The organism is Kitasatospora sp. NPDC096147, from assembly GCF_044763225.1.
Lineage (GTDB): Bacteria > Actinomycetota > Actinomycetes > Streptomycetales > Streptomycetaceae > Kitasatospora.
The window spans coordinates 55,184-110,266 of sequence record NZ_JBIWFX010000014.1; the positions used below are offsets into that span (position 1 = coordinate 55,184).

The following is a 55,083-nucleotide window of genomic DNA, read 5'->3' on the forward strand; positions in this document are numbered from 1 at the left end:
GGTCACGACGAGCGCGAGCAGACCCTCAACCAGCTGCTGGTCGAGATGGACGGCTTCGACGTGAAGGGCGGCGTGATCCTGATCGCCGCCACCAACCGCCCGGACATCCTGGACCCGGCGCTGCTGCGCCCGGGCCGCTTCGACCGCCAGATCGCGGTGGACCGCCCGGACCTGATGGGCCGTCTGGAGATCCTGAAGGTCCACCAGAAGGGAAAGCCGGTCGCCCCGGACGTCGACCTCTCGGCCGTCGCCAAGCGCACCCCCGGCTTCACCGGTGCCGACCTGTCCAACGTGCTCAACGAGGCCGCCCTGCTGACGGCCCGTTCGGACAAGAAGCTGATCGACAACTCCATCCTGGACGAGGCGATCGACCGTGTGGTGGCGGGCCCGCAGAAGCGGACCCGGATCATGTCCGACAAGGAGAAGAAGATCACCGCGTACCACGAGGGCGGCCACGCCCTGGTCGCGGCGGCCTCTCCGAACGCGGACCCGGTCCACAAGATCACCATCCTGTCCCGCGGCCGTGCCCTGGGCTACACGATGGTGCTGCCGGACGAGGACAAGTACTCGACCACCCGGAACGAGATGCTCGACCAGCTGGCCTACATGCTGGGCGGGCGCGCGGCGGAGGAGCTGGTCTTCCACGACCCGACCACCGGCGCCTCGAACGACATCGAGAAGGCCACCGCCACCGCGCGGGCCATGGTCACCCAGTACGGCATGACCGAGCGCCTCGGCGCGATCAAGTTCGGCACCTCCGACTCCGAGCCGTTCCTCGGCCGCGAGATGGGCCACCAGCGCGACTACTCCGAGGAGGTCGCCGGGCTGGTGGACGAGGAGGTCAAGAAGCTGATCGAGACCGCGCACAACGAGGCGTGGGAGATCCTGGTCGAGAACCGCGACGTGCTCGACAACCTGGTGCTGGAGCTCCTGGAGAAGGAGACCCTGAACAAGGAGCAGATCGCCGAGATCTTCAGCACCATCGTGAAGCGCCCGGCCCGGCCGGCCTGGACGGGCTCGGCCCGCCGGACCCCGTCCACCCGGCCGCCGGTGCAGTCCCCGAAGGAGCTGGCGCTGAACAACGCCGCTCAGGCGGAGGCCGCCCCGCAGGTCGACATCGTCAAGCTGCCGGAGAGCTCTCCGGAGGCCTGACACCCGATCGGAATGGATGCCGCGTCACCCGGGTTTGTACCCTGGAGGCGCGGCATCCGTGCTGCTCGGACCCTTTTCCACTGACTCCACTGACCAGCTTGCGAGGCCCGCATGATCGACCCGGTGACTCTGGACCAGGACCCCGCGATCGGGGAGTTCGACCAGAAGCGCGCGGAGGCCGCCGTGCGCGAGCTGCTGCTGGCGGTCGGCGAGGACCCGGACCGCGAGGGCCTGCTGGAGACCCCGGCCCGGGTGGCCCGCGCCTACAAGGAGATATTCGCGGGCCTCTGGCAGACGCCCGAGGAGGTGCTGTCCACCACCTTCGACCTCGGCCATGACGAGATGGTGTTGGTCAAGGACATCGAGGTGTACTCCACCTGCGAGCACCACCTGGTGCCGTTCCGGGGCGTCGCCCACGTCGGGTACATCCCGTCCACCAGCGGCAAGATCACCGGCCTCTCCAAGCTGGCCCGGCTGGTGGACGTCTACGCCCGCCGCCCGCAGGTGCAGGAGCGACTGACCAGCCAGGTGGCCGACTCGCTGATGCGCATCCTGGAGCCGCGCGGCGCCATCGTGGTGATCGAGTGCGAGCACATGTGCATGTCGATGCGCGGCATCCGCAAGGCCGGCGCCAAGACCATCACCTCGGCCGTCCGGGGCCAGCTGCGCGACCCGGCCACCCGGGCCGAGGCGATGAGCCTCATCATCGGCCGCTGAGCCGACTGCTGAACCGACCGCCGAACCGGCCGCTGCCGACCGACCGCTGCCGACCGACCGCTGAACGCCCTGGGCCGACGACCCGTCAGCCCAGGGCGTTGCGCTTGGCCGGCATCCGCAGGCTGACCATCCGGCGCCAGCCCCACAGCCGGTCGTACAGGTAGAGCGCGTGCAGCCCGGCCGCCAGCAGCAGCCGCTGGTGCCGGGGCCAGCCCAGTACGCGGCCCAGCTCGGCCATCACCGCGAGGCCGACGTCCCGGTGGGTGCGGATCTCGCCCCGGGCGATCGACTCCAGCGCGTGCCGGACGTACGGGCCGTGGCCCTCGGCGGTCAGCCGGAGCAGCTCCTCGTGGCAGTAGGCGAGGTGGTTGTCCTCGTCGGCGGAGATCATCCGCATCGCCTTGTCCAGCTCCGGGTTGTCGGCGTACGCCTTCACCAGCTGGCGCATCTGCTCGGACGCGCGCTGCTCGGTGACCCGGCTGTGCGCCAGGTAGGTGATCACCTCCCGCTCGGTGAGCGGGGTGCCGGAGGTCAGCCGGTCGTGCGAGAGGCCGATGCCCTGGCGCTCCAGCAGCATGCAGTAGTCGGTGGCCGGCGGGATCGCCACCTTCTCCAGCCCGCGCTTGTGCAGCAGCTGGGTGAAGATCCGGCCGTGCTTGCGCTCGTCCGCGCCGTGCCGGGCCACCTTGGGGGCCAGCACCGGGTCGGTGGTGAGCTCGGTGATCCGCTCGTTCTCCCAGCCGCCCTGGTCCTCGCCGCCGGCCGCGACCGAGCAGAACAGCTGGTACGCCCGGTCGTCGGCGTAGATCTCCTGGAACAGCGAACGGGTGCTGAGCATGGCGGATCGTCTCCTGCTGTCGGGACGTCAATCCTGTGCCGGGGCCGGTCCGGTGGGCCACCGGTGCTGCGCCGGGCGGGTGGACGCCGGGGGCACCGAAGTCGGCGCGAAGGGGCACCGCGGACGACGCGGAGCGGCGCAACCGGGGGCCTAGAATGCTGCGTCCACCGTGTGCGGCCCACCTCCGGGTGCCGTGCCGCGCACGGTCCGAGCACCCGTCAGGTCGCACCGCCCACCCGTCCCCAGGGCACCACCGCCGGTCGCGCACCCGGAACGAGCCACTCCGGGCGCTCGTCCGACGGTCAGATTGCCAGAACAAGGATTTGTCATGAAGGTTCCGCACGACTCCTCCTCCGGAGGGGCAGAACTGCCCGCGGCAGCCCGTACGCTGACACCCCGTGAGTACGCCCGTGTCCGTTGAACCGACCCCGGAGCAGCCGCGTCGGCGGCTCCAGTCCCTGCGCACCCAGGCGGCGGCCGTGCCGCGGGCCTGGCTGCCCGGCGCCGTGGGGTACACCGCGCTGCTGATCGGCCTGGTGGACATCGCCTGCGCGGTGTTCCCCCGGCTGCGCGGCACCAAGATGCAGTGGCTGGCCGGCCAGCTGCCCGGCGGCACCACCACGCTGGCCGCCGCCGGCACCCTGATGGTCGGCCTGCTGCTGGTGATGCTGGCGCACGCGCTGCGCCGGCGGAAGCGCCGGGCCTGGCGGGCGGTCTGCGTGCTGCTGCCGATCGGCGCCGGCCTGCACCTGCTGCGCTGGCACCAGGTCGGCCCGGCGGTGATCTCGCTGGTGCTGTTCGTGGTGATGCTGGTGCACCACCGCGAGTTCTACGCCAAGGCCGACCCGCGCACCCGCTGGCGGGCCGGTGCCGCCTTCGTCCTGCTGGCCTCCGTCTCGATCGGCCTCGGTCTGCTGATCGTCGGCGTCCGCACCGGCGCCGAGGTGAACACCCCCGGCCTGGCCGAGCGGTTCCAGCACGTGGTCTACGGCCTGGTCGGCTTCGAGGGCCCGGTCGACTACCGCTCCGAGAAGGTCGCCTGGTACGTCGGCTACTCGCTCGGCGCGCTCGGCCTGATCACCGTCGGCACCACCGCCTACCTGGCGCTGCGGCCGGAGAAGCCCGAGCCGGAGCTGACCGCCGAGGACGAGGTGAAGGTCCGTGAGCTGCTGAAGCGGCACGGCGAGCGGGACTCGCTGGGCTACTTCGCGCTCCGCCGGGACAAGAGCGTGCTCTTCTCGCCCACCGGCAAGGCCGCCATCTCCTACCGGGTGGTCTCCGGCGTGATGCTCGCCTCCGGCGACCCGGTCGGCGACCCGGAGGCCTGGCCCGGGGCGATCAAGGTCTTCATGGCCGAGGCCCGGGCGCACGCCTGGGTGCCCGCCGTGATGGGCTGCTCCGAGCAGGGCGGCGAGATCTGGACCCGGGAGGCCGGGCTGGACGCGATCGAGCTCGGGGACGAGGCGATCGTGGACACCGCCGCCTTCTCGCTCTCCGGCCGGGCGATGCGCAACGTCCGCCAGATGGTGAAGCGGATCGAGCGCAACGGCTACTCCTGCCAGGTCCGCCGGGTCGGCGACCTGAGCCTGGAGGAGAAGCACCGGATCGCCGACGCCGCCGCCCGCTGGCGCGGCACCGACACCGAGCGCGGCTTCTCGATGGCACTCGGCCGCTTCGGCGACCAGGGGGACGACGACTGCGTGGTGGTCACCGCGCACAAGGCCCCCGAAGAGGGCGAGCCCGCCGACGCGGACGACCTCAAGGCGGTGCTGCACTTCGTGCCGTGGGGGCCGGACGGGATCTCGCTGGAGCTGATGCGGCGTGACCGGGCGGCCGACCCGGGGCTGAACGAGCTGCTGATCGTGGCGGCGCTGCAGGCCGTGCCGGCGCTCGGCGTGCGGCGGGTGTCGCTGAACTTCGCGATGTTCCGCTCGGCGCTGGCGCGCGGGGAGCGGATCGGGGCCGGGCCGGTGCTGCGGGTCTGGCGGGGGCTGCTGGTCTTCCTGTCGCGGTGGTTCCAGATCGAGTCGCTGTACAAGTTCAACGCGAAGTTCCAGCCCGAGTGGGAGCCGCGCTTCCTGGTCTACCCGCAGACCCGGGACCTGCCGAGGATCGGCTTCGCCGCGATGCAGGCGGAGGCGTTCATCACCCTGGGGCTGCCGATGCCGTGGCGCAAGAAGCAGCGGCAGGGCCTGATGCCGGAGGCTGCGCGGCTGACCAAGGCCGCCTGACGGCGGGGCTCGGGAGGGCAGCGACCCAGGGGCGCGGGGCTCCGCCGGGTGCGCACGAGGTGGGAAGGCAGCACCTGCGACCGGCTGACGGTGGGTCGGTGGCCGGTGGGCCGCCTGTCGTACGCGCGCCCCGCGGCGGAGCCGCACACCGGCGGAGCCCCGCGCCCCCGGAGGCACTGCCCCGGTCCGCCGATAATGGGGCCATGAACAAGCTGCCCGGCCTGCCCGACCTCGACCGCTGCGCCGTGATGGGAGTGGTCAACGTCACGCCGGACTCGTTCTCCGACGGGGGGCTGTGGCTGGACCCGGCGAAGGCCGTCGCGCACGGGCTGGCGCTGGCCGCGCGCGGGGCGGACCTGGTGGACGTCGGCGGGGAGTCGACCCGGCCGGGGGCGCAGCGGGTCACCGAGGCGGAGGAGCTGCGCCGGGTGATCCCGGTGGTCGAGGAGCTGGCGGCGGCCGGGGTGGCGGTGTCGGTGGACACCATGCGGGCGGCCGTCGCGGAGCGGGCGGTGGCGGCCGGGGCGCGGCTGGTGAACGACGTCTCGGGCGGCCTGGCCGACCCGGAGATGGCGGGGGTGGTGGCCGCGACCGGGGCGCCGTTCGTGGTGATGCACTGGCGCGGGCAGTCGGCCGACATGGACGCGCTGGCGGTCTACGACGACGTGGTGACGGACGTGGTGGCCGAGCTGACCGAGCGGGTGACCGCGCTGACCGCCGCCGGGGTCAAGGAGGAGCAGCTGGTGCTGGACCCGGGGCTGGGCTTCGCCAAGACCCCGGAGCACAACTGGGCGCTGCTCGGCCGGCTGGAGGCGCTCACCGGGCTGGGCCGCCCGGTGCTGGTGGCGGCTTCACGCAAGCGGTTCCTGGGTACGCTGCTCGCCAACCCGGAAACGGGCGAGCTGCGCCCGGCCAGGGAGCGGGACGACGCCACGGCGGCGGTCTCGGTGCTCTCGGCCCGGGCCGGGGCGTGGGCGGTCCGGGTGCACGACGTGGCCGGGACGGCCGACGCGGTGAGGGTGGTGGCGGCCTGGCAGCGGGCGGCCGCACGGGGACCTATCCGGGGGTAGCGGTTTGGCGAAGGGCGGGAGTGACCATGGCGGGTGACGGAAGGTCGGTCGGGGACCGGGCCGAGGCGGAGGCCGAGCTGGACCGGCTGGCGGTGCTGGCGGCCAACCAGGCGCTCTACGAGGCCCTGGAGAACGGCGACCTGGAGGCCGTGGAGAACGCCTGGCTCGGCCCCCAGGACGCGGACGACAAGCACGGGGCGGTCTGCGTGCACCCCGGGTGGCCGGTGCTGCGCGGCCGGGCCCAGGTGACCCGCTCCTACATGCTGATCATGGCGAACACGGAGTACATCCAGTTCTTCCTGACCGACGTGGAGTGCGAGGTGCAGGGCGACACCGCGCTGCTCACCTGCACCGAGAACATCCTCTCCGGCGGCGAGGCCGAGGAGGAGGGCGAGCTGGGTCCGCTGGTCGGTGGCAAGGTGGTGTCCACCAACCTGTTCCGCCGGACCCCGGACGGCTGGAAGCTCTGGTCGCACCACGGCTCGCCGGTGCTGACCAGCGGGGACGACGAGGACGAGGACTGAGGTCCGGACGCGGGGAGCGTCGGCCCGGCGGGAATCCGCCGGGCCGTGGCGTTGTTGCGGAACGTGCACCGACTGTTCACGTCAATGGCCGTTCCGGCGTGCGTGGCGCCGCGCGGTGCCGGGTAGGACGGTCGGGGTTCGCCGTCGTCCGCGGGTAGATTCGACAATCGCGGGCCGGGCGGCCCGGTGCCCCGCCGCGTGCGGGGCCTGTCCACATGGGAGAAGTGAGTTGCTGGACCGCGTCACTCTGCGGGGCCTGCGTGCCCGTGGCCACCACGGTGTCTTCGAGCGGGAGCGGATCGAGGGCCAGACCTTCGTGGTCGACCTGGTGATGTACCTGGACACCCGCCCCGCGGCCTCCGGCGACGACCTGACCCGCACCGCGCACTACGGCGTGGTGGCCGAGGAGGTCACCGCGATCATCGCCGGCGAGCCGGTCGACCTGATCGAGACGCTGGCCCAGCGGATCGCCGACCAGTGCCTGAAGCACGAGGCGGTGGAGGAGGTCGAGGTGACGGTGCACAAGCCCGACGCCCCGATCACGGTGCCGTTCGACGACGTCACGATCACCATCCACCGGCGCCGCGGATGACCTTCGCGGTGCGGCCCGCCGCCGTCCAGACCGAACCTGTAGAGGGATACCGATGAGCACCAGCGACCCGACCGCCTCGCCGACCACGTTCGACCTGGAGCAGAGGGTCGACACCGCCGAGTCCACCCTGCACGACCCGCGCCGCGCCGCGCTCGCCCTGGGCAGCAACCTCGGCAACCGGCTGGAGACCCTGCAGGGCGCGGTGGACGCGCTGGCCGACACCCCCGGGCTGAAGGTCTGCGCCGTCTCGGCGGTCTACGAGACCGCCGCGCTCGGCGGCCCGGAGGAGCAGCCCTCGTACTTCAACGCGGTGGTGCTGCTCAAGACCACGCTGCCGCCGAGCTCCCTGCTGGAGCGGGCCAACGCGGTCGAGGACGCCTTCGGCCGGGTCCGCGAGGTCCGCTGGGGCCCGCGCACCCTGGACGTGGACGTGCTCGCCTACGAGGGCGTCACCAGCGAGGACCCGGTGCTGCTGCTGCCGCACCCGAGGGCGCACGAGCGGGCCTTCGTGCTGGCTCCGTGGCAGGACGCCGACCCGGACGCCGAGCTGCCCGGCCACGGCCGGGTGGCCGACCTGCTGAAGACGGTCGCCGAGGAGCCCGGCCAGGAGGTCCAGCGGCGGGACGACATCCAGCTGCGCCTGCCCGAGTAGCGGGCACCGGGGCGCATTCGCCGCCGTCCGGCCCCCGCTCTCCGGCCGCCGTGGTGCCGGACCGGCCCGGGAGGCGGGCCGCCGGAACCGGGCGGGTGGGTGCGCACGTTGGCCTGCTGTCCGGTCGGTCTCTGCTTGACTGGGCGTCATCTCCCGCTGGAAGGACCCGTGTGAAGCCGCTCCGCCTCCGTCTGCTGCTGCTGATCGCCGCCGTGGCCACCGCGCTGGCCTGGGCGGGTGCCCGGCTGTGGGACTCGCTCGGGCACCTGCCCGGGGTGCCCGCCGCCGCGCCGATCGTGCTGGCGGCGGTCGCGGTGGTGCTGCTGGCCACCGCGCTCTCGCTGCGCTCGCGGCTGAAGGCGGCCCGTGAGCGGCAGGCCGGGGCGCGCGGCGTCGACCCGCTGGGCGCCGCCCGGGCGGTGGTGCTCGGCCAGGCCAGCGCGCTGGTCTCGGCGGTGGTGGCCGGCGTCTACGCGGGCACCGGGATCCACCTGCTCGGCCAGCTCGATGACCCGGCCCGGTCCTCCCAGGCGATCACCGCCGGGCTGGCCGTGCTGGCGGCGGCGGGGGTGGTGGCGGCGGCGCTCTGGCTCCAGCACGTCTGCAAGCTCCCCGAGGACCACGACGGCCCGGCCGGGCCGGCGCCCTCGGCGCGCTGAACGGTTCGTGCGGGTACGGAGCCGTTCCCACACTGACGGCCCGTCAGTGGCTCGTCACCGGTCGTGCCGGTGACGGCCTGTCAAGCGCGGAATGGGGGGCCAGGCTGACAGCGCCCTGATTCGCACGCTAGTTTCTTTGGCATGTCTCGCGGACGCCACCGTCACTCCTCGCTCCTCGGCCGCATCGGCCCGCCGGCCGCAGCCGGTGTACTCGTCCTGGCCGCACTGGCCTCCCTGGTGGCCAGTGGGGACACCCTGACGATCCGTTCGCTCGGTGTCGCCGCCGTGCTCGCCACCGTGGGGGTCACCCTGCTGCTGCGCCAGCGCGACCGCGCGGCCCGGCTGGCCGCCGAGCTGGCCGCCACCCGGCGGCTGCGGGCCGAGGAGCGCTTCGAGGAGCAGCTCGCCGAGGCCGAGTACGCCGCCGAGGTGGCCGAGGAGCGGGCCACCCGCTTCGGCCGCCGGCTGACCGCGGAGAAGTCCCGGCTGGCCAAGGCCGAGACCGAGATCGCCCGGCTGCTCCGTGAGCGTGCCGTGATGGTGGCCGAGCAGGCCCTCAAGGAGGCCGAGGCGCACCAGCGCGCGCTGGCCGCCGCCCGTCCCAAGTACCCCGCCTCGCCGGCCGCGTACGTCCGCGCCGCCTCGGTGCTGCGGCAGCTGGAGCGGGAGGCCGTCCGGGCCGAGGAGCGCCGGGCCGCCGCCGAGCGGGCCGCCGCCGCGAAGCGTCCGCCGGCCCTGCCCGCCGCCGACGCGCCGGCGCCGGCCGCGAAGCCGGTGCAGGCGACGGTCCGTCAGCTGGGCGCGGTGCCCGAGCGTCCGGTGCTGACCGCGCCGGGGGCGGCGTCCGAGGGTGCGGCCCCGGTGGTGCGGCAGCGCCCGCGTCCGGCGGCCCGGCAGAACTTCAGCTTCTTCGGCCGTCCCGGTGCGGCCGGTGCCGCCGTCCGGGCCGCCGCCCCGGCACCCTCGGTGGGCAGCGTGACCGAGCTGGCGGCCAAGGCCCCGGTCGCCCCTATCGCCCCGGCCGTTCCGGCGGCCGTCGCGGCGGCCGGGCCGGAGCTGGTGGACCTGGCGGACGTGGTGGGCGACGAGGCGGTGGCCGAGAGCGCCCGCTACGCGGCCCCGCAGCCGGTGGTGGAGGAGCCGCTGACGGCCGCCCCGGAGGAGCCGACGGATGCCCACCGGCGACCCGAGGTGGTCGACCTGACCCCGCACGACGACACCGAGGCGATCTCGGTGGCCGCGCTCCGGGCGGAGTTCAGCCAGGAGCGGTGACGCGGTCCGTACGACGAAGGGGCGCCCCCCCGGTGGGGGCGCCCCTTCGTCGTGGCTGCGGACGGTGCGTCAGATCTGGACGCCGAAGTCCTGGGCGATGCCGGCCAGGCCGGAGGCGTAGCCCTGGCCGATGGCGCGGAACTTCCACTCGGCGCCGTTGCGGTAGAGCTCGCCGAAGATCATGGCGGTCTCGGTGGCCGCGTCCTCGGAGAGGTCGTAGCGGGCGATCTCGGCGCCGCCGGCCGCGTTCAGCACCCGGATGTAGGCGTTCCGGACCTGGCCGAAGCTCTGCTTGCGGTTGTCGGCGTCGTAGATCGACACCGGGAAGGTGATCTTCGCGGCCTCGGCGGGCAGAGCCGCCAGGTTGACGTTGATCGCCTCGTCGTCGCCCGCGCCCTCGCCGCTGCGGTTGTCACCGGTGTGCTCGACGGTGCCGTCGGGCGACTTGGTGTTGTTGAAGAAGACGAAGTGCCCGTTGGAGAGCACCTTGCCGTCCGCGTTCAGCACGATGGCGCTGGCGTCCAGGTCGAACTCGGCACCCGTGGTGGTGCGCACGTCCCACCCGAGGCCCACGGTGACCGCGGTGAGGCCCGGGGCCTCCTTGGTCAGCGAGACGTTGCCGCCCTTGGAGAGGCTGACTGGCATGGTTACGGTGTCCCTTCGTCGCTTCTGTCCCTGAGAACGCGGGCGGCGGGGCTGGTGGTTCCGGCCGCGCGGCGAATATCTCACGGCGCGGCCCGACGAGGGGTCAGATCCTGGGGAAGCGGCCCTGGACGGTCCAGATGTTCGGGTTGTCGGCGAGCCCCTCGTGCAGGTCGAACAGGTCGGCCAGCACGTCCTGGAGGAAGTCCCGCGCCTCCCGTCGCAGGTCCTCGTGCCGCACCACCGCCGGCGGCTCGTCCGGCAGCCAGGTGGCGCTCACCTCGACCAGGCCGAAGCGGCGGGCGAAGCGGAGCAGCTCGGTGTTCTGGGTGAAGTCCAGGTCGTAGGTCTGGACGGTGGCGGCGCGGCTGCCGCGCGGGTCCCGGTCCAGCTCCTCGACGGTGTCGCAGAGCGCCCAGGCGAAGTCCAGCACCGGTACCCAGTGCCAGTCGGTGGAGAACTCGGCGCCGTCCGCGTCCAGGTAGACGTCGCCGCAGAACAGGTCGTGCCGCAGGGCCCGGACGGGGGCGGTGCGGTAGTCCGTCTGCGGCGGGTCGGGGAAGCGGTTGGACAGGGAGTACCCGAGCTCGATCACGCGGCCATTCTCCCCCAGCGGCCCGGGCCGGGGGTGCGGGGACGGGCTCGCTGTTGCAGGGCCGCGCGAGGTGCGCAGTCTGGTGGTGCCGGGGGTGTGGGGACGGGCTCGCTGTTGCAGGGCCGCGCGAGGTGCGCAGTCTGGTGGTGCCGGGGGTGTGGGGACGGGCTCGCTGCTGCAGGGCCCCGCGAGGTGCGCAGTCTGGTGGTGCCCGGGGGCGGGATCTGCTGCTGTGCGGCTCCGCCGTGTGCGCGCGGGGTACGGCGGTACGTGCGACCGGCTGACGGTGGGTCAGTTGTCGGGTGGGCTGTCCGTCCTCTCGCGCCCGCGCGGCGGAGCTGCACACCGGCAGGGCCTGCGCCCCTGATCGCTGGTGCCGTGTGGAGGCTGCCGAGCGCCTGCCCGTCCGGGCGTCGCGTCGGTCCGTCCGGTTTAACCGGGTGACCGCCGGGCGGCGGGGCGGGATGATGGCGGCATGCCCGAGCCCTTGCGCGTCCGGGGATCGGTGGTCGTACCCGACGCCGAGCTCCAGTGGCGTTTCTCCCGTTCCTCCGGCCCCGGTGGCCAGCACGTCAACACCTCCGACACCCAGGTCGAGCTCCGCTACGACCTGGCGGCCTCGGACGCCCTCCCTCCGGTCTGGAAGGAGCGCGCCTTGGAGCGCCTGGCGGGACGGCTGGTGGACGGCCGGTTCCTGGTGGTCCGGGCCTCCGAGCACCGGTCGCAGCTGCGCAACCGCGAGATGGCGGTGGCCCGGCTGGCCGCGCTGCTCGGCGAGGCGACCGCGCCGCCGCCGAAGGCCCGGCGCAAGACCAAGCCGACCCGCGGGATGATCGAACGGCGCCTGGAGAACAAGCGCCACCGGGCCCAGCTCAAGCAGGGCCGCAGCCGCCCGGACTACTGACCGGCCGTCACATCCTCAACCCCGCGCCTTCGCGCTTCCGCGCCTTCGCGCTTCCGCGCTCAGCCCAGCTGGCGGTAGCCGCCGCGGTGGTAGAGCAGGGGGGCCGCGCCCGGTGCGGGCAGGGTGGCGGCGAGGACGTGGCCGATCAGGAGGGTGTGGTCGCCGGCTTCGACGCGCTGGACGGTGCGGCACTCCACGGTGGCCAGGGCGCCGTCGATCAGCGGGGCGCCGGAGTGCGGGCCCCGGTGGTGCGGGGTGTCGGCGAAGAGCAGGCGGTCGCTGAGCCGGCCCTTCATGGCGAAGCGCGAGGCGGTGGTGCGGTGGGACTCGCCGAGCAGGGAGACCGCCCAGTGGTCGGTGCGGGCCAGCAGCTCGTCCATCCGGGAGTCGGTCCGGACCGAGACCAGGACCAGCGGTGGCTCCAGCGAGACCGAGAGGAACGAGGTGGCCGTCATGCCGGCGGGCTCGTCGTCCTCGGGGTCGAGGGCGGTGACCAGGGTCACGCCGGCGGCGAGCTGGCCGAGCGCGGCCCGGAACTCGTCGGGGGTGGCGGCCGGGGCGGTGGTGGTCTGCGGGGACGTCTGCACGTACCGCACGGTAGTCGGCCGACCGGGCGGGCGGCATCGGGCAGTGGTCTTAGGACCTGCTGGGCCGTTGGGCTGAACCGGGCGGTCACGGGTGGCGCAGGGGCTCACTCGCAGGAGTGAGGGGCGCGTCCTCCCGGCGGGCAGCGGGCTTCAGCGGGAGCGGGGAACGGCCGACCACCCAATGGTCAGGAATGTCCGGGATCGTCCCCGTCAGGGCCTGTGAGCTGGGGTTTCGTGCGCGCACGCAGTGTGATTTGGGTCACAAGTGGTGACCTATTGTTGACCGAGCGTGCCGAACGTTGTGCTCCCTGTGATTCAGTTCTTCTGGCAATCGGACGATAACCATCAAGACCTATCCGAAGCAGCCGGGGAGCCCCCGCATGGAAGCCGAGTCGGAGCCGTACGTCCGCCTCGCGACCCTCCGCACCTTGCACCGGGTCGTGGCGGACCTCAACGCTGCCCGCAGCCTGGCGGGGACGCTCCAGGCCGTGGTCGAGGGCGCGGTGCACGGGCTCGGCTTCGACGCGGCGGCGGTCAGCCTGGTGCGGCCGGACGGTGACCTGGTGGTGGCGGCGGTCTGGGAGCTGGAGGAGAGTGCCTTCGGCGGCCCGGCGGTGCTGCTCGGCCAGGTCGGTTCCCGGGAGTCCTGGGAGCGGATGCTGAGCGTCAGCGACCACTGGGGCACCCTGCGCTTCCTGCCGTACGACCGGGGCTGGGCGATCGGCACCGACATCCCGAGCTGGACCGGGGACGGCCCGCTGCCGGTGTACGTCAACGACTGGCACCCGCAGGACGTGCTGCTGGCCCCGATGTACAGCGCCGGGGGAGACCTGCTGGGCGTGCTCTCGGTGGACCGCCCGCGCAGCGGCAAGCGGCCCGGGGCGTGGACCCGGGAGGCGCTGGAGATGTTCTCGCTCCAGGCGTCCATCGCGATCGGCAACGCCCGGCTGCGGGCCGAGATGCAGCGCGCGCTGGCCCGGCTGGAGAAGGAGCAGCAGGCGCTGCGGGCCAGCGAGGAGAGCTTCCGGCAGGCCTTCGAGTACGCGCCCAGCGGGATGGCCATCACCGAGCTGCACGGCGCCGCGATGGGCCAGCTGACCAGGGTGAACGACGCGCTCTGCCGGCTGCTCGGCCGGCCCCGGGCGACGCTCCGTCAGCAGCGCTTCGCCGATCTGGTGCACCCCGACGACCTGGAGCTGCTGCAGCGCACCAGCGCCGAGGGCGGGCGGGCCGAGCTGCGGCTGTCCCGGCGGGACGGCGGCTACCAGTGGGTCTGCCTGCGCAATTCGGTGGTGGCGGACGCGGCCGAGGGCCCGAGCTTCCTGCTGACGCACGTGGAGGACATCGAGGAGCGCAAGCGGCACGAGTTCCAGCTCGCCCACCGGGCCAGCCACGACGCGCTCACCGGGCTGCCGAACGGTGCCGAGCTGCGGGCCCGGCTGGGCCGCCGGATCTGTCCGCTGGACCCGGCCGCCCGGGCGCACGGGGCGGAGCCCGAGCTGCTGGACGGCGTGCCCGCGTACGCCGGTCAGGTGGCGGCGTACGGCGGCTTCGAGGTGGCGGGCGGCCCGGTCGCCCTGCCCTACGGCCACGGGGCCGCTGACGGCCCCGCCAGGGGCCTCGACCGGGAGGCGTACGGGCTGGACCGGGAGGCGTTCGGCCGGCTGCGGGACCAGGTCGGGGCGGATCCGGACCACGTGCACACGGTGATCCCGGCCGAGCCGCCGGGCGGCGGCGGTGAGCTCTGGGGCTCGGGGCCGCGCGGGCCCGGGGCGGAGAAGGGCCTGGCGGTGCTCTTCTGCGACCTGGACGGCTTCAAGCTGATCAACGACCGGCACGGCCACAAGGTGGGCGACGGGGTGCTGATCGAGGTGGCCCGGCGGCTCCAGCAGGTGGTCCGGGAGGGCGACACGGTGGCCCGGCTCGGCGGCGACGAGTTCGTGGTGCTGGCCGACGGGATCGGCCGCGAGGAGGCCAAGGACCTGGCCGGACGGCTGCGGAACGCGATCCTCCCGCCGATGCGGATCGACAACCGCACCACCAAGGTCGGCGTCAGCCTGGGCATCGGCTGGGCCGGGTGCGGCATGTCCATCGAGGAGGTGCTGCACATCGCGGACGAGCGGATGTACGACGAGAAGCGGGCCCGGGGTGGCGGGGCCAGGGGCGCGCGGGGCGAGCGTTCGCACCGGCGCGCGGGGTGACCGCAGCGCACCCGGACGGCGCACAGCGCCGGCGGTAGAGGCTGACGGGAGGTCAGGCGCACCGTTTCTCCACCCGTTCGCCCGACCGTGTGCGGGGAGGTGGACGGCTTTCCGCAGGGTCGTACCGGTTGGGTAGGGTTTCCCGAGTACGAGCGTTCACCCGGCCGTACGGCGTTCGGCGGCCGTGCGGTGTGCTGCGATGGGGAGTTGGCCACCGTGACGACGGCCGGAAGTGACGGGACCTCCGAGGACCGGACGGCGGAGGATCCCTTCGCCTACCTCTACCGGCCCGCAGCCGGTGAGACCCCGGCCGAGCAGCCCCGGGAGCCCGGGTACTCCCGCCCGGTCGAGGTCGGCCGGGCCCAGTACCCGGCGCCGCAGCCCCCACAGGCCTACCAGCACCAGGCCGCCCAGCCCACTCAGCCGTTCCCGCAGCAGCAGGCCCGGTACGCCGAGCACTCCCGCCCGCAGCCGGGCGAGCAGCCGCCGCCCGGACGGAGCAAGGCCGTGGTGATCGGCGCCGTCGCGGTGGTCGCGGCGATCGCGATCGGCGCGGGGGTGGCGCTCTCCAGGGGGGACGCCGGCAAGGGCGGGACATCGGCCGCGACCGGCGGGCCGAGCACCGCGAGCTCCGCCGCCGCCTCCGCGAGCCCGTCCCCCTCGCCCTCGCCCAGCGCCTCCGGCACCGTGCTGGTGAACGGCACCAACGTGGCCGACTTCACCGGCCTGGAGCTCTCCGGCGGCGCGACCACCGCCACCGGGGTGGGCGGGGCCAAGGCCAAGGGCGGCTACGTCACGGGCCTCGGCCCCGGCGCGCTGGCGAGCTGGAAGGTGACGGCCCCTCAGGCCGGCACCTTCAAGGTGCACATCCGCTTCAACAACACCGGTGCCGACGCCCAGGCGGTGGTGAAGGTGGACGGCAAGCCCACCTACACCCCGATCAACCTGAAGAACTACAAGGGCGGTCTGCAGCCGGAGCAGGCGTGGTTCTCGTCCTGGATAAGCGCCGAGATCCCGAGCGCGGGCGAGCACACCATAACGATCGAGTCCGGCGCGGCCTCGGCCGCCGCCATCCTGTTCGACCAGGTGGCGATCACCGACCAGTCCGGGTCCCCGGGCTGGTGACCACCCCGGCCAGGTGCGCGACGGTCTCGGCCATCGCGCTCCGGGCCGGCCCCAGGTACTTGCGCGGGTCGGTCATGGCCCCGTCCCCGTCGAGCCGCTGCCGGACCACCCGGGTGAAGGCGGTGTTCAGCGCGGTGCCGATGTTGACCTTGACCAGACCGGCCGCCACCCCCGCCGCCAGCTCCTCGTCCGGGACGCCCGAGCTGCCGTGCAGCACCAGCGGGACGGGCACGGCGGCGGCCAGCCGGCGGATCAGCCCGTGGTCGAGGGCGGCCGTCCGGGTGGTCATCGCGTGCGAGCTGCCGACCGCCACGGCCAGCGCGTCCACCCCGGTGTCGGCCACGTAGGCGGCGGCCTCGGCCGGATCGGTCCGGGCGCCGGGGGCGTGCGGGGAGAGCGGCGGCTCGCCGTCCTTGCCGCCGACCTTGCCGAGCTCGGCCTCCAGGTGCAGGCCGTGCCGGTGCGCCCAGGCGGCGGCCTCGGCGGTGGCCTTGACGTTCTCCGCGTACGGCAGGGCGGAGGCGTCGAACATCGCGGAGCTGAAGCCGGCCGCGGCCGAGGCGCGCAGCAGGTCGAAGTCCTCCACGTGGTCCAGGTGCAGCGAGACCGGCACCGAGGCGGCGGCGGCCACCTCGGCACAGGCCCGGGCCAGCGGCAGCAGGCGGTGGCCGTGGTAGGCGGTGGCGTTCTGGCTGACCTGCAGGATCACCGGGCAGCCGGCCAGTTCGGCGCCGGCCGCGATGGCCTCGGCGTGCTCCAGGGTGATCACGTTGAAGGCGGGCAGGCCCCGGCCGTCGGCGAGGGCGGCGGCGAGCAGGTCGGAGGTACGGGCAACGGGCATGGGTGTCCCCCAGGACGAAGGTGAGCAGCGGGACGCAGATCCGCTGCTCACCTCCTGGTGGGACAGGAAGGTGGCCCAGCCTCAGGCCGCGTGGGCCTTGCTGAAGCGGTCCGCGCCGACGATCCACTCGCCGCGGCGCATCACCGCGACGAGGTCGTACGTGTCGGAGTCGAGCACGACCAGGTCGGCGTTCTTTCCGGCCTCCAGGGAGCCGATGGTGTCGTCCAGGCCGAGCAGCCGGGCCGGGACGGTGGACAGGGAGGTGACGGCCTGGTTGAGCGTCAGGCCGTTGACGGTGACGGAGCGCTGGAAGGCGACGTCCAGGGTGAGGGTGGAGCCGGCGATCGAGCCGCCCTCGACCAGCCGGGCGACCCCGCTCTCCACCCGGACCTGGAGCGGACCGAGCGGGTAGAGGCCGTCGCCCATGCCGGCCGCGCCCATCGCGTCGGTGATCAGCGCGACCCGCTCGGCACCGGCGGTGCCGTAGGCCAGGTCGAGCACCGAGGGGTGCAGGTGCACGCCGTCGTTGATCAGCTCGACGGTGACCCGCTCGTCCTCGAGCAGGGCCACGATCGGGCCCGGGGCGCGGTGCTGGATGCCCGGCATCGCGTTGAACAGGTGGGTGGCGACGGTGGCGCCGGCCTCGATCGCCTCCAGGGTCTTGGAGTAGTCCGAGTCGGTGTGGCCGACGGCCGCGATCACGCCGAGGTCGGCCAGCATCCGGACCGACTCCAGGCCGCCGTCCAGCTCGGGCGCCAGGGTGACCATCCGGGCGGTGCCGCGGGCGGCGTCCACCAGCTTGCGCACCACCGCCGGGTCCGGGTCGCGGAGCAGGTCGGGGCGGTGCGCGCCGCAGCGGTTGTGCGAGATGAACGGGCCCTCGAAGTGCACGCCCGCCAGCACGCCGTCCTCGACCAGCTCGGAGAGCACGGCGGCCTGGTGGCAGAGCTCGTCGATCTCCCCGGTGACGGTGGAGGCCATCGTGGTGGTGGTGCCGTGGACCAGGTGGGTGCGGGCCACGGTGAGCGCCTCCTCGGCGATCCCCGAGGCGTACGAGCCGCCGCCACCGCCGTGCACGTGCAGGTCGACGAAGCCCGGCACGACGGTGTACCCGGTGAGGTCCACGTCGCCCGGCTCGGTCTCGCCGCCGAGGCCGGCGATCCGCGAGCCCTCGACGGACAGCCGCCCGTGCTCGATCACACCGCCCGGCAGGACCAGTCGGGCTCCGGCAAGTGCAGTTCGGTCCGCGCTCACGCGGTCACCTCCATGGAGAGCAGATCCCAGGCGAGCAGGCCCGCGCCCAGGGATGCGGCGGTGTCTTTGAGCATGGCGGGTACGACCTTCGGGGGCATCTGGAAGGTCAGCCGCTCGGACACCGCTGCGCGCAATGGTGTGAAGAGCGTGTCACCGGCTTCGGCCAGCCCGCCGCCGACGATCACCGTGGAGGGGTCGAGCAGGCTCTGCGCCAGCACGATCCCGTCCGCGAGGGCGTCGACCGCGGTCCGCCACACCGCCAGCGCGCGCGGGTCCCCGGCGTCGACCGCGGCGGCACAGGCCGCCGCATCCGCCTCCGGGTCACCGGTGGCCTCGGCCCAGGCCCGGGAGACCGCGCCGGCCGAGGCCAGCGTCTCCAGGCAGCCCTTGGCACCGCAGCCGCACTGCGGGCCGCCGGGGCGGACCACCACGTGGCCGATCTCGCCGCCGTAGCCGTGCGCGCCCGCCTCGATCGCACCGTGGATGCCGATCGCCCCGGCGATGCCGGTGCCCAGCGCGATGAACAGGAAGCGGTCCACGCCCTGCCCGGCACCGATCCGGCCCTCGGCCAGCCCGCCGGAGCGGACGTCGTGGCCGAGCGCGACCGGCAGGCCGCCGAGGCGCTCGCCGAGCAGCTTGCGCATCGGCAGGTCGCGCCAGCCGAGGTTGGCGGAGAAGACCGCTATCCCGTTCTTCTCGTCGATCGTCCCCGGCACCGCCACACCGGCGGCGAGCGGGCCGGTGCCGTAGCGGCGGCGCCCCTCGTCCGCCAGGTCGGCGGCGAATTCGAGGATGGCGGTGACCACGGCGTCCGTGCCGTGCTCCCGCCCGGTCGGTCGGCGTGCTTCGAACAGCACGGAGCCGTCCTGGGCGAGCAACGCGGCTTTCATGCCGGTTCCGCCTACATCGAGTGCGATGACGTGCTTCACGGGGGACAGTTTCCCTTGAGCGAGCCGGAGAGGTCTAGTCCACTGGCGCGATTGGTCTGGTCCATAGTGGTGAGGTTTGTCGCCTTTAAGGGTGTCTTAAGGCCCTTTGTGCGAGCTTTGGCAACCTTCTTTCCTATTGTGCGCAAGGGAGTTGGGGAACGAAACAGGATCAGACCAGGATGATGGAGCGGGTCAGCGCGCGCGGCTCGTCAGGGTTCAGACCGCGCGCCTCGGCGGTCACCACCGCGAGCCGCTGGGCCCGCACCAGGTCCGCCATCGGGTCCAGGCCGGGCTCGTCCAGCAGCTCGGCGCCGGTGGCGGCGATCTGCTCGGGCAGGCCCTCCGGCAGGCCGCCGAAGGCCCAGACCGCCCGGCCCGGCGCGGCGATCGCGATCGGGCCGTGCCGGTACTCCATCGCCGGGTAGGACTCCGTCCAGGCGCCGGCCGCCTCGCGCATCTTCAGGCCGGCCTCCTGGGCCAGCCCGTAGGTCCAGCCCCGGCCGAGGAAGCTGACCTGCTCGGCGGCGGCCAGGGCGGCCGGCACCTCCCAGGCGAGGGCCCGCTCGGCGTCCTCGGCGGCCCTGGCCACCGTGGCCACGCCGGCCGGCAGCGCCTCCTCCAGCTCCAGGTGGGCCCGGAGCAGGGCCAGGGCGGTGGTGGCGAAGCGGGTCTGCACCACCGAGTGCTCGTCGGCGAACTCCAGCATCACGTGCTGGTCCGCCACCTCCAGCACCGGGCTGCCCGGGGTGCCGGTGAGCACGGTGGAGGGGGTCTTCAGGCGGTCGAGCAGCTCGATCACCTCGGTGGTGGTGCCCGAGCGGGTGATCGCCACGATCCGGTCGTAGCGGCGCCCGGCCGGGAACTCGGAGGCGGCCAGCGCGTCGGTCTCGCCGTGCCCGCCGCTCTCGCGCAGCACCGCGTAGGCCTGCGCCATGAACCAGGAGGTGCCGCAGCCGACCACCGCGACCCGCTCGCCGCGCTGCGGCAGGGCGGGCGAGGCGGCGGCGGCCAGGGCGGCGGCCTGCCGCCAGTTGGCGGGCTGGGTGGCCAGTTCCTGGGCGGTCAGGGATGACATGGGTACGGCCTCTCCGGAGAATCCAGGGGTGGATGCGTGAAGCTGATTGATTTATAGATGTTTCGCGCAGGATTGCGCAAGAGCGCACGCGTGAGAGAACACTGTGGGAAGCTGGGCCAGCCGCCTCCGGAAGCCTCCGGGGCGGGCGTCGCGGAAGAGGGCGAGACCAGGGGTGTCCAGGTACGAGCGGTGGAACGCACTGCTGGAACTGCTCAACGAGCAGGGCAAGTTGGAGGTCGAGGAGGCCGCCGAGGCACTTGAGGTCTCGGCCGCCACCATCCGCCGCGACCTGGATCAGCTGGCCCGTCAGCAGATGGTCACCCGGACCCGGGGCGGAGCGGTGGCGCACAACGTCAGTTATGACCTGCCGCTGCGCTACAAGACCGCGCGCAACGCCGACGCCAAGCAGCGGATCGGCGCCGCGGTGGCCGAGTTGATCGCCCCGGGCGAGGTGGTCGGGCTGAACGGCGGCACCACCACCACCGAGGTCGCCCGGGCCCTGGCGGTCCGGCCGGAGCCGGACGGCGGGGCCGGCCAGGCGCTCACCATCGTGACCAACGCGGTGAACATCGCCAACGAACTGACGGTCCGTCCGCAGGTGAAGATCGTGCTGACCGGCGGGGTGGCCCGGCCGCAGTCCTACGAGCTGATCGGCCCGCTGGCCACCCTGGTGCTCAGCGAACTCGCCTTGGACGTCACGGTCCTGGGCGTGGACGCGCTGGACGCCGAGTACGGTGCCACCGCGCACAACGAGGGCGAGGCGAGCGTCAACCGGCTGCTCGCCGAGCGGGCCCGCCGGGTGGTGGTGGCGGCCGACTCCACCAAGCTCGGCCACCGCGCCTTCGCCCGGATCTGCGCTCCGGAGCGGATCTCGGTGCTGGTCACCGATGCCGGGATCACCCCGGAGCTGACCGCCGCGTTCACCGAGGCTGGGGTCCGGGTCATCGCCGTCTGACGGTACGAAGGCCCCTGGGGCGTTAGAACGTTGCGCCTGATGCAACGTCAGCGGAGGTTCGGTAACTACCGTATGTACAGGTCTGGACCACTAAGGGTCTTCGCTGAGAAGGTGTGCGACGCTCCGTCTCCGCCCGAAGGTTGGTCCCCTGTTGTCCAGCGCCGCCCGGAAGTCGTTCCTCCCCTCGACGGCCATCGCCGTCACCGCCGCGCTGCTGCTCAGCGGCTGCGGGGCGCTCGGACTGGGGAAGGAGGGTGACGTCACGCTGAAGCTGGTCGCGCCGGACTACGGCACCAACCGGGCCACCAGCACCGAGCCGTACTGGCAGGAGCTGGCCAAGAGCTTCGAGGCGGCCAACCCCGGCATCAAGGTCGAGGTCGAGGTGGTCTCCTGGACCGACATCGACACCCGGGTGGCCGAGCTGATCAAGAACAACAAGTCCCCCGACCTGGTGCAGACCGGCGGCTACGCCGACCACGTCGCGGCCGGCCGGCTCTACCCCGCCGGGGACGTGCTGACCATCGAGACCCAGGCCAACATGCTGGCCTCGATCGCCCAGGCCGGGCAGGTGCTCGGCAGCCAGTACGGCATCCCGTTCACCACCTCCTCCCGGCTCTTCGTCTACAACAAGGCGATCTTCGAGAAGGCCGGCATCACCACCCCGCCGGCCACCTGGGACGAGATGGCCAAGGCAGCCAAGAAGATCAAGGAGAAGGTGCCCGGGGTCACCCCGTACGCCCTGCCGCTCGGTCCCGAGGAGGCCCAGGCCGAGGGTCTGATCTGGGCCACCGGCGGTGGTGGCGGCTTCGCCGACGACACCGGCACCTACAGCATCAACAGCGACGCCAACCAGAAGACCTTCGACTGGCTGCGCACCTCGCTGGTCACCCCCGGCCTGACCTACAAGGACCCGGGCACGGTGAGCCGGGCCGCCGCCTTCGAGGAGTTCGCGGCCGGCAAGGTGGCCATGCTCAACGGCCACCCGCAGCTGGCCCTCAACGCGGACAAGGCCGGCATCCCGTACGGCACCGCCCCGCTGCTGCGCAAGGACGCCCAGGGCAAGCCGCCGTCGATGGGCGTGGCCGACTGGATGATGGCCTTCAAGGCGAACGGCCACCGGGCCGAGATCAAGAAGTTCCTCACCCACGTCTACCAGAAGGAGAACGTCATCAAGTTCGCGTCGATGTACAACCTCCTGCCGGTGACGCAGGACGCGCGGGAGGAGATGGCCGGCTCGGGGCACAACATCAAGCCGTTCCTGGACGCGCTCACCACCGCCCGGTTCTACCCCTACGGCGAGACCTCCTGGGACCGGGTCAGCGGGCTGCTCAAGAAGCAGCTCGGCGGCGCCGTGAAGAACGACGGCCAGGGCGCCCTGTCCGCGCTCCAGGGCGCCGCCGTGGAGGCCGCCGAGCAGAGCCGCCGCACCAGCGGCGGCTGAGCCGGCGTCAGGCCCCGGCCGGGCCGAGGTCGATGGCGTACGCCTTGCGCAGCGTCTCGTGCACCGTCCAGGTGGTGCGGTCGCCCTCGCGCAGGAAGCCGACCGTGCCCGGGGCCAGCTCCAGGGTCGGGCCGCCCTCCACCACGACGGTGGCCCGGCCGCTCACCACCACGAACATCTCCTCCGCCTCGGTGTCGGTCACCACGCCCGGGGTGATCTGCCAGATGCCGCGCAGCTGACGGCCGTCGGCCGACTCGCGGAGCAGCAGGCCGGTCACCTCGGGGGTGCCGGAGACGATCTGGGCCGGGTCCAGCGGGTCGGGTTCGAGGTCGGCGTCGGGGATGCTGAGAGCGAAGCTGAGGTCCATGCTCCCGACGCTAACCCGGGCGGCGCGGCGGCCGGGGGAGCAGACTGTGTCGGCCTGGCCGGGCAGAATGACACCCCGTAAGTGGAGGTGGCCCGGATGCCCGACCTGACCGACCGCGAACGCGCGGTGCTCGCCCTGGAGGCGCGCGGCTGGCGCACGGCCGGCGCCAAGGAACGCGCCGTCCGGGAGGAGCTCGACCTCTCGGCCACCCGCTACCACCAGCTGCTCAACGCCCTGCTCGACCGCGAGGAGGCCTTGGCGGCCGACCCGGTCCTGGTCAACCGGCTCCGGCGGGTCCGGGAGGCCAAACGCGCGGAGCGCTGACGGGACTGCGGATGAGCCGAGGCGCGCGGGGGTCGAGTCGGGTGAGCCGAGGCGCGAGGTCCAGTTGCAGCGACCCAGGGGCGCGGGGGGTCGAGTCGGGTGAGCCGAGGCGCGAGGTTCAGTTGCAGTGACCAGGGGCGCAGGGGTCGAGTCGGGTTGGCCGGGGCGCGAGGTTCAGTTGCAGCGACCCAGGGGCGCGAGGAACTGCGCGCGGGGGAACGGCAGCACGTGCAACTGGCTGACGGCGGGTCAGTTGCCGGTGGGCCGCCTTCCGTACTCGCGCAGTTCCTCGCGCCCCTGAGCGCTTGCCCTTCCGGGCCTTGCGTGTTCGGTGCGGCCCTGAGCGCTTGCCCGGCCGGGCCCCGCGTCGGTCCGTTGTGCCCCCGTGTGAGCCGGGCTCCGCGCGGTTAGGGTCACTGCATGGGTATCCCAGAGCCGAGTACGGATGTCGGGCGGGCCGGATTGGCGGCCCTGTTGGCGCAGCCGCGGAGTGCGGTGGTCGCCCTGGACTTCGACGGGACGTTGGCACCGATCGTGGCCGATCCGGCCGCCGCGCGGGCCGAGCCGGCCGCGGTGGCGGCGCTGCGGGCGCTGCTGCCGTTGGTGGGCGGCGTGGTGGTGGTGACGGGGCGTCCGGCGGCGGTGGCGGTGGAGTACGGCGGGTTCGAGAGGCTCGGCCTGACCGTGCTGGGGCAGTACGGGGCGGAGCGCTGGGAGGGCGGGGTGCTGACGGCGCCGGAGCCGCCGCCGGGGGTGGCCGCCGTCCGGGCCGAACTGCCCGCCGTGCTGGGGGAGTCGGGGGCCTGGGTGGAGGACAAGGGCCGGGCGCTCGCGGTGCACACCCGGCGGACGGCCGACCCGCAGGCGCTGCTGGACGGGCTCCGTGGCCCGCTCACCGAACTGGCCGACCGGCACGGGCTGATGGTGGAGCCGGGCCGGTACGTGCTGGAGCTGCGCCCGCCGGGGGTGGACAAGGGCGGAGCGCTGACGGAGTACCTCGCGGGGCGGCCGGGGGCGGCGGTGCTGTACGCGGGGGACGACCTCGGTGACCTGCCGGCGTACGCGGCGCTGGAGCGCCGCCGGAAGGACGGCGGCCCGGCCGTGCTGGTCTGCAGCTCGGCCGTGACGGGGGAGCGCCAGGTGGCCGAACTCGCCGACCGGGCCGACCTGTTGGTGCCGGGCCCGACCGGTGTCGCGGAGCTGCTGACCGAGCTGGCCGCCGCCCTGCGGTGACGGCCCCGCGCTGACGGCCCCGCATCGACGGCCGCGCACCGGCGTCGCCGCACCGCCCACGCCGAGCGCCCGTGTCACCACCCCCGCCGGCGGACGGGGTGGGACACGGGCGTTCGGTGCCCCACCGGCTCAGGACCGGTGAGGGGGCTTCAGGCCGGCGGTGCGGCCGTGGTGGAGCGGATCACCAGCTCGGGGTCGAAGAGCAGTTCCCCGGTCGGGACCGGGCGTCCGGCCACCAGGGCGAGCACGCTCCGGCCGACCTCCAGCGCCAGCCGGTCGGCGGGCTGCCGCACGGTGGTGAGCGGCGGGTCGGTGAACTCGGTGATGATGGTGCCGTCGTAGCCGACTACCGAGACGTCCTCGGGGACGGACAGGCCGTGCCGCCGCAGGCCCCGGATCGCTCCGAGGGCCATGAAGTCGCTGGCCGCCACGATCGCGGTGGCCCCCTGCTTGAGCAGCGTGGCGGCAGCCGCCTGGCCGCCCTCCACGGTGTACGACTGGCGGAACACCCAGTCCGCGGCGTCGGTCAGCCCGCGCCGCTCCATGGCGGCCAGGAAGCCCTCCACCCGGCGGTCGGCCGGGTGGTTGCCGGCCGGGCCGGAGGCCATGCCGATCCGGCGGTGGCCGAGCCGGTACAGGTGGTCCACCGCGAGTTCGGCGGCGAGCGTGTCGTCGGTGGAGAACACCGGCGCCGGATGCCCGTCGGCGAACTCGCCGTTGATGCCCAGGTAGGGCACCCGCCGGTCGCGGAGCAGCTCGTAGGTCTCCAGGTCCGCGCCCTCCACCGTGTTGCTGGCGGAGAGGAAGACCACCGCGGCGATGCCCCGGTCGACCAGCGAGGAGACGAACTCGCGCTCCTGCACCCCGCCGGGGAAGGCGGGGCAGAGCACCATCTTGAGACCGTGCGGCGCGAGTGCGGACTCGATCCGCTCGGCCACGTCGGCGAAGAACGGGTTGGACACCCGCTCCGTCACCACGGCGACCAACTGGCCCGGGGTGGAACGCTCGTAGCCCAGCTCGGACATCGCCCGCTCGACCGCGTCCCGGGTCTTCTTGGCGACGCCCTGCCGCCGGTTGATCACCCGGCTGACGGTCGCCTCGCTGACCCCTGCGCGAGCTGCGAGCTCGGTGATGCCGACCTTCATTCCGCCCCTTCCACCTCGGTGGCCCCCACCGGACCACTGAGCACGGCAAGTCCGGACTTCGGCACCGGCAGCGCGTGCAGGCCGGGCGTCAGGCCCAGCAGCCTGCGCTCGATGATACGGCCGGACGGTCCGTAGGCGGTCAGCTCGGTCTCACCACCCGGACCGGTCACGTCCAGCACGATCCGGTCGGCGGCCGAACCGTTCACCAGCACCAGCTCCTGACGCCAAGTCAGGTCCACCGGCACCACCTGCTCGGCGTGCACGCTGATGAGACCGGCACCGTCCAGGTCGGCCCGGACCACGGGGTAGAGCTCGTCCGGACGGCCGGGCTCCACCACGCCGTCCAGCAGCACGGAGCGCAGCCGGGTCCACTGGCCGAGCCAGAAGGCGATCGCGGCCCGGTGCTCCTCGGGGACGGCGGTGAGCTTCACCGAGACCTGCGGCACGGAGTGCAGGGCGCCGATCAGCTGCCGGGCCACGCTGTGCGCGGGGGCCTCGGGATGCCAGAGCAGCATGTCCGAGTGGACCGCGCCGCCGATCGCCAGGAAGGCGGTGTCGATGGTGCGCACCCGGTTGGCGGTGGAGTCCGCCGGGCAGTCGAAGGACCGCAGCAGGTTCCCGTACGGGGCCATGCCGGGGCCGGTGTACGGCTGGCGCAGCTCCAGCAGCAGGCCGGGGCGGACCTTCTCCAGCGCGTCGCGGACGGCGGCCAGCAGCTCGGTCATCGCCAGGCCGACGTCGGAGCCGCCGTCGCCGGCGTGCACCATCGCCTCGTCCAGGAAGTCCAGCTTGAGGCCGTCGAGTCCGTGCTCGCGGACCAGCCGGACGCAGAGCTCGACCACGTGCGCCCGGACCTCGGGCAGCCGCGGGTCCAGCACGTACGCGCCGGGCACCCCGGCCCGGACGGTGGGCTGCCACCTGCGGTGGGCGTCCGAGTCCGGGCCGACCAGCAGCGGGGCGACCCAGAGCAGGTAGTGCAGGCCCAGCCCGCGCACCTCGGCGACGTGCGCGGTCAGGTCGGGGAACTTGGCCGGGTCGGGCAGCCAGTCACCGCAGCCGGCGTAGCCGCGGCCGTGGCCGCCGAGCTGCCAGCCGTCGTCCAGGATCAGCGCGCCGAAGCCCAGGGTGGTGGCCAGCGCGGCCTCGGCGGTCACGGAGTCCGCGTCCACCTGCTGGTTGAAGGCGTACCAGGTGGAGTACACCGGGGTGCGGGCACCGTCCGGCACCGGCATCGGCTCGATGCCGGCGGCGTACCACTCGCGCAGGGTGCGCATCGCGTCGGCCACCGAGGCCGAGCGCGGCACGAAGAGCAGCCGGTGTCCGCCGGGGGCGGCGGGCAGCCGCAGCTGCACCACGAAGGCGTCGGTCTCCTCGGAGACCCCGAACCGCAGCCGCGCCTCGGGCACCGGATCGGCCGCCGCGAAGGTGAGCATGGTGGTGCCGGCGTGGTCGTACAGGCTGCCGGTGGCGAGCGAGTCCACCAGCGAGACCGAGGCCTTGCCCTCCCAGTCGGCGGTCAGGGTGCGGCGCCAGCCGCCCTGCGGGTGCCAGTACCCGGCGGCGTCGCCGAGCGGCACCGAGAGCCGGACCTCGACCGGGCCGCCGCCGGTCGAGTCGACCGCCACCATCCGGATTCCGGAGGGGAGTTCGGTGCTGGACCAGTGACCGCCGGGTACCGCGATCGAGACCTGGTCGAGCAGTGGCTCGAAGGTGGCCGGAGCCAACTCGGCGGTGGTAACCGCCTCTTGATCGATGGTCATTCCTTCACCGCCCCTGCGAGGAGTCCGGAGACGAAGTGCTTCTGGAGTGCCAGGAAGAGTGCCGCCATCGGCAGCGCGGCGATCGCGGTGCCGGCCAGGATGGCGCCGTAGTCGGTGTCGTCCACGCCCTGGAGCGAGGCGAGCGCGACCGGGATGGTGAGCGCGCTCTCGCTGCGCAGCACCGTGAGCGGCCAGATGAACTCGTTCCACTGGAAGAGGAAGAGGAAGATGGCCAGCGCGGCCAGGGCCGGCCGCATCGGGGGCAGCGCCACCCGGAGGAACAGCCGGATCTCGCCGCAGCCGTCCACCCGACCGGAGTCGAGCAGTTCGTTCGGCAGGGTGCTCATCGACTGGCGCATCAGGAAGATGCCGAAGGGCAGTGCCAGGTTGGGCAGGATGACCGCCTGGTAGGTGTCCAGCCAGCTCAGCTCGGCCATCAGGCGGAACAGCGGCACCAGGGTGACCTGGGACGGGATCACCAGGCCGAGCATCAGCAGGCCGAACAGCGCCTCCTTGCCCTTGAACTCGAACTTGGCGAAGCCGTAGCCGGCCAGCGTGCAGATCACGCCGGCGAGCAGCGTGTAGACCACCGCGATGCCGAGCGAGTTGCCCACCACCCGGCCGAAGTCGGCCTTCTCCTGGAGCGAGTCGAGGTTGTCCAGGAGGTGTCCGCCGGGCAGCAGCGGCGGCGGGGAGGTGAAGATCTCCTTGGAGCTGTGGGTGGCCGCGATGATCAGCCAGTAGAACGGCACCAGGACGGCGGCCAGGGTGATGGCCAGCGACCAGGTCAGGCCGATCGACTTGGCGGTGCGGTGCTTGACGCGGGTGCTCATGACTTGTCCCCCAGCAGCTTGAACTGGACGAGGCCGAGGGCACCGATGATCAGCGCGAGTGCGTACGCGATCGCCGAGGCGTAGCCGAAGTCGAAGTACTTGAAGGCGTTCTGGTACAGGTACATGCCGATGGTCAGGGTCGCGTTGTCGGGCCCGCCGCCGGTCAGGACGTAGGGCTCGTCGAAGATCTGCAGCGTGCCGATGGTGGAGAGCACCGTGGTCAGCAGCAGGGCCGGCTTGATGCCGGGCAGGGTCACGTGCCGGAACGCCTTCCAGGCGCCCGCCCCGTCCACCGCCGCCGCGTCGTACAGCTCGGCGGGGACGGACTGCAGGCGGGCCAGCAGGATGACCGCGTTGTAACCGGTGTAGTGCCAGGTCAGCGCCAGCCCGAGCGAGATCTTCGCCCAGAGCGGGTCGGTCAGCCACGGGACGTCGGTCCCGATCAGCCAGTTGACCAGACCGTACTGCTGGTTGAGCAGCACGGAGAAGATGATCCCGTAGGCCACCAGGCCGGTGATCATCGGCAGGAAGAAGCCCAGCCGGAACACGGACCGGGCCCGCAGCAGCGACGAGTTGAGCGCCACTGCGAGGCCGGTCGCGAGGGTCAGCATGAGCGGCACCTGGATCGCCAGGATGACCGCGCTGTTGCTCAGGGAGGTCCAGAACAGCGGGTCGTCGAGGAGCCTGGAGTAGTTGTCCAGGCCGGCGAAGGTCTCGGTGCCTCCGGTGGAGCGGTACAGGCTGAGCCGGAACGAGGCGGCGATCGGGTAGAGCTTGAAAGCCGCGAACAACAGCAGCGCCGGGAGGATGAACAGGTACGGCAGCGCACGCCGCCTCGCCGGGGTCATCGAACGACCTTGCGCCCGGTCTGCTGGGCGAGCTGGTCGGCGGCCTGCTTCAGGACCTCGGCCGGGTCGGCACCCTTGAGCAGGACCTTGGTCTGAGCGTCCGTCACCACCTTGAGCGCGCGGGCGTAGTCGGCCGAGTAGTTGGTGGCCGGCGACGGGGTCTGCAGCGCCTTGAGGAAGATCTCACCCTGCTTCTGGCCGCTGAAGAACGGCGAAGCGGTGTGGAACGCGGCGTCGTCGTAGGCCGACATCAGGGCCGGGGCGATGCCCTTGCCCTTGTAGATGGCGACCTGCGAGGCCGGGCGGGTCAGCACGAACTCGATGAAGGTCCAGGCGGCGGCCTGCTGCTTGCTGGAGCCGGCCACGGCCAGGTGGGTGGAGTTCACAGTGGCCGCGTTGGTCCCGCCCTGGCGGACGGCCGGGGGGAGCCGGACCTTCCACTTGCCGGCCTCCTGCGGCACCAGGCCCTCGATGATCCCGCCGAACCAGGTCGGCCAGGGCAGCACCGCGGAGGTGGCGTCCTTGATGGAGTTCTCCAGCGCGCTCCAGCCGCCGGACAGGTCGGCGACCAGGCCCGCGTCGTTCATCTTCTTGATGATGGTGAGCGCGGTGACCGCCTGCGGCGAGTCCAGGGTGATCGCGCCGTCCATGTTGAAGTAGAACGCGCCCTGGAGCTGGAGCAGCAGCTGGAAGAAGTTGGCGGAGTCGGCCTGCGAGGCGGGCTTGTCGATGCCCAGCAGGAACTTGCCGGTCTTCTCCTTGAGCTTCTTGCCCGCCTCGATGACCTCGTCCCAGGTCTGCAGCCCCTCGACGTCCACCCCGGCCTGCTCGAACAGGTCGGCGCGGTACCAGAAGCCACCCGAGTTGGCCTCCCACGGCAGGGCGTTGACCCGGCCCTTGGGGGCGACGGTCTCCCACAGGCCCGGGGCGAAGGCGTTCTGGTGCTTGGTGGCGCCGAGCGGGCCGAGGTCGGCCAGGCCGTTCGGGAACTTCTCGACGTAGCTCGGCAGGTAGTCCACGCCGATGTGCAGGACGTCGGCCAGGCCGGCGCCGCCGGCCGCCATGCCGGTGGTGATCTTGTCCCAGATGGCCGGGTTGCCGATGTCCTGGACGGTGACCTTGATGTCCGGGAACGCCTTGTTGAACTCCGGCAGGAGCGCCTTCATCTGGGCGGCCGGGCCCTGCCAGCTCCAGACCGAGATCTCGCCCTTCTTGGCATCGCCGGTGCTGCCGCCCTTGGCACCGGAGTCGGTGCCGGTGCCCGAGCACGCGGTGGTGAGACCGGTGAGTCCGGCGCCCACGGTGAGGGCGCCGCCGATTCTGAGGAGTCCGCGTCGGTCGATCTGCATGGTCGTCCTGCCTTTCGAGGGGTGCTGCCGGGCCTGGACGCTAACAGCCGTTCTGCTCGACTTGCAATGCATCGATGAAAGTTTTCTCCGGAATCTTGCATACGACTCGGTAACGTTGCCCGAACTCATTGAAACCGACCTGACTGCCTGTTAGCTTCGCTGCACCCTCTACAGGCGACCCAGGAGACCCTGATGCGACGCGCCTCAACGACGCTGCTCACTGCTCTCGCACTGCTCGCACCGCTCGCCCCGCAGACCTTCGGGGTGGCGCAGGCCGCCACCCCGAAGGTGCCGGTCGTGGCCAATCCCGGCTTCGAACTCGGCACCAGGGGATGGAACTTCACCTCCGGCTCCGGCGTGGCCACCAACTACCCGCACGGTGGCGCCAAGCTGGCCTACCTGGACGGCGGGCCCGGCCACCGGATCAGCCAGACGCTGACCGCGCCGGTGAACGGCCGCTACGACGTCTCGGCCTGGATCGCCACCGGCGGTCCGAACGGCGCCCTCGCCGTCCGGGTCAACGGCGTCGAGGCCGGAAGGGTCACCCTGCCGACCCGCTACGAGTACTCCCGGCACACCGTCAGCCGGGTCGAGGTCCGCAAGGGCGACAAGGTCGAGATCGCCTTCGAGTCCGGTGACGGCTGGCTCAACATCGACGACGTGATGCTCTCCCCGGCGGCCCCCGCCGACCCGGTCGCCACCTCCTCGGACCCGCGGATCACCGAGATGTTCGACTGGGCCAAGCGCAAGGCCAACTCCTGGGTGCTGCTGTCCGGTTCGGCGGGCCCGGTGAACGTGGACGAGAACAACCGCTTCGGCACCGGCACCGCCGTCTACGGCCCGTCCTACTGGGCCGGCTACGCCAACCGCAGCGGCTACTACTCCCGGGACATGGCCCACCAGGTGGTCGGCGCCCAGGTGCTCGGCCTGACCGCCGAGAACCGCACCATGCTGCGCTCCTTCGCCGCCTCGGCCACCGAGGCGCACAAGTACTACCCGGTCTGGGCGCACAACTTCGACACCGGCACCTACCTGAGCATCGACTACCGGCGCCCCGACCTGTTCGTCCGCGAGGTGCCGGCCCCGTTCGAGCTGGTGGAGAAGGCGGCCCAGGCGTACCGCTGGAGCGGCGACAAGGCGTACGTCGAGGACGAGGTCTTCTGGGACTTCTACCGGCACACCACCGACGAGTTCGTCGCCCTGCACAACCAGTCCAGGGCGAACGGCCCGGTGGCGGTGGCCGAGGGCACCGGCAAGGGCATCTTCTCCGGCACCGCGAGCTACAACGAGCAGGGCGACGAGAAGCTCGCCGAGGCCGGCGACGGCATCGCCGCCCAGTACCAGGCCTACCTGGGCCTGGCCGCGCTGGCCAGGGGCAAGGGCGACACCGCGCTGGCCGCCAGGGCCGAGCAGCAGGCCGCCGCGCTCAAGCAGTACTTCAACTCCGACTGGAGCGGCTCCGGTTCGGGCGCCGACATGGTCCGGGCGTACTCACTGGACGGCACCGCGTTCAAGGGCTGGGGCCTGGAGAACAGCTGGTTCATGCCGATGAAGAGGATCATCGAGGCCGGCCCGCGGAACGAGGCCTACCTCGACTTCGTCGACGCCCAGGCGGCCGGCCCTGACGGACCGTCGAACATCGAGGCGTTCACCTACCTGCCCGACACCTTCTTCGCCAACAACCGCAACGCGGCGGCCTGGAAGTGGATGCAGTACGTCTACGACCAGCGGGACGTGCAGCACGTGAACGCCTCCCAGGGCCCGAACGGCGACTACCCCGAGGTCTCCTTCACCCTGGTCGGCCAGACCGTCTCCGGCCTGCTCGGCCTGGAGCCGGACGCTCCGAACCGGAAGCTCACCACCGTCTCCCGGCTGCCCGCCGGGATGGACTGGCTCCAGGTGGACGACATCCCGGTCGGCAAGGACCGGATCGGGCTGCGCCAGGACGGGGCCAACCGCTCCACCCTGACCAACCACTCCGACAGCCGCGGGTACACCTGGGAGGCCCGGTTCACCGGCGACCACCCGAAGCTGTACGTGGACGGCGTGGCGAAGAAGGCGCAGACCAAGGTCGAGCACGGGGTGACCTACAGCTACCTCACCGTCAAGGTGGCGGCGGGGCAGACGGTCTCGGTCACCACCTGACGACCCGTCCGGGCCGGTGGGGGATCAGCCCTCCCACCGGCCCGGCGGGCCGCCCGGCTCACTCGCCGCGCAGCGCGTGCAGCTGGTCCAGGAACCACTGCTGCGGCGGCAGCGCGGTGGCCGCCGCGGCCAGGCGCTTGGTCCGGTCGGTCCGTTCGGCGGCGGGCATGGTGAGGGCCCGGTGCAGCGCCTCGGCGGTGGCGATCACGTCGTAGGGGTTCACCACCAGGGAGTCGTCGGCCAGCTCGGCGTGGGCCCCGGCCTCCCGGGAGAGGACCAGCGCGCAGCCCGCGTCGGAGACCACCGGCACCTCCTTGGCGACCAGGTTCATGCCGTCCCGGATCGGGTTCACCAGGGCCACGTCGGCCAGCCGGTAGGCGGCCAGCGAGCGCGGGAAGTCGTCGTTCACGTGCAGGATCAGCGGCTGCCAGGTCGCCGTCCCGAACTCGTCGTTGATCTCCTGGGCGGTCCGCTGCACGGCGGCGGTGTACTCGCGGTACTCCGGCAGGTCGTGCCGGGAGGGGTAGGCGAAGGCCACGTGCACCACCCGGTCCAGCCACTCGGGGCGGGTGCGCAGCAGGTGCCGGTAGGCCAGCAGGCCCCGCACGATGTTCTTGCTCAGCTCGGTGCGGTCCACCCGGACGATGGTCCGGCGGTCGCCGACCGCCTCCTTCAGGGCGGCCAACCTGGTGTCCACGTCCGGCCGGTGGGCCCGCTCGCGGAGGAAGTCGGCGTCCGCCCCCAGCCCGTGCACGCCCAGCACGGTGGTCCGCCCGGCGTGCGTGACGGTCAGGGCCTCGCGGTCCACCTCCGCGCCGAGCACGGCCTCGCAGCAGTCGGCGAAGGCCAGCGCCCAGCGTCGGGTGAGGAAGCCGGCCCGGTCCGCGCCCAGGATGCCGGCGAGCACGTCGGCCGCCACGTCGTCGGGCAGCAGCCGGTAGTACTCCGGCGGGGCCCACGGGGTGTGCGAGAAGTGACCGATCCTCAGGTCCGGGCGCAGCTCGCGGAGCAGGGCGGGGGCCAGCGAGAGGTGGTAGTCCTGCACCAGCACCGCCGCGCCGGGGGCCGCCTCGGCGGCCAGTGCCCCGGCGAAGGCCGCGTTGTAGGCCCGGTAGGACTCCCACTCGCGGCGGAAGCGGTCGTCGAAGACCGGGGCCACCGCCGTCCCGTAGAGCAGGTGGTGGACGAACCAGAGGGTGGAGTTGGCCACCCCGTTGTAGGCCCGGGCGAAGGTGCCGGGGTCGATGTCCAGCATCCGCACCGCCTGGCCGCCGACCTCGTGCCCGGCCAGGTCCAGCCGGCCGTCGGGGGCCTGCCGGGCGGCCGTGCGGTCGGCCTCGGAGAGGGCGGCGCAGACCCAGACGGCGGACGGGTCGTCGATCGCCGACAGCCCGGAGACCAGTCCGCCACCGCCTCTGCGCAGGGTGAGCGAACCGTCGTCCTCGGCGGTGAAGGACACCGGCCCCCGGTTGGAGGCCACCAGGATGGGGGCGGCCCCGGTCTGATTCGAACGTGCGGTCGCGTGATCGGCCATGTCACCAACCTTGCCTCTCACCCCCGGGGGCAAACCAGTCGGCACACGGGGCGCGCGCGGAGGCTCACCGAGGGTGGTACTCCGGGACGGTCACCATCGGCGGGCGCTCCAGCGCGCCGACCGGGTGGGTGTGCGCGGTGAACTCCCGGCCGGCCGGGTCCCGGGAGAACTGGGTGAGCAGCGGGCGCACCAGGTCCTGGCCGCTCTTCAGCCGCCCGGTCCGGTCCAGCCGCTCCAGCGCGGTCCGGTAGATGGTCGCGGCCATCCGCCCGAGCGCCTGGCCGTCCTGGTGCCGGTGGTGCCGCACCCCGACGTCCACCTGGGCCAGCGCGTCCAGCCCGGCCAGCTCCAGCGCGTCCACCAGCAGGCCGAGCTCCACCCCGTAGCCGGTGGGGAACGGCAGCCGCTCCAGCAGTGACCGGCGGGCCGCGTACTCACCGCCCAACGGCTGGACGAATCCGGCCAGTTGGGGCCAGTGCAGGTTCAGCAGCGGCCGGGCCACCAGCTCCGTCACCCGCCCGCCGCCGGCCGGCACCACCGCCCCCTCGGTCTCCAGCGGGCGGTCGTACATCGCCTTCACCAGCTCGATCGACGGGTCGGTGAGCAGCGGCCCGACGATCCCGGAGACGAAGGCCGGGTCGAACTCGCGCAGGTCGGCGTCGACGAAGCAGACGATCGCCCCGGAGGTGGCCAGCAGCGAGCGCCAGAGCACCTCGCCCTTGCCGGTCACGGCCGGCAGCCGGGGCAGCAGCTCGTCCCGGTGGACCACCCGGGCCCCGGCCGCCGCGGCCAGCTCGGCCGTCCGGTCGGCCGAGCCGGAGTCCACCACCACCAGCTCGTCCACCAGCGGCAGACGCTCCATCAGCTCGCGGCGGATCACCCGGACGATCTCGCCGACGGTCGGCTCCTCGTCCAGGGCGGGCAGCACCACGCTGATGGTGCCGGCCGGGCCGGCCGCCCGTTTGGCCGTCAGCAGGGCGTCCAGCGGCCGGTCGGCCGCCGTCCAGGAGCGCCGGCGCAGCCAGTCGGACACCTCGGGCAGCAACTCCTCGGCAGGGTCGGACGGCTGAGGCTGGTCGGGCACTGTCTCGTCTCCTCGCGTTTCGCATCTCGTACAGCGGACGGCGGGTCACCGCTCGGGCGCCTTCGGATACAGTCTTCGTACTGCGGTCAGACCTTCGCACGTCGGGGTCGGCCGGAGCGCAGGACCACAACTTCACAGAGCTCATCCAGAGGGACTGAGGGAACGGCCCGTTGACGTCCCGGCAACCTTCTCGCGCGATCCGGCCCATCGGCGGCCACGGCGGGACAGGTGCCAATTCCGTCCTGTGGCGCGCCCGCGTCACGGGGAAGATGAGGAGAAAGGTCTCCGCCACCATGGCCACCGCTGTTTCCGCCGCACCCTCCGTCGACCTCGGCCCCGCCGACCGGCTGTCCTGTCGCGAGTGCGGCACCAAGTTCCCGCTCGGCCCCAGCTTCGCCTGCCTCGAGTGCTTCGGCCCGCTGGAGATCGCCTACGACTTCGGCTCCGAGGACGCGGAGGAGCTGCGCAAGCGGATCGAGGCCGGCCCGGCGTCCATCTGGCGCTACGCCCCGCTGCTGCCCGTCCCGGCCGACGTGGCCTCCAAGCCCAACCTGAACCCGGGCTGGACCCCGCTGGTGAAGGCCGACAACCTCGGCCGCGAGCTCGGCTTCACCGCCCAGCTGCACGTCAAGGACGACTCGGGGAACCCGACCCACTCCTTCAAGGACCGCGTGGTGGCCTGCGCCATCGAGGCGGCGCGCGCCTTCCACTTCACCACCCTCTCCTGCTCCTCCACCGGCAACCTGGCGGGCGCGGTGGGGGCGGCGGCGGCCCGGGCCGGCTTCAAGTCCTGCGTGTTCATCCCGCACGACCTGGAGCAGGGCAAGGTCGTGATGGCCGGCGTCTACGGCGGCGAGCTGGTCGGCATCGAGGGCAACTACGACGACGTGAACCGCTTCTGCTCCGAGCTGATCGGCGACCCGGCCGGCGAGGGCTGGGGCTTCGTCAACGTCAACCTTCGCCCCTACTACGGCGAGGGCTCCAAGACCCTGGCGTACGAGATCTGCGAGCAGCTCGGCTGGCGGCTGCCGGAGCAGATCGTCATCCCGATCGCCTCGGGCTCCCAGCTCACCAAGATCGACAAGGGTCTGCAGGAGCTCATCAAGCTCGGCCTGGTCGAGGACCGGCCCTACAAGATCTTCGGTGCCCAGGCCGAGGGCTGCTCCCCGGTCTCGGCCGCCTTCAAGGCCGGCCGCGACGTGATCAAGCCGGTCAAGCCCGACACCATCGCCAAGTCGCTGGCGATCGGCAACCCGGCCGACGGCCCGTACGTGCTGGACATCGCCCGCCGCACCGGTGGGGCGGTCGAGGACGTCACCGACGCCGAGGTGGTCGAGGCGATCAAGCTGCTGGCCCGCACCGAGGGCATCTTCGCCGAGACGGCCGGCGGGGTGACCATCGGCGTGCTGAAGAAGCTGGTCGAGACCGGGCAGCTCGACCCGGCGAAGGAGACCGTGGCGATCAACACCGGCGACGGCCTGAAGACCCTGGACGCCGTCTCCGACGCCGGGCTCACCGCCACCATCCGCCCGACCCTGGAGTCCTTCCGCGCGGCCGGCCTGGCCTCCGCCTGATCCCCCCTCAGCACCGGTTTAGGAGTACCCCCATGAGCGCCACCGTCCGCATTCCCACCATCCTGCGCACCTACACCGGCGGCGCCGCCGAGGTGGCCGCCGAGGGCGCCACCCTGGCCGCCGTGATCGCCGACCTGGACGCCAACCACCCCGGCATCGCCGCCCGGGTGCTGGACGACGCCGGCAAGCTCCGCCGGTTCGTGAACGTCTACGTCAACGACGACGACGTGCGTTTCGACGAGGGCCTGGAGACCGAGATCAAGGACGGCGCCAACATCTCGATCATTCCGGCGGTGGCCGGGGGCTGCTGAACCCGCTTCGGGAGTACGGCGACGGGCCGTCACCGCGACCGGAACGAATGATTCCGGATATCGGTGGCGGCCCGTCGCACGTCGCGGTGAATTTCCGTCAGGTCGCAGGCGGTAGAGTGCGGATGCGGATCGGATGTTTCGAATCCCGATCGGTGGTGCGGCTGAGTCGTGCACGGAGGGCCCGTCCGGCGGCTGAGACGTGGGGCGGTCGCGCTGAGACGCGAACTGTCAGGCCAGTGTCAGGAATCTGACGGAGTTTCATCCCGTTAGGTCCGCTATGTCCCGCGCGAATTGCCGCCCCTTGAGGCTTTCCTCCCGTCACATCCCTTTCGTCATACGGCGAATTCGGCGAAGTTGACCCTGTTGCAGAGGGCGTCTGTCCGGATACATTCAGCGGCGGTCGGCGCGTTCGAGTGTTGACCGCGGCTGCGCCCAGGGGGGGTTCCCTCGGGCGTGTGCCGGTACAGACCTGGGTCCGCATCCTGTGGACCCGCGAAGGGCCAGCACAGCACAAGGGGAGTTCGGAATGGCTCAGGGCACCGTCAAGTGGTTCAACGCGGAGAAGGGCTACGGCTTCATCGCGGTCGACGGTGGTGCGGACGTGTTCGTCCACTACAGCGCGATCCAGATGGACGGCTACCGCACCCTCGAGGAGGGCCAGCGGGTCGAGTTCGAGATCTCCCAGGGGCAGAAGGGCCCGCAGGCGGACATGGTCCGCGCGGCGGTCTGACCTTCCGCACCTGCGGACCTCGGCTCGGCTTCGGGCTGGCAGTCTCCACGCTTCACCGGAAGGCCCGTACGACACCCGTCGTACGGGCCTTCCGACGTCCCCGGCCGGCGCACCGGCACGGGCGCGCGTATCACGATTGGGCTTGCACTCGATACCCGAGAGTGCTAATCATTGGCGTTAGCACTCACAGCATGAGAGTGACAACGGACCGGGTCGGTGAGGCCCCCGGGAGCGGTAGGGGACGAGACCCCCGCACACCAGGGCCGTCCGTCGCGGGCGCCCTCCGGTCCGGCGCAGTCGACGTGTCCTGGAGGACCACTTCCGATGGCCAAGATCATCGCTTTTGACGAGGAAGCTCGCCGCGGACTCGAGCGCGGCATGAACCAGCTTGCCGACGCCGTCAAGGTGACGCTGGGCCCCAAGGGCCGCAACGTCGTCCTTGAGAAGAAGTGGGGCGCCCCCACGATCACCAACGACGGCGTCTCCATCGCCAAGGAGATCGAGCTCGAGGACCCGTACGAGAAGATCGGCGCGGAGCTCGTCAAGGAGGTCGCCAAGAAGACCGACGACGTCGCGGGTGACGGCACCACCACCGCCACCGTGCTGGCCCAGGCGCTCGTCCGCGAGGGTCTGCGCAACGTCGCCGCCGGCGCCAACCCGATGGCCCTCAAGCGCGGCATCGAGAAGGCCGTCGCGGCCGTCTCCGACCAGCTGCTGGCCCAGGCCAAGGACGTGGAGACCAAGGAGCAGATCGCCTCCACCGCCTCCATCTCGGCCGCCGACACCCAGATCGGCGAGCTCATCGCCGAGGCGATGGACAAGGTCGGCAAGGAAGGCGTCATCACCGTCGAGGAGAGCAACACCTTCGGTCTGGAGCTCGAGCTCACCGAGGGCATGCGCTTCGACAAGGGCTACATCTCGGCCTACTTCGCCACCGACCTGGAGCGCATGGAGTCCTCCTTCGAGGACCCGTACATCCTGATCGCCAACTCCAAGATCGGCTCGGTCAAGGACCTGCTGCCGCTGCTGGAGAAGGTCATGCAGAGCGGCAAGCCGCTCGTCATCATCGCCGAGGACGTCGAGGGCGAGGCCCTGTCGACCCTGGTCGTGAACAAGATCCGCGGCACCTTCAAGTCCGTCGCCGTCAAGGCCCCGGGCTTCGGCGACCGCCGCAAGGCCATGCTCGGCGACATCGCCATCCTCACCGGTGGCACCGTGATCTCCGAGGAGGTCGGCCTCAAGCTGGAGAACGCCGGTCTCGACCTGCTGGGCACCGCCCGCAAGGTGGTCATCACCAAGGACGAGACCACCATCGTCGACGGTGGCGGCGACAGCGACCAGGTCGCCGGCCGGGTCAACCAGATCCGCGCCGAGATTGAGAACTCCGACTCGGACTACGACCGCGAGAAGCTCCAGGAGCGCCTGGCCAAGCTCGCCGGTGGCGTCGCCGTCATCAAGGCCGGTGCCGCGACCGAGGTCGAGCTCAAGGAGCGCAAGCACCGCATCGAGGACGCCGTCCGCAACGCGAAGGCCGCCGTCGAGGAGGGCATCGTCGCCGGTGGTGGCGTCGCGCTGCTGCAGGCCGGTGTCGCCTTCGACAAGCTGGAGCTGACCGGCGACGAGGCCACCGGTGCCAACATCGTGCGCGTCGCGCTCGAGGCCCCGATCAAGCAGATCGCCACCAACGCCGGCCTCGAGGGTGGCGTCGTCGTGGAGAAGGTCCGCAACCTCGAGTCCGGTTGGGGCCTGAACGCCGCGACCAACGAGTACGTCGACCTGATCGCCGCCGGCATCATCGACCCGGCCAAGGTCACCCGCTCCGCGCTGCAGAACGCCGCCTCCATCGCGGCGCTCTTCCTCACCACCGAGGCCGTCATCGCCGACAAGCCGGAGAAGGCCGCCGCGGCCGCCGGCGGCGGCATGCCGGGCGGTGACATGGACTTCTGATCCTCCCGAGGATCGGCAGCTCCGGAACGTCCGTCAGGGCGGTCTCCCCTCACCGGGGAGGCCGCCCTGCGGCGTTCTCGCTCCCGTCACTCATTCGTGCGACGCTGACCCCATGAGCGGTCTCGACGGTGGTGACGAGGACTACTTTGAGGGCGAACAGCGGGAAGGGAGTTCGCCGATGACTGCGACGGTGGTCGAGCACGGGACGCAGTGGGAGTACCTGCTGCGCACCTGGCGCGAGCTGGACGTCCCTGAGGGCTGGCGGGCCGAGGTAGAAGGAGGACGGATCCTCTTGGCACCACCACCTGGCAAGGGGCACAACTACATCGCGGGAGAGGTGCACACCGCGCTCCTGCGCTGCCTCAGCGCCGACGTCGGGGTGTACCAGACCCTCGGGACGCAGATCGCCCGCCTGCAGAAGGTCTGCGTGCCCGACCTGGTGGTCGTGGAGAAGTCGGCCCTGACCGGATCGCCGGATCCGGACGCCGACCCGGTGGACGCAGCCGACGTCCTGATGGCGGTGGAGATCACCTCCTCCGGGAACGCCCGGCACGACCGGACGAAGAAGCTCTGGGCCTACGCCCACGCGCCCGTGCCGCTCTACCTGCTGATCGACCGCTTCGACGAGCACGAGCCGACCGTCACGCTGTTCTCCAAGCCGCTCAACGGCGCCTACCAGGTGAGCGTGCGCACCCCCTTCGGCAAGCCGGTCGCGCTGCCCGGGCCGTTCGACGTGGAGTTGGCCACCGAGGGCTTCCCGCTGCCGGGCTGAGCGACAATGGGGGGATGAGCTCCCAAGACATCGAAGGCGCGCTGCACGCCGCGCGGGCGTTGATCCTGGCCGATCTGACGGCGCGTGACGTGGCCGACCCGCAGGTGGTCTCGCTGGTCGAGGAGGTGCTCACCAAGCGGCGCTGGTGGGTGGAGCAGTGGCCGGCGGGGGCCGAGTACGTGGCGGGGCTGGTGGCCCAGGACGTGCAGGACGGGCTGCTGGAGGGGTACGGGCGGTGGCCGGTGTGCCAGGGCTGTGCCGCCGACGGGGACCCGCACGCGCTGTCGGTGGAGCCGGAGTTGGGCCCCGAGCCGCACTGGGTGTGCGGCAAGGAGGGCGTGGTGGTGGCCCCGGTCGGGTCGCTGACGTGATCCTGATCGATCCGCCCTCCTGGCCGGGGCACGGGAAGCACTGGTCCCACCTGGTCAGCGACGTCTCGTACGCCGAGCTGCACGCCTTCGCGGAGCGCCTGGGCGCGCCCGCGAGGGGCTTCGAGCGGGACCACTACGACATCCCCGCGCACTGGTACGAGAAGGCGGTGGCGCTCGGCGCCGAGCCGGTCGGCAGCAAGGAGCTGGTGGCCCGGCTCACCGCCGCCGGGCTGCGCCGCCGCAAGGCGGAGGTCCGGGGCGCGCGCCCCGCCTGACGAACCTGGCCTGACGGCCCGTCGGCCGGCCTGTCGAGGGCTCTCCCGGTGCCGTCGGGCCCGAGGTTCGACGGACCTTCCCCGACCACCCCGTCGGACAGGCCCGTACTCCGGGGACAGCGGTGCTCGCCGCGCCACCCGTGCGAGGCCCGCTCCGCGGGTCGACTCCCGCCGACCGCAGCGGTCGCACCGGCTCCGCCGGCCCGCGCCCACCCGGAGGGGCCGCCCGGTGTCGTGCCCCGGGCCCCCGCAGGGCGCTGACCGGCCGTCAGTCCGGGCCGGTGGGTGGGACCGCGCCGTCGCCGGCCCGGCGGCCCGGCGTCAGCCGCCGAGCAGCAGGAGTTCGCCCGCGAGGTTGCGGCGGGCGGCGGCGTCGTAGCGGGCCACCGCCTGCGGGGTGCGGTAGAGGGCGGGCAGGTCGAGGAGCTGGCGCAGGATCGCCGCCCGGCCGGTCCGGAAGGCGTCCTCGGGGACGAAGCCGTACTCCTCCCGGACCGCCGCCGCGTAGGCCGCGTACTGCTCGGGCGTGCCGCCGAGCACCGCGAGGTCGGCGTCGCAGAGCACCTCGCCGTTGCGGTCCCCGGCCGCCGGGTGGTGCGTGACCGTCAGGCGGACCAGCCGGGCCACCTCCGCCGTCAACTCCGCCGGCAGGCCGGCCTCCTGGAGCGCCCGGACGGCCAGGGCGGCGGACCGCTCCTCGTTCTCCGAGCGGTCCGGCCGGTAGACGGCGTCGTGGAACCAGGCGGCCAGCCGCACCGCGTCCGGGTCGTCCGCGTGCCCGGCCAGTTCGTCGACCCGGTCGAGGACCGCCGTCAGGTGCGCGGTGTCGTGGTAGCGCCGCTGCGGCTCGGCCCAGCGGCCGAGCAGGTCCGCCGCGTAGGGGGCGGGGTCGGCGGTGGCGCCGCAGCGGACGAGCAGGTCGTGCCAGCGGTCGGTCAGCGAGGCGGTCATGACGGTCATTCTGCTCCTCGGGCTCGGCCTCGTGTGATCCAGGCTATATGCAGTCCACCGACTTATGTCGCAGACTTGAGTACTCGGCGCGGGGCGGCTATACATACTCGGTATGCAAGACGTTCCACTGTTGTCCCGAGGGGGAGCCATGTCCGGATCACATGCGCAGGCCGTGCTGCGGTTGGAAGGCGTCGCCCGGGTGCACGGCAAGGGCGCGGCCGAGGTGCACGCGCTGCACCCGATCGACCTTGAGGTGCGCGCCGGGGAGTTCCTGGCCGTGATGGGGCCGTCCGGCTCCGGCAAGTCCAGCCTGCTGGCGCTGGCCGGCGGCCTGGACCGCCCGTCGGCCGGCCGGGTGCTGGTCGAGGGCCGGCCGTTGGAGGGCCTGAGCCGGGCCGGACTGGCCGACGTCCGCCGCCGGTCGGTGGGCTACGTGTTCCAGGCGTACAACCTGATCCCGTCCCTGACGGCGGCCGAGAACATCGCGCTGCCACGGGAGTTGGACGGCATCCCGGCCCGGACCGCCCGCGCGGAGGCGCTGGTCGCGCTGGAGGAGCTGGGCATCGCCGAGCTGGCCGACCGCTTCCCGGAGGAGATGTCCGGCGGCCAGCAGCAGCGGGTGGCGATCGGCCGGGCGCTGGCCGGCGAGCGCCGCCTGGTGCTGGCCGACGAGCCCACCGGGGCGCTGGACTCGGCGACCGGGGACGCGGTGCTCGGAGTGCTGCGGGCCCGCTGCGACGCGGGGGCGGCCGTCATGATGGTCACCCACGATCCGTCCCACGCGGCCTGGGCGGACCGGGTGGTCGCCCTGCGCGACGGCCGGATCGTCGACGACACCGTGTACCGCGCCCCGCTGCGGACCGGAGCGGCCCGATGAGCGCCTGGCGTCCGCTGCTGCGGATGGCACGCCGGGACGCCCTGCGGTCCAAGGGGCGCAGTGCACTGGTGGCCGCGATGATCGCGCTGCCGGTGGTCGGTGCGACGGGCGTGGACGTGGTCCACCGCAGTACCCAGCTGACCGCCGCCGAGCGGTCGGACCGGCTGATGGGCCGGGCCGACGCGCTGGTCGGCGCGTACGAGCCGGGGCACGCGATCGAGCAGGCGGTCTTCCCCAAGGACGGTGTCCGGTCGCTGCCCCAGCGGGCCGACGCTCCGCTCACCCCGGAGCAGAAGCGCGCGGTGGCCACCGAACCGGCCGACCTGCTCCGGGAGTTGCTCCCGCAGGGCAGCGTGGTCACCCCGGCCCGGATCGGGCCGGTCGCGGTGGTGGGCAGCAGTGAGGGGATGGCCTCGGTCGAGACCTTCGAGGCCGACCTCGCCACCGGCCTCTGGAAGGGCCGGATCGACCTGGTCTCCGGCCGGGCCCCGGCCGCCGCCCGCGAGGCCGCCGCCACCCCGGCCTTCCTGAAGGCCACCGGCAAGCAGGTCGGCGACACCGTCACGGTGCGCGGTTTGGAGTCCGCCCCGTTCACCCTGACCGGTACGGTTGAGCACCCCGAGGACCTGGGCAAGACCGAACTCGTCGCCCGCCCGGGCGAGTTGTACGCCCCGCTGGACGAGGCCCTGGCGAAGGCCGGGGTCGCCCCGAAGACCGAGGCCGCCGAGGCCGCCGCCGGCCGGAAGGCCGCCTGGCTGGTCACGGTCCCGGCCGGGGCGAAGCTCGGCTGGGAGAAGGTCACCGAACTCAACGCCCACGGCTACACCATGGCGAGCCGTCAGGTGGCGGCCGATCCGCCCGCCGCGGCGATGGCGCGGCAGGAGGCCGTCGACGCCCAGGGCGAGCGCGAGCGCCGGGTGATGACCATCGCCGTCACCGCCGCGATGGCCCTGCTGGAGGTCGCCCTGCTGGCCGGACCGGCCTTTGCGGTCGGCGCCCGCCGGGCCCGCCGCCAGCTCGCGCTGCTGGGCGCGGCGGGAGGCCGCCCCGGGCACGTCCGCACCGTGGTGCTCGGCGGCGGACTGGTGCTCGGCACGCTCGGCGCCGCCGCCGGTGGGGTGCTCGGCGTCCTGCTGGTCTCCGCGCTGCGCCCGTGGATCGAGGAGTGGGGCGGCAGCCGCTTCGGCGCCCTGACGATCCGTCCGTTCGACCTGCTGCTGATCCTGCTGGTCGGCGTGGCCACCGCGCTGGCCGCCGCCCTGCAGCCCGCACTCCAGGCCGGCCGCCGCGAGGTGCTGGCCGGGCTGACCGACCGCGATCCGGTGCGCCGGTCCGGCCGCTGGGTGCCGCTGGCCGGCCTGCTGCTCGGCCTGGCCGGAGCGGGGCTGGCGGTCGGCGGAGCGGTGCTCGCCCCGGTCGGCGGGATGCCGGTGCTGGCCGGACTCTCGGTCCGCTCGCTCACCGTGCTGGGCGGCGGCGTGCTGGCCGAGCTGGGCCTGCTGCTGGTCACCCCGCTGCTGCTGGCCGGGCTCGGACGGCTGGCCCGCCGCTTCCCGGTCGGCCCCCGGCTGGCCCTGCGGGACGCCTCCCGGCACCGCTCCCGGACCGCCCCAGCCGTCGCGGCGGTGCTCGCCGCCGTGGCCGGCGCGGTCGCGGTCGGCGTGCACACCTCCGGCGCCGAGGCCCAGGACCGGGCCGGCTACCGGATGCAGCAGCCCGCCAACTCCGTCCGGGTCAACCTCTACGGCGACCAGGACGCGATGCCGCAGCTGCGGACCGCGCTGCCCCAGGACCTGCCCGAACTGGGCGAGCGGGCCGACCTCTTCCAGGCCGAGTACCGGTTCTGCGACACCTGCAGCTCGGTGGTGCAGCCCAAGGGCGCCGAGCGCTACGGGCGCGGCGGCTTCGAGAAGGTGGTGGTCGGCGACGCCGCCGTCCTGCGCAACCTGCTGGCGCTGCGCGACCCGGCCGCCGAGGCGGCGCTGGCCGCCGGCAAGGCGGTGGTGACCGATCCGGCCTACCTGCACGGCGGCAAGGCCGAGCTCCGGATGCAGGGCAGCAGCATGGAGGAGAGGACCGTCTCGGTGGACGCCGTGCTGGTCGAGCTGCCGGTCGGGCAGCGCTTCGTGCCGATGGTGGTCGGGGAGCGGACGATCCGTCAGCTCGGCCTGTCCGTGGTGCCCGCCGGAGCGATCTGGCTGCCCGCCGGACCGGTCGCCGAACGCGCCGAGCAGCGGGCCACCGCGACCGTCGCCCGGATCGCCCCGCACTCCGAGTTCGTGGTGGAGCGCGGCTTCCGGGCGAAGGACAGCGTGATGCAGATCGCGATCTCCGGCTTCGCGGCGCTGGTGGTGCTCGGCGCGGCGCTCGTCTCCACCGCGCTGGCCGCGGCGGACGCGCGGCGGGAGCGGGCCGTCCTCTCCGCGGTCGGGGCCCGGCCCCGGACCCGGCGCACCGTCGCCGGCCTCCAGGCCGGTCTGATCGTCCTGCTCGGCGCCCTGCTCGGCACGGTCAGCGGCTTCGTCCCCGCCTACGCCCTGCTCCGCTCGCGGATCGCCGGGGTGATGGGGGCTCCGGCGGTGCTTCCCGCGTCGGCGGTTCCGTGGGTGACGATCGCGGTCCTGACGCTGGCGCTGCCCCTGCTGGCCGGGCTCTTCGGGGCGCTCCGCCGCGACGAGAACGGGTAACGGGGGCAGCACCCTCCGAGGCGAGGTTCGAGGGGCAGCACCCTCCGGCGCGAGGTTCAGTTGCAGCGAGCCAGGGGCGCGAGGTTCGAGGGGCAGCACCCTCTGGCGCGAGGTCCAGTTGCAGCGACCTGGGGGCGCGAGGAACTGCGCGGGGTGGGAAGGCAGCACGTGCAACTGGCTGACGGTGGGTCAGTTGCAGATGAGCCGCCTTCCGACTCGCGCAGTTCCTCGCGCCCCTGAGCGCTTGCCTGGCGGATCTCGCGTGTTCGGTGCGCCCCTGAGCGCTTGCCTGGCGGATCTCGCGTGTTCGGTGCGCCCCTGAGCGCTTGCCTGGCGGATCTCGTGTGTTCGGTGCGCCCCTGAGCGCTTGCCTGGCGGATCTCGTGTGTTCGGTGCCTGGTCTGCCGGGTGTCCGGGGGAGGGCTGGCGCAAATAGGCAGTCCGGCGATATATGTAGTCGTATGACCGAACGTGCGATGCAGGAGCCCACCCTGCTGCTGCTCACTGCCCTCGCCGACGCCCCGCGGCACGGCTACGCGCTGATCCAGGAGATCGACGCGATCTCCGGCGGCCGGGTGAAGATGCGGACCGGCACCCTCTACGGCGCGCTCGACCGGCTGCTCCAGCAGGGCCTGATCGAGGTCGCGGCCGAGGAGATCGTGGACGGCCGGGCCCGCCGCAGCTACGCCCTCACCGATGGCGGTCGCGGCGTCCTGGCCACCGAGGCCGAGCGCCTGCGCACCGTCGCCGCCGAGGCGCAGCGCCGCCTCGGCGGCCTCGGTGCGCCGAAGGGGGCGACGGCATGAGCGTCGCGCTGCGCACCGCCCTCGCGCTCTACCCGGCGCGCTACCGCCGGGACCGGGGTGCCGAGCTGGCTGAGGTGTTCGAGGACGTCACCGCCGGGGCGGGCCGGCTGGCCACCGTCCGGGAGGCGTTCGACCTGGCCGCGTACGGCCTGCGGATGCGCACCGGTCTGACCGCCACCGCCCTCGGTGGCCGGCTGCTGGCGGTGGGGGCGCCGCTGCTGGCGGGGGCCCTGGTCGGGCTGAGCGTGCTGCCGGGCATCGGGGACGAGCGGATGTTCCACGTCCGGCGTGCGGCCCGGGCCGGGCTGGCCGCTCCGTGGCACGAGCTGGTCGGCAACCTCGCGCTGCTGGGCCTGGCGGTCGTCCCGGTGCTGCTGGCGCTGGCCGCCGCCACCAACGCCTGGCGGGCGGCCCGGGTGCTGGGTGCGGGGGTCGCGCTGCTCGCGGTGGTCCGGCTGGCCGACATCGCCGTCCGCCTGCAGGATCCGTACGGCTGGGACGCCTGGTTCTTCGTCTACAGCGCCACCGCCGTGGTGCCGCACCTGATCGGCGGGGCGATGCTGGCCGCGACCCCGGGCGAGCTGCTCGACTCGCGCGGCCGGGCTGACCGCTTGCTGCTGCTGGCCGGCACGGTGGCCGGCTTCGCGGTCACCCGGGCCCAGGGGGGCTACAGTTCCCGCAACCTGATGGACGGTTGGTGGCCGGTGGCACTGCTGCTGGTGCCGCTGGTGCTGATGCTGTTCGCCGCCCGTGGCCGGCTGCTGCCCGCCGCGCTCGGGCTGGCGGTGCTGCCGCTGACCGCCGCGTTCAGCCTGTTCTCGCTCTGGGAGCAGGTCGGCGGGGTGTGGCGGCTGGCGCCGGCCGCGCTGCTGGTCGCGGCCACCCTGCTGCTGGCCGTGCGGTTGCTGGGCCGGGGGCGTCCGCAGCGGGCCCTGGAGTTCTGACGGACCGTCCGCTCCGGGGAAGCGGGGGCGAACGGGGGACGGCGCCCGGCTGAACCCGCGCGGGGGCTCGCCCGGCGCGGGCGGATGTGGCACGCTGTGAATATGTCTAGACCAATGTTCGAAGTGATCGCCCTGACGGTGCAGGACGCCCAGGCGGCCGAGGCGGGCGGGGCCGACCGGCTCGAACTGGTCGCCGACATGGCCGCGGACGGTCTGACCCCGGCCGTGGCCGACTTCGCCGCCATCCGGGCCGCCGTCTCCATCCCGCTCCGGGTGATGCTGCGGATCCGCGACGGCTTCACTCCCGGCAGTCTGGACGAGCTGCGCGAGCGGGCCGCCGCGCTGCGCGCCGAGGGCGCCGAGGAGTTCGTCCTCGGCTTCCTGGACGAGACCGGCGCCGTGGACCTGGCCGCGACCGAGGCCGTGGCGGAGGCGGTGGCCGGCTGCCGCTGGACCTTCCACCGGGCCATCGACCACAGCGCCGACCGGGCCGCCGTCCGGGCCGCCGTCGCCGACCTCCCCGGTCTGGACACCTTCCTCACCTCCGGCTCCCCGGCCGGGGTGACGGACGGTCAGGAGGTGCTGGCCGGCGAGCTGGCCAAGGCCGGTGACCCGGGCTACCGCCAGCAGATCCTGATCGGTGGCGGCCTGCGCGCCGAGCACGTCCCGGGCCTGCGCGCGGCCGGCTTCGACGCCTTCCACGTCGGCGGCCCGGTCCGGGTGAACGGCTGGGACACCCCGGTCGACCGGGCCAAGGTCGCCGAGTGGCGCGCCCTGATCGACGCCTGACCCCGCGTCCGACACCGGGCCTGACCCCGCGTCCGACACCGGGCCTGACCCCGCGTCCGACGCCGAGCGGGCTCGCACGGAGGGCCCGGAGCTTCCCGCTCCGGGCCCTCCGGCGTGCCGGGCGTCAGCCCAGCTCGGCCGGCAGTGGCTCGGCGTGCAGGACCGCGAGGCCGGAGACGGCGCGGGTCAGCGAGACGTAGAGGCGGCGCAGGCCGGTGCGCAGGTCGGGCTCGCCGGCCACCACCGCGGCGGGCTCGTCGAGCACCACGTAGTCGTACTCCAGGCCCTTGGCCAGCGAAGCCGGCACCAGGGTGAGCCGGGACTCGGCGCTGGTCTCGGTACCGGGGTCGAGGTACGGCAGGCCGGCCTCGGTGAGCAGCTCACCGAGGGCGTCGATCCGGGCGTCGGCGGCGATCAGGCCGGTGGAGCCCTCCCGCTCCAGGGCGGCCCGGCAGGCGGCCAGCACCGCCGAGTCCAGCTCCTCCGGGGCGACCTGAGTGATCGTCAGCGAGTCGGGGGCGTCGCGGACCGAGGTGGCGGGGGCCAGTCCGGGGGCGATCGCGGGCAGCAGCCGGGAGGCGTAGGCGATCACCTCCTCGGGCACCCGGAAGCCCTTGGTCAGCTCCTCCACGTGCGCGCCGTCCTTGCCCAGGTGGTGCAGTGCCTCGGCCCAACTCCCGGTCGCCCAGGGGGTGGTGCCCTGGGCCAGGTCGCCGAGCACGGTGGCCGAGCCGGTCGAGCAGCGGCGGCCGACCGCCCGGTACTGCATGGGGGAGAGGTCCTGGGCCTCGTCCAGCACCACGTGGCCGAGCGAGGGGGTGCGCCGCACCAGGTCGGCGGCCTCGTCCACCAGCACCGCGTCGGCGGCGGTCCACGGCGCGGTCTTCACCGAGCGGCCCGGCTTGGGCCAGCGCACCAACGCCTGCTCCTCCTCGGTCAGGATGCCGTCCGCGCAGGCGGCCAGGAAGTCGGCGTCGGTGAGCAGCCGGTGGACCAGCTTGGCCGGGTCCACCGGTGGCCAGCACGCCTTGACCGCGGCCTTCACCTGCGGATTGCGGGCCACCGCGTCCTGCACCCGGTCGTCGGGCGCCTCGCCGCCCTGCTCCATCTTCAGCAGCACGGTGTGCGCGATCCGCTGCGGCAGCGCCTCGGCGGCGGCCCCGTAGCGGATCTCCCGGCCGGTCATCTCCTCGACGATCTCCACCAGTTCGTACGTCGGCACCCGCCAGCGCCGGGAGCCGCGCTGCACCAGCAGCGGTTCGGTGGGCAGCGTGATGCCGGAGCGCACCGCGCGCCGCAGCACCTCGGCCATCCTGGCGTCGCCCTTCACCGAGGCGGCCCCGGCGGAGTCCTCGCCGCGCACCTCGACGTGCTTCACCAGCTCCTGCACGGTGGCCTGGGCCACGTCCAACTCGCCCAGGGCGGGCAGCACCTGCTCGATGTAGTGCAGGAAGGAGCTGTTCGGCCCGACCACCAGGGTGCCGGACTTGGCCAGCCGGTCGCGGTGCGCGTAGAGCAGGTAGGCGACCCGGTGCAGGCCGACGGCGGTCTTCCCGGTACCGGGCGCCCCCTGGACGCAGACGGTGCCGCCGATCTCGGCCCGGACGATCTCGTCCTGCTCCGGCTGGATGGTCGCCACGATGTCCCGCATCGGGCCGACGCGGGGCTTCTCGATCTCGGCCGCGAGCAGGGCCGAGCCGGTGTCGGTCTCCGCCGGGTCGGTCAGGTTCTCGTCCTCGTAGGCGGTCAACTCGCCTGCGGTGTAGCCGAACCGGCGCCGCTTCTCGACGTCCAGCGGCTCGCTGCGGCTGGCCCGGTAGAACGGCTGGGAGACCGGTGCACGCCAGTCGATCACCATCGGGTCGCCCTGGGCGTCGTGCACGTGCCGGCGGCCGATGTAGAACCGCTCGCCCTGGCCGCCCTCGGCCAGTTCCTCGTCGGTGATCGCGTGCAGGTAGTCCAACCGGCCGAAGAACAGCGGGGTGTGGGCCAGGTCGGCGAGCGCGGCGACGCGCTGCTCCATCTGGTGCTGGAGGACGGCGGCGGACACCCAGGTGCCCGTGACGTCCCGCAGGTCCAGCGATTCGACGTCCGCGCGCATCGCGCGCAGGGCGGCGCGGGAGGCGGCCAGGTGGTCGCGTTCGAGCTGGAGCGGATCGGCGCCTCGGTGATCGGCGGTGTGCACGGCAAACCTTCCCGGCCACCCGGTGGTGGCGGATCGTCGTTGGCTCACGTGGACCGCCCGGTTGCCGACCGGGACGGGCTCCCACGGCTGCCGCGACGACGGCACCACGGTTCGGGAGGGGGCAAGACCGGCGATCCTAGACCTGCCCCCGCCCGCCGCGCCAATCATTTGCTCCGCGCCGGTCGTCCACCCTGACGTCACCCCCGGGACGGGTCCCCCGGAGGTCAGGGGCGGGTACGCCGGAAGGACGAGGCCACGGCGCCCTGCGGGCTGACGCCCCGGGGTGGGGCGGCTTCCTACCGTGGAGGCATGGAGAACACCCACCGCACCCACCGTGCCAGTGGCAGCACCGCTGCCTCCGCCCGCCGCCGCAGCCCCTTCGCGGCGGCCGTCCGCAACGTCGGGATCGCCCTCGACACCGCCGCCCGCGTGGTCCTGCTCGGCCGCGACGGTGTCCGGCTCTGACCGCTAGAGCACGTCGTCCGCGTCGATGATCCGGTACGCGTAGCCCTGCTCGGCCAGGAAGCGCTGGCGGTGCGCCGCGAAGTCCTGGTCCACGGTGTCCCGCGCCACCACCGAGTAGAAGTGCGCGGAGTGCCCGTCCGCCTTCGGCCGCAGCACCCGGCCGAGCCGCTGGGCCTCCTCCTGCCGGGAGCCGAAGGTCCCGGAGACCTGGATGGCGACGGTCGCCTCCGGCAGGTCGATGGAGAAGTTGGCCACCTTGGAGACCACCAGCACGCTGATCTCCTTCGAGCGGAACGCGTCGAACAGCTTCTCCCGCTGCGCGTTGCTGGTCTCGCCCTTGATCACCGGTGCGCCGAGCACCTCGCCCAACTCGTCCAGCTGGTCGATGTACTGACCGATGATCAGCGTCTGGTCCTTCTCGTGCTTCTTCACCAGCGCCTCCACCACCCGCCGCTTGGTCGCGGTGGTGGCACAGAACCGGTACCGCTCCTCCGGCTCCGCCGTGGCGTAGGCCAGCCGCTCGGAGTCGGTCAGCGTCACCCGCACCTCGCAGCAGTCGGCCGGCGCGATGTAGCCCTGCGCCTCGATCTCCTTCCACGGGGCGTCGAAGCGCTTCGGCCCGATCAGCGAGAACACGTCGCCCTCCCGGCCGTCCTCCCGCACCAGGGTCGCGGTCAGCCCGAGCCGCCGACGGGCCTGCAGGTCGGCGGTGAACTTGAAGACCGGCGCGGGCAGCAGGTGCACCTCGTCGTAGACCACCAGGCCCCAGTTCCGCGCGTCGAACAGCTCCAGGTGCGCGTACACGCCCTTCCGCTTGGTCGTCATCACCTGGTAGGTGGCGATGGTGACCGGGCGGATCTCCTTCTTCGTCCCGCTGTACTCGCCGATCTCGTCCTCGGTCAGCGAGGTCCGCTTCACCAGCTCGTGCTTCCACTGCCGGGCCGAGACGGTGTTGGTCACCAGGATCAGCGTGGTCGACTTGGCCTCGGCCATCGCCGCCGCCCCGACCAGCGTCTTGCCCGCGCCGCAGGGCAGCACCACGACCCCGCTGCCGCCGTGCCAGAAGCCCTCCACCGCCTGCTGCTGGTACGGCCGCAGCTCCCAGCCGTCCTGCTCCAGGTGGATCGGGTGCGCCTCGCCGTCCACGTACCCGGCGTGGTCCTCGGCCGGCCAGCCCAGCTTCAGCAGCACCTGCTTGATCTGCCCGCGCTCCGACGGGTGCACGATCACGGTGTCCGGGTCGAGCCGCGCCCCCACCAGCGGGGCGATCTTCTTCGACTTGAGCACCTCCTCCAGCACCGGCCGGTCGGTGGTGGTCAGCACCAGCCCGTGCACCGGGTGCTTGCTCAACTGCAGCCGCCCGTACCGGGCCATGGTGTCCGCCACGTCCACCAGCAGCGCGTGCGGCACCGGGTAGCGCGAGTAGTTCACCAGCGCGTCCACCACCTGCTCGGCGTCGTGCCCGGCCGCCCGCGCGTTCCACAGCCCGAGCGGCGTCACCCGGTAGGTGTGCACGTGCTCCGGCGCCCGCTCCAGCTCGGCGAACGGCGCGATCGCCCGCCGGCAGTCGGCGGCCTTCGGGTGGTCGATCTCCAGCAGCAGCGTCTTGTCACTCTGGACGATGAGCGGTCCGTCGTTCACGCGGGCAGTCCTCCGGTTCTCGGGCGCAGACCTTCCAGTGTCCCGCATGCGGGTGGAAATGGGTGACGGGTGCCCGGATCGCTCGTTGGGCAGGGCATGAAGAAGACCAATCGTCTGTTCGCCGCCGTCGCGCTCTCCGGGGCCGCGCTGGCCGCTGCCGCCGCTCCCGCCTCGGCGGCGGCGCCCGCCGGGATGCCGGACGTGTCCAAGGCCGGTGGGGTGTTCGGGCTGGTGGCGTTCACCGGGGCCGAGCTGCTGACCGGGGTGGACCCGACCCCGCCGGACCCGGAGACGCTGATGGAGCAGGCCAAGAAGCAGCAGCAGGAGGAGGCCGCCAAGCAGCAGGCGGCGAAGAAGTAGGTCAGTCGAGCCAGACGTAGGCGGCGAACCGGCCGGTCTCCTGCTCGCGGCGGTGCGAGAAGAAGTCCTCGTCCTCGATGGTGCAGCGGTCGTCGTGCCGGATCGAGCCGACCCCGGCCCCGGTCAGCTGGGCGGTGATGCCGGCCCGGACGTCCAGAGCCGGGGTGCCCCGGCGGGTGGTGGAGCGGAGCTCCGGGAGCACGGCGCACGCCTCGTCCTGCATCGCCTGCGGCACCTCGTAGCACCGGCCGCAGGCGAGCGGGCCGACCAGGGCGACCAGGTCGGCCGGGCGGCTGCCCCGGGCGGTCATCGCCGCGACCAGTTCGGTCGCCATGCCGGCCACGGTGCCGGCCCGGCCGGAGTGGGCGGCGCCGACCAGGCGGCGGACCGGGTCGCCGATCAGCACCGGTGCGCAGTCGGCGGCCAGCGCGACCAGGCCCAGCCGCGGCCGGTCGGTCACGATGCCGTCCAACGGCGGTGCGGTGCCCGGGTCGTAGGGCTCGGTGACGTACGCGACCTCGGTGCCGTGCACCTGGCGCATCATCACCACGGCGGCCGGGTCGAGGCCGAGCTCCCGGGCGGTCAGCTCGCGGTTGCGGCGGACGTTCTCCGGGTCGTCGGCGGTCCGGCCGCCGAGGTTGCGCGAGTCGAACGGGGCCGGGCTGACGCCGCCGTGACGGTCCATCACGGCGTAGCTGATGCCGGGTGCGAGCTGCTCCATGTCTGGGACCCTAACGCCTGGGGTGGTCCTGGTCGGCGAGTTCGGCCACGCCGGTGATCCGGTGCAGGGCGAAGGTGCGCACCTGGTCGCTGAGGTGGTCGTACGCGGTGATGTAGCCGCCCTCCACCTTGACCGGGTCCACCACCCGCTGGGAGGCCAGGCCCTCGGCGTTGACGTAGCCGATCCACATCCGCTCGCCGAGCAGCACCGCCGTCTGCAGGGCGGCCAGCGTGTCGGCGGCGGCGGTGCGCGGCAGTTGGCGCAGGTCGGTCCGGGCCGGGCCGGACTGCGGTCGGCCGGCGGCCGGCCCGGCCACCGTCTCGCGGCGCACGGCGGTGGCGGCCAGGTCGCCGGCCCGGACGGCCTTGACGGCGGCGGCCAGCAGCACCGCGTCGGGCTCCGGCGGCCCGTCCGGGACCGGGACGGGGGCGGTGCGCGGCGGGGTGCGGCGGCTGTCGGGGTGGGTCAGCAGCAGATCGCCCTCGGCCGATTCGGCGGTCGGGGCGTAGCCCATCGCGCGGAGCACCGAGAGCAGCGTCTCCGGGCCGGCCTGGGCGGCCAGCACGGTGGGGGCGAGCAGCCGCAGCCGGAGCTCTCCGGCCCGTCGGTCGGCCAGCACCTCGGCCAGCAGGCCGGGGTCGTCGCAGCGCAGGTAGGAGGAGGCGGCGCCGACCCGGAGCACGCCGTGCCGCCGGGCCACGTCGTCGATCAGGTAGGCGAGCGGCTGCGGTACGGGGGTGCGGGAGTGCTCGGCCAGGAAGACGTGCAGGTCGTTCGCGGTCCGGCCAGCGTCCAGCGCGCGGCGGACCGAGTCGGTGGTGAAGCGGTAGACCGTCGCTCCGCCCTTGGACTCGATGTCGGCGCAGAGCGCGAGCGCCTGGGCGAGCGGGGTGAGCAGCGGGCCGGGGGCGATCGCGGTCAGGTCCGGCTGGAGGATCACGTGGTCCAGCGGCTGTGGCAGCAGCGGCTCCAGCACGGCCGCCGGGTCGGCCCCGGCGAGCAGGGCGCGGGCCGGCGAGCCGAGTGCGCCCCGGCCGGTGAGGCCGAGCAGCTCGGCCTCCTGGAGCGCCCAGTCGACCAGCTGGTCGCGGAAGTCCCGGCCGTCGGGGCCGGCCGGCCCGCCGCGCAGCGGGCGCTGCCAGCGCAGCAGCGGCAGCAGGGCGTCGGCGCCGGCCACCGCGCCGGGCGGCAGCCCGGCCAGTGCGGCGAGCACGGCCCGGCGGACGGAGGGGGCGAGGGTGCGGTCCAGCTCGGGGCCGAGCGCGGCCCGGGTCCTGCCCTTGCCGTCGGGCGTGCCGGCCAGCCCGGACACCCGGGTGCCGGCCAGCCAGCTGCGGGCCAGCGCGGCCCAGCGCTCGGCGGTCGGCAGCTGGAGCCAGAGGTCGTAGGCCGGGGTGGGCGCCCAGCGCTCGTCCGCCTCCCCGTCCGGGGCCAGCAGGCCGCAGGCGTAGGCGAGTTCGAGCCAGAACGCGGCGGTCGGCTCGGGGCAGTCCAGCAGCAGGGCGGCCCGCTTGAGGTCCCGGACACCGAGGCCGCCCGCGCGCAGGGTGGGCGGCGGCTGGAGGCCCCAGGCCTCCAGCAGCTCCTCGACGGTGCGGACGGCGGTGTGCGCCTGGCCGGCCGCGCTGCCGTCCACAGCCTGGGGGTCGCGCTCGGCGGTGGCGACGGGCTGCGGCGCCACCGGCTCCACCTCGCGGTGGGTGCGGCCACCGCGCAGGTGCAGCGCCAGCTCGCGCGGCAGCACCACCGAGGTGGGACTGCTGGGCAGCAGCAGCCCCCGGGCCAGCAGCCACTCCACC

General features: G+C 73.1%; 52 protein-coding genes and 1 riboswitch (2 of these 53 only partly in view). Of the genes, 31 read left to right on the top strand and 21 right to left on the bottom strand.

The features are described 5' to 3' along the window. Together ftsH and folE are read left to right on the top strand one after the other, a co-directional pair. Window positions 1-1,152, top strand: partial view of an ATP-dependent zinc metalloprotease FtsH gene (gene ftsH / locus ACIRBX_RS31460; protein ID WP_402302205.1) — the 3' portion only. Its footprint begins 873 nt before the window's first position; the window shows 1,152 of its 2,025 coding nt (coding positions 874-2,025); its start codon lies beyond the left edge, outside the window; the stop codon is at window positions 1,150-1,152. A gap of 111 nt (window positions 1,153-1,263) precedes the next feature. Beyond that, on the top strand, window positions 1,264-1,869 hold the full coding sequence (gene folE / locus ACIRBX_RS31465) for a GTP cyclohydrolase I FolE (protein WP_402302208.1): 606 nt from the start codon (window positions 1,264-1,266) through the stop codon (window positions 1,867-1,869). Between the two features lie 85 nt (window positions 1,870-1,954). On the opposite strand, the gene ACIRBX_RS31470 is transcribed toward folE, so the two are convergent. Beyond that, window positions 1,955-2,707, bottom strand: coding sequence for a ferritin-like domain-containing protein (locus ACIRBX_RS31470; RefSeq protein ID WP_402302210.1), 753 nt, complete (start codon window positions 2,705-2,707; stop codon window positions 1,955-1,957). A gap of 410 nt (window positions 2,708-3,117) precedes the next feature. Between ACIRBX_RS31470 and ACIRBX_RS31475 the strand changes: the two genes are divergently transcribed. The 7 genes from ACIRBX_RS31475 (at window position 3,118) to ACIRBX_RS31505 (ending at window position 9,707) form a co-directional block, all read left to right on the top strand. Beyond that, window positions 3,118-4,938, top strand: coding sequence for a phosphatidylglycerol lysyltransferase domain-containing protein (locus ACIRBX_RS31475; protein WP_402302211.1), 1,821 nt, complete (start codon window positions 3,118-3,120; stop codon window positions 4,936-4,938). Between the two features lie 203 nt (window positions 4,939-5,141). Then, the gene (gene folP, locus ACIRBX_RS31480; RefSeq protein WP_402302213.1) at window positions 5,142-6,008 is read left to right on the top strand and encodes a dihydropteroate synthase; all 867 of its coding nucleotides are present in this window, start codon (window positions 5,142-5,144) and stop codon (window positions 6,006-6,008) included. Window positions 6,009-6,034: 26 nt separating this feature from the next. Then, window positions 6,035-6,532, top strand: a complete 498-nt coding sequence (locus ACIRBX_RS31485; protein ID WP_402302215.1) for a nuclear transport factor 2 family protein — start codon at window positions 6,035-6,037, stop codon at window positions 6,530-6,532. 232 nt (window positions 6,533-6,764) lie between these two features. Beyond that, window positions 6,765-7,124, top strand: a complete 360-nt coding sequence (gene folB / locus ACIRBX_RS31490) for a dihydroneopterin aldolase (protein WP_402302445.1) — start codon at window positions 6,765-6,767, stop codon at window positions 7,122-7,124. A 52-nt stretch (window positions 7,125-7,176) separates the two neighbouring features. Next, window positions 7,177-7,776, top strand: a complete 600-nt coding sequence (folK, locus tag ACIRBX_RS31495) for a 2-amino-4-hydroxy-6-hydroxymethyldihydropteridine diphosphokinase (protein WP_402302217.1) — start codon at window positions 7,177-7,179, stop codon at window positions 7,774-7,776. 170 nt (window positions 7,777-7,946) lie between these two features. Next, window positions 7,947-8,435 carry a DUF3180 domain-containing protein gene (locus ACIRBX_RS31500; RefSeq protein WP_402302219.1) on the top strand — a complete coding sequence of 163 codons (489 nt, stop codon included), beginning with the start codon at window positions 7,947-7,949 and terminating at the stop codon, window positions 8,433-8,435. 141 nt (window positions 8,436-8,576) lie between these two features. After that, on the top strand, window positions 8,577-9,707 hold the full coding sequence (locus tag ACIRBX_RS31505) for a hypothetical protein (protein WP_402302221.1): 1,131 nt from the start codon (window positions 8,577-8,579) through the stop codon (window positions 9,705-9,707). A 69-nt stretch (window positions 9,708-9,776) separates the two neighbouring features. Here the strand turns inward: ACIRBX_RS31505 and ACIRBX_RS31510 are convergent, their stop codons facing one another. Further along, window positions 9,777-10,352, bottom strand: a complete 576-nt coding sequence (locus tag ACIRBX_RS31510) for a TerD family protein (protein WP_402302224.1) — start codon at window positions 10,350-10,352, stop codon at window positions 9,777-9,779. Window positions 10,353-10,455: 103 nt separating this feature from the next. Continuing rightward, window positions 10,456-10,944, bottom strand: a complete 489-nt coding sequence (locus ACIRBX_RS31515) for a hypothetical protein (RefSeq protein ID WP_402302227.1) — start codon at window positions 10,942-10,944, stop codon at window positions 10,456-10,458. 475 nt (window positions 10,945-11,419) lie between these two features. Between ACIRBX_RS31515 and arfB the strand changes: the two genes are divergently transcribed. Next, window positions 11,420-11,848 carry an alternative ribosome rescue aminoacyl-tRNA hydrolase ArfB gene (arfB, locus tag ACIRBX_RS31520; protein WP_402302229.1) on the top strand — a complete coding sequence of 143 codons (429 nt, stop codon included), beginning with the start codon at window positions 11,420-11,422 and terminating at the stop codon, window positions 11,846-11,848. Window positions 11,849-11,907: 59 nt separating this feature from the next. On the opposite strand, the gene ACIRBX_RS31525 is transcribed toward arfB, so the two are convergent. After that, the gene (locus tag ACIRBX_RS31525) at window positions 11,908-12,435 is read right to left on the bottom strand and encodes a flavin reductase family protein (protein ID WP_402302231.1); all 528 of its coding nucleotides are present in this window, start codon (window positions 12,433-12,435) and stop codon (window positions 11,908-11,910) included. Between the two features lie 380 nt (window positions 12,436-12,815). On the opposite strand from ACIRBX_RS31525, the gene ACIRBX_RS31530 reads away from it, so the two are divergent. Both ACIRBX_RS31530 and ACIRBX_RS31535 read left to right on the top strand, forming a co-directional pair. Beyond that, a complete protein-coding gene (locus ACIRBX_RS31530; RefSeq protein ID WP_402302233.1) occupies window positions 12,816-14,636 on the top strand; it encodes a diguanylate cyclase domain-containing protein in 1,821 nt (606 codons plus the stop codon). A gap of 216 nt (window positions 14,637-14,852) precedes the next feature. Further along, complete coding sequence (locus ACIRBX_RS31535) at window positions 14,853-15,761, top strand: hypothetical protein (RefSeq protein WP_402302236.1); 909 nt, start codon at window positions 14,853-14,855, stop codon at window positions 15,759-15,761. Here the strand turns inward: ACIRBX_RS31535 and ACIRBX_RS31540 are convergent. From ACIRBX_RS31540 to ACIRBX_RS31555, 4 genes are all read right to left on the bottom strand, one after another. Then, complete coding sequence (locus ACIRBX_RS31540; protein ID WP_402302239.1) at window positions 15,730-16,602, bottom strand: ketose-bisphosphate aldolase; 873 nt, start codon at window positions 16,600-16,602, stop codon at window positions 15,730-15,732. The genes ACIRBX_RS31535 and ACIRBX_RS31540 overlap by 32 nt on opposite strands. Window positions 16,603-16,683: 81 nt before the next feature. Next, window positions 16,684-17,856, bottom strand: a complete 1,173-nt coding sequence (nagA, locus tag ACIRBX_RS31545) for an N-acetylglucosamine-6-phosphate deacetylase (protein ID WP_402302241.1) — start codon at window positions 17,854-17,856, stop codon at window positions 16,684-16,686. Next, the gene (locus ACIRBX_RS31550) at window positions 17,853-18,785 is read right to left on the bottom strand and encodes an ROK family protein (protein WP_402302244.1); all 933 of its coding nucleotides are present in this window, start codon (window positions 18,783-18,785) and stop codon (window positions 17,853-17,855) included. The genes nagA and ACIRBX_RS31550 overlap by 4 nt, the downstream gene beginning before the upstream one ends. 169 nt (window positions 18,786-18,954) lie before the next feature. Then, entirely contained in the window at window positions 18,955-19,860 is a 906-nt protein-coding gene (locus ACIRBX_RS31555; protein WP_402302246.1) for an SIS domain-containing protein, read from the bottom strand. Window positions 19,861-20,032: 172 nt separating this feature from the next. Here ACIRBX_RS31555 and ACIRBX_RS31560 point away from each other — a divergent pair, with 172 nt between their 5' ends. Next, the gene (locus tag ACIRBX_RS31560) at window positions 20,033-20,815 is read left to right on the top strand and encodes a DeoR/GlpR family DNA-binding transcription regulator (RefSeq protein WP_402302249.1); all 783 of its coding nucleotides are present in this window, start codon (window positions 20,033-20,035) and stop codon (window positions 20,813-20,815) included. Between the two features lie 151 nt (window positions 20,816-20,966). Further along, window positions 20,967-22,256 carry an extracellular solute-binding protein gene (locus ACIRBX_RS31565; protein ID WP_402302251.1) on the top strand — a complete coding sequence of 430 codons (1,290 nt, stop codon included), beginning with the start codon at window positions 20,967-20,969 and terminating at the stop codon, window positions 22,254-22,256. Between the two features lie 7 nt (window positions 22,257-22,263). Here ACIRBX_RS31565 and ACIRBX_RS31570 read toward each other — a convergent pair whose 3' ends face one another. Then, a complete protein-coding gene (locus ACIRBX_RS31570; RefSeq protein ID WP_402302254.1) occupies window positions 22,264-22,623 on the bottom strand; it encodes a cupin domain-containing protein in 360 nt (119 codons plus the stop codon). Window positions 22,624-22,719: 96 nt separating this feature from the next. Here ACIRBX_RS31570 and ACIRBX_RS31575 point away from each other — a divergent pair, with 96 nt between their 5' ends. Further along, window positions 22,720-22,947 (top strand): DUF3263 domain-containing protein, encoded by a 228-nt coding sequence (locus ACIRBX_RS31575; protein ID WP_402302257.1) that lies wholly within the window; start codon window positions 22,720-22,722, stop codon window positions 22,945-22,947. 420 nt (window positions 22,948-23,367) lie between these two features. After that, on the top strand, window positions 23,368-24,180 hold the full coding sequence (otsB, locus tag ACIRBX_RS31580) for a trehalose-phosphatase (RefSeq protein ID WP_402302260.1): 813 nt from the start codon (window positions 23,368-23,370) through the stop codon (window positions 24,178-24,180). 149 nt (window positions 24,181-24,329) lie between these two features. Here otsB and ACIRBX_RS31585 read toward each other — a convergent pair whose 3' ends face one another. Genes ACIRBX_RS31585 through ACIRBX_RS31605 form a run of 5 tightly spaced genes read right to left on the bottom strand, consistent with a single transcriptional unit; the run spans window position 24,330 to window position 30,115 of the window. Beyond that, window positions 24,330-25,325, bottom strand: a complete 996-nt coding sequence (locus tag ACIRBX_RS31585; protein WP_402302262.1) for a LacI family DNA-binding transcriptional regulator — start codon at window positions 25,323-25,325, stop codon at window positions 24,330-24,332. Further along, complete coding sequence (locus ACIRBX_RS31590) at window positions 25,322-27,085, bottom strand: glycoside hydrolase family 36 protein (RefSeq protein ID WP_402302264.1); 1,764 nt, start codon at window positions 27,083-27,085, stop codon at window positions 25,322-25,324. The genes ACIRBX_RS31585 and ACIRBX_RS31590 overlap by 4 nt, the downstream gene beginning before the upstream one ends. Beyond that, a complete protein-coding gene (locus ACIRBX_RS31595; protein WP_402302267.1) occupies window positions 27,082-27,918 on the bottom strand; it encodes a carbohydrate ABC transporter permease in 837 nt (278 codons plus the stop codon). The genes ACIRBX_RS31590 and ACIRBX_RS31595 overlap by 4 nt, the downstream gene beginning before the upstream one ends. Then, window positions 27,915-28,766 carry a carbohydrate ABC transporter permease gene (locus tag ACIRBX_RS31600; RefSeq protein ID WP_402302268.1) on the bottom strand — a complete coding sequence of 284 codons (852 nt, stop codon included), beginning with the start codon at window positions 28,764-28,766 and terminating at the stop codon, window positions 27,915-27,917. Before ACIRBX_RS31600 ends, ACIRBX_RS31595 begins: the two co-directional genes overlap by 4 nt. Beyond that, a complete protein-coding gene (locus ACIRBX_RS31605; RefSeq protein ID WP_402302271.1) occupies window positions 28,763-30,115 on the bottom strand; it encodes an ABC transporter substrate-binding protein in 1,353 nt (450 codons plus the stop codon). Before ACIRBX_RS31605 ends, ACIRBX_RS31600 begins: the two co-directional genes overlap by 4 nt. 192 nt (window positions 30,116-30,307) lie before the next feature. Between ACIRBX_RS31605 and ACIRBX_RS31610 the strand changes: the two genes are divergently transcribed. Then, on the top strand, window positions 30,308-32,260 hold the full coding sequence (locus tag ACIRBX_RS31610) for a hypothetical protein (RefSeq protein WP_402302273.1): 1,953 nt from the start codon (window positions 30,308-30,310) through the stop codon (window positions 32,258-32,260). Window positions 32,261-32,318: 58 nt separating this feature from the next. Here ACIRBX_RS31610 and ACIRBX_RS31615 read toward each other — a convergent pair whose 3' ends face one another. Next, window positions 32,319-33,794, bottom strand: coding sequence for a trehalose-6-phosphate synthase (locus ACIRBX_RS31615; protein WP_402302275.1), 1,476 nt, complete (start codon window positions 33,792-33,794; stop codon window positions 32,319-32,321). A 64-nt stretch (window positions 33,795-33,858) separates the two neighbouring features. Beyond that, entirely contained in the window at window positions 33,859-34,839 is a 981-nt protein-coding gene (locus ACIRBX_RS31620; RefSeq protein ID WP_402302447.1) for a glucosyl-3-phosphoglycerate synthase, read from the bottom strand. 177 nt (window positions 34,840-35,016) lie between these two features. After that, window positions 35,017-35,154, top strand: a riboswitch (SAM riboswitch). 17 nt (window positions 35,155-35,171) lie between these two features. Here ACIRBX_RS31620 and thrC point away from each other — a divergent pair. From thrC to ACIRBX_RS31655, 7 genes are all read left to right on the top strand, one after another. Further along, window positions 35,172-36,452 carry a threonine synthase gene (gene thrC, locus ACIRBX_RS31625; protein WP_402302277.1) on the top strand — a complete coding sequence of 427 codons (1,281 nt, stop codon included), beginning with the start codon at window positions 35,172-35,174 and terminating at the stop codon, window positions 36,450-36,452. Between the two features lie 32 nt (window positions 36,453-36,484). Next, complete coding sequence (locus ACIRBX_RS31630) at window positions 36,485-36,763, top strand: ubiquitin-like small modifier protein 1 (RefSeq protein ID WP_402302279.1); 279 nt, start codon at window positions 36,485-36,487, stop codon at window positions 36,761-36,763. A 526-nt stretch (window positions 36,764-37,289) separates the two neighbouring features. After that, window positions 37,290-37,493, top strand: a complete 204-nt coding sequence (locus ACIRBX_RS31635) for a cold-shock protein (protein WP_030289665.1) — start codon at window positions 37,290-37,292, stop codon at window positions 37,491-37,493. 324 nt (window positions 37,494-37,817) lie between these two features. Beyond that, window positions 37,818-39,440, top strand: coding sequence for a chaperonin GroEL (gene groL / locus ACIRBX_RS31640; protein ID WP_396295831.1), 1,623 nt, complete (start codon window positions 37,818-37,820; stop codon window positions 39,438-39,440). Window positions 39,441-39,618: 178 nt separating this feature from the next. Further along, a complete protein-coding gene (locus tag ACIRBX_RS31645; RefSeq protein ID WP_402302448.1) occupies window positions 39,619-40,212 on the top strand; it encodes a Uma2 family endonuclease in 594 nt (197 codons plus the stop codon). Window positions 40,213-40,226: 14 nt separating this feature from the next. Then, window positions 40,227-40,583, top strand: coding sequence for a hypothetical protein (locus ACIRBX_RS31650; protein ID WP_402302282.1), 357 nt, complete (start codon window positions 40,227-40,229; stop codon window positions 40,581-40,583). Beyond that, window positions 40,580-40,858 (top strand): DUF4031 domain-containing protein, encoded by a 279-nt coding sequence (locus ACIRBX_RS31655; RefSeq protein ID WP_402302283.1) that lies wholly within the window; start codon window positions 40,580-40,582, stop codon window positions 40,856-40,858. The genes ACIRBX_RS31650 and ACIRBX_RS31655 overlap by 4 nt, the downstream gene beginning before the upstream one ends. Window positions 40,859-41,179: 321 nt before the next feature. Here ACIRBX_RS31655 and ACIRBX_RS31660 read toward each other — a convergent pair whose 3' ends face one another. Continuing rightward, on the bottom strand, window positions 41,180-41,818 hold the full coding sequence (locus ACIRBX_RS31660; RefSeq protein WP_402302286.1) for a hypothetical protein: 639 nt from the start codon (window positions 41,816-41,818) through the stop codon (window positions 41,180-41,182). 139 nt (window positions 41,819-41,957) lie between these two features. Here ACIRBX_RS31660 and ACIRBX_RS31665 point away from each other — a divergent pair, with 139 nt between their 5' ends. The 5 genes from ACIRBX_RS31665 to ACIRBX_RS31685 all read left to right on the top strand — a co-directional run bounded on the left by ACIRBX_RS31665 (window position 41,958) and on the right by ACIRBX_RS31685 (window position 47,912). Then, window positions 41,958-42,686 carry an ABC transporter ATP-binding protein gene (locus ACIRBX_RS31665; RefSeq protein WP_402302288.1) on the top strand — a complete coding sequence of 243 codons (729 nt, stop codon included), beginning with the start codon at window positions 41,958-41,960 and terminating at the stop codon, window positions 42,684-42,686. After that, window positions 42,683-45,373, top strand: coding sequence for an FtsX-like permease family protein (locus ACIRBX_RS31670; RefSeq protein WP_402302290.1), 2,691 nt, complete (start codon window positions 42,683-42,685; stop codon window positions 45,371-45,373). Before ACIRBX_RS31665 ends, ACIRBX_RS31670 begins: the two co-directional genes overlap by 4 nt. A 461-nt stretch (window positions 45,374-45,834) precedes the next feature. Beyond that, entirely contained in the window at window positions 45,835-46,179 is a 345-nt protein-coding gene (locus tag ACIRBX_RS31675; protein WP_402302292.1) for a PadR family transcriptional regulator, read from the top strand. Continuing rightward, window positions 46,176-47,123 (top strand): hypothetical protein, encoded by a 948-nt coding sequence (locus ACIRBX_RS31680; RefSeq protein ID WP_402302294.1) that lies wholly within the window; start codon window positions 46,176-46,178, stop codon window positions 47,121-47,123. The genes ACIRBX_RS31675 and ACIRBX_RS31680 overlap by 4 nt, the downstream gene beginning before the upstream one ends. Before the next feature lie 114 nt (window positions 47,124-47,237). Next, window positions 47,238-47,912, top strand: coding sequence for a copper homeostasis protein CutC (locus ACIRBX_RS31685; RefSeq protein WP_402302296.1), 675 nt, complete (start codon window positions 47,238-47,240; stop codon window positions 47,910-47,912). Window positions 47,913-48,036: 124 nt separating this feature from the next. On the opposite strand, the gene ACIRBX_RS31690 is transcribed toward ACIRBX_RS31685, so the two are convergent. Beyond that, a complete protein-coding gene (locus tag ACIRBX_RS31690; RefSeq protein ID WP_402302298.1) occupies window positions 48,037-50,097 on the bottom strand; it encodes a HelD family protein in 2,061 nt (686 codons plus the stop codon). A 309-nt stretch (window positions 50,098-50,406) separates the two neighbouring features. Here ACIRBX_RS31690 and ACIRBX_RS31695 point away from each other — a divergent pair, with 309 nt between their 5' ends. Beyond that, entirely contained in the window at window positions 50,407-50,562 is a 156-nt protein-coding gene (locus ACIRBX_RS31695; RefSeq protein WP_402302300.1) for a hypothetical protein, read from the top strand. Window positions 50,563-50,565: 3 nt separating this feature from the next. Here the strand turns inward: ACIRBX_RS31695 and ACIRBX_RS31700 are convergent, their stop codons facing one another. Next, complete coding sequence (locus ACIRBX_RS31700) at window positions 50,566-52,203, bottom strand: DNA repair helicase XPB (RefSeq protein ID WP_402302303.1); 1,638 nt, start codon at window positions 52,201-52,203, stop codon at window positions 50,566-50,568. A gap of 96 nt (window positions 52,204-52,299) precedes the next feature. On the opposite strand from ACIRBX_RS31700, the gene ACIRBX_RS31705 reads away from it, so the two are divergent. Then, on the top strand, window positions 52,300-52,563 hold the full coding sequence (locus ACIRBX_RS31705; protein ID WP_402302305.1) for a hypothetical protein: 264 nt from the start codon (window positions 52,300-52,302) through the stop codon (window positions 52,561-52,563). A gap of 1 nt (window position 52,564) precedes the next feature. Here ACIRBX_RS31705 and pgeF read toward each other — a convergent pair whose 3' ends face one another. Beyond that, on the bottom strand, window positions 52,565-53,284 hold the full coding sequence (pgeF, locus tag ACIRBX_RS31710) for a peptidoglycan editing factor PgeF (RefSeq protein WP_402302307.1): 720 nt from the start codon (window positions 53,282-53,284) through the stop codon (window positions 52,565-52,567). Between the two features lie 10 nt (window positions 53,285-53,294). Next, window positions 53,295-55,083, bottom strand: the 3' portion of a protein-coding gene (locus ACIRBX_RS31715) for a helicase C-terminal domain-containing protein (RefSeq protein ID WP_402302310.1). It continues 734 nt past the right edge of the window; the window shows 1,789 of its 2,523 coding nt (coding positions 735-2,523); its start codon lies off the right edge, out of view — the gene reads right to left on this strand; the stop codon is at window positions 53,295-53,297.

Coding starts and splice junctions, on each gene's coding strand:
- folE (WP_402302208.1), top strand. CDS start 1,264: ATGATCGACCCGGTGACTCTGGACCAGGACCCCGCGATCGGGGAGTTC.
- ACIRBX_RS31470 (WP_402302210.1), bottom strand. CDS start 2,707: ATGCTCAGCACCCGTTCGCTGTTCCAGGAGATCTACGCCGACGACCGG.
- folP (WP_402302213.1), top strand. CDS start 5,142: ATGAACAAGCTGCCCGGCCTGCCCGACCTCGACCGCTGCGCCGTGATG.
- ACIRBX_RS31485 (WP_402302215.1), top strand. CDS start 6,035: ATGGCGGGTGACGGAAGGTCGGTCGGGGACCGGGCCGAGGCGGAGGCC.
- folK (WP_402302217.1), top strand. CDS start 7,177: ATGAGCACCAGCGACCCGACCGCCTCGCCGACCACGTTCGACCTGGAG.
- ACIRBX_RS31505 (WP_402302221.1), top strand. CDS start 8,577: ATGTCTCGCGGACGCCACCGTCACTCCTCGCTCCTCGGCCGCATCGGC.
- ACIRBX_RS31510 (WP_402302224.1), bottom strand. CDS start 10,352: ATGCCAGTCAGCCTCTCCAAGGGCGGCAACGTCTCGCTGACCAAGGAG.
- arfB (WP_402302229.1), top strand. CDS start 11,420: ATGCCCGAGCCCTTGCGCGTCCGGGGATCGGTGGTCGTACCCGACGCC.
- ACIRBX_RS31530 (WP_402302233.1), top strand. CDS start 12,816: ATGGAAGCCGAGTCGGAGCCGTACGTCCGCCTCGCGACCCTCCGCACC.
- ACIRBX_RS31540 (WP_402302239.1), bottom strand. CDS start 16,602: ATGCCCGTTGCCCGTACCTCCGACCTGCTCGCCGCCGCCCTCGCCGAC.
- ACIRBX_RS31555 (WP_402302246.1), bottom strand. CDS start 19,860: ATGTCATCCCTGACCGCCCAGGAACTGGCCACCCAGCCCGCCAACTGG.
- ACIRBX_RS31570 (WP_402302254.1), bottom strand. CDS start 22,623: ATGGACCTCAGCTTCGCTCTCAGCATCCCCGACGCCGACCTCGAACCC.
- ACIRBX_RS31575 (WP_402302257.1), top strand. CDS start 22,720: ATGCCCGACCTGACCGACCGCGAACGCGCGGTGCTCGCCCTGGAGGCG.
- otsB (WP_402302260.1), top strand. CDS start 23,368: ATGGGTATCCCAGAGCCGAGTACGGATGTCGGGCGGGCCGGATTGGCG.
- ACIRBX_RS31585 (WP_402302262.1), bottom strand. CDS start 25,325: ATGAAGGTCGGCATCACCGAGCTCGCAGCTCGCGCAGGGGTCAGCGAG.
- ACIRBX_RS31590 (WP_402302264.1), bottom strand. CDS start 27,085: ATGACCATCGATCAAGAGGCGGTTACCACCGCCGAGTTGGCTCCGGCC.
- ACIRBX_RS31595 (WP_402302267.1), bottom strand. CDS start 27,918: ATGAGCACCCGCGTCAAGCACCGCACCGCCAAGTCGATCGGCCTGACC.
- ACIRBX_RS31600 (WP_402302268.1), bottom strand. CDS start 28,766: ATGACCCCGGCGAGGCGGCGTGCGCTGCCGTACCTGTTCATCCTCCCG.
- ACIRBX_RS31605 (WP_402302271.1), bottom strand. CDS start 30,115: ATGCAGATCGACCGACGCGGACTCCTCAGAATCGGCGGCGCCCTCACC.
- ACIRBX_RS31610 (WP_402302273.1), top strand. CDS start 30,308: ATGCGACGCGCCTCAACGACGCTGCTCACTGCTCTCGCACTGCTCGCA.
- ACIRBX_RS31615 (WP_402302275.1), bottom strand. CDS start 33,794: ATGGCCGATCACGCGACCGCACGTTCGAATCAGACCGGGGCCGCCCCC.
- thrC (WP_402302277.1), top strand. CDS start 35,172: ATGGCCACCGCTGTTTCCGCCGCACCCTCCGTCGACCTCGGCCCCGCC.
- ACIRBX_RS31630 (WP_402302279.1), top strand. CDS start 36,485: ATGAGCGCCACCGTCCGCATTCCCACCATCCTGCGCACCTACACCGGC.
- ACIRBX_RS31635 (WP_030289665.1), top strand. CDS start 37,290: ATGGCTCAGGGCACCGTCAAGTGGTTCAACGCGGAGAAGGGCTACGGC.
- groL (WP_396295831.1), top strand. CDS start 37,818: ATGGCCAAGATCATCGCTTTTGACGAGGAAGCTCGCCGCGGACTCGAG.
- ACIRBX_RS31645 (WP_402302448.1), top strand. CDS start 39,619: ATGACTGCGACGGTGGTCGAGCACGGGACGCAGTGGGAGTACCTGCTG.
- ACIRBX_RS31650 (WP_402302282.1), top strand. CDS start 40,227: ATGAGCTCCCAAGACATCGAAGGCGCGCTGCACGCCGCGCGGGCGTTG.
- ACIRBX_RS31660 (WP_402302286.1), bottom strand. CDS start 41,818: ATGACCGTCATGACCGCCTCGCTGACCGACCGCTGGCACGACCTGCTC.
- ACIRBX_RS31665 (WP_402302288.1), top strand. CDS start 41,958: ATGTCCGGATCACATGCGCAGGCCGTGCTGCGGTTGGAAGGCGTCGCC.
- ACIRBX_RS31670 (WP_402302290.1), top strand. CDS start 42,683: ATGAGCGCCTGGCGTCCGCTGCTGCGGATGGCACGCCGGGACGCCCTG.
- ACIRBX_RS31675 (WP_402302292.1), top strand. CDS start 45,835: ATGACCGAACGTGCGATGCAGGAGCCCACCCTGCTGCTGCTCACTGCC.
- ACIRBX_RS31680 (WP_402302294.1), top strand. CDS start 46,176: ATGAGCGTCGCGCTGCGCACCGCCCTCGCGCTCTACCCGGCGCGCTAC.
- ACIRBX_RS31685 (WP_402302296.1), top strand. CDS start 47,238: ATGTTCGAAGTGATCGCCCTGACGGTGCAGGACGCCCAGGCGGCCGAG.
- ACIRBX_RS31695 (WP_402302300.1), top strand. CDS start 50,407: ATGGAGAACACCCACCGCACCCACCGTGCCAGTGGCAGCACCGCTGCC.
- ACIRBX_RS31705 (WP_402302305.1), top strand. CDS start 52,300: ATGAAGAAGACCAATCGTCTGTTCGCCGCCGTCGCGCTCTCCGGGGCC.
- pgeF (WP_402302307.1), bottom strand. CDS start 53,284: ATGGAGCAGCTCGCACCCGGCATCAGCTACGCCGTGATGGACCGTCAC.